Genomic DNA, 55,988 nt, shown 5'->3' on the forward strand with positions numbered 1-55,988 from the left:
GGGGGGGGCTCTCGCGCCGGGCGGGGGGGGGGGCCCCGCGCCGGCGGGTGCTCTCCCGAGGCGGGGGGGCCCCGGGTGTGACCGGGCCCCCGCCGCTGTCATCGTGGGTTGGTCAGCCGGCCAGGCCGGCCACCGGGGTCGGGTCCAGCACGACCGTGGCCGAGCCCGACTGCGCGGGGTTGCCCGCGTCGGTGTACTCCGCGACGAACACGGCGGTCAGGTTGTCCGCACCGCTGTGTCCACCGTCGAGGAACGTGGGAATGGTCCCGGAGCAACCCGTCGAGGTGGAGAGCGGGTGCCCGTGCTCGTCGTGCCCGAGCACGTAGGTGACCTTCACCTTGGAGCAGTCCACCGGCAGGTCGTCGGTGACCTTCACCTCGTACGCGACCGTCTGCCCGAACTGGAAGGGCTGCCCGGCCTCCGGGGTGACGAACTCGACGACCGGCGCGGTCGGCCCGACCACGAGCGGCAGGGATGCCGAGGCGGACCGTCCGGTGCGGTCGGTCACCTTCAGTGTCGGCGTGTAGGAGCCGTTCTCCGGGAACGTCCAGCTCGCGTTCGGAGCGGTGCTGTCCACCGAACCGTCCGCGTTGAAGTCCCACGCGTAGCTGAGCGTGTCACCGTCCGGGTCGGTGGTGCCGGCGCTGGAGAACGCGACGGTCAACGGGGCCTGCCCGACGGTCGGCGTACCACTGATCTTCGGGATCGGCGTCCGGTTGCCGCGGACGAAGTCGATCCGGGACAGCTGGGCGTCCGGGTTCTCGGCGAAGTAGCCGTCACCGTACTCCAGCACGTAGAGCGCGCCGTCCGGGCCGAACTCCATGTCCATCGGGTTGTCCACCACGAGCGACGGCGCCACCGGACGGATGTCCGTCACGTCACCGTCGGAGTCGAGGCGGAACTCCTTGATGTAGTCGCGGGACCACTCGTAGAACAGCGGCACGCCGTCGTAGTAGGCCGGCCAGCGGGTACGCGACGTGCTGGTGCCGTCGTAGTCGTACGCCGGGCCGCCCATCGGCGAGATGCCGCCGGTGCCCAGTTGCGGGAACTCGGCCGACGGGGCGGCCGCGTACCAGACCTGCGGCTGCTCGACCGCCGGCAGCACCCGCTTGCCGGTGTTGTGCGGTGAGTCGTTGACCGGGCGCTTGCAGTTGAACTTGGCGCCGGACTTGCCGGTGGCGAAGTCGTAGTCGCGGTAGGCGATCGTCGGCGTCACGCAGTACGGCCAGCCGTAGTTCGCCGGCTTGTCGATGACCATCCACCGGCCGTGCCCGGCCGGCCCGCGCTCCGGGTTCGGGGTGGAGGCGTCCGGGGAGTAGTCGCCCACGTACACGTTGTCGGTACGCCTGTCGACGGAGAACCGGAACGCGTTACGCAGCCCCATCGCGTAGATCTCCGGGCGGGTCTGCGCCGTGCCCGGCTTGAACAGGTTGCCGGCCGGCACCGTGTAACCGCCGCCGTTCTTCACCTTGATGCGCAGCAGCTTGCCGCGCAGGTCGTTGGTGTTGGCCGCGCTGCGCTGGGCGTCGAACGCCGGGTGACGGTCGGCCCGCTCGTCGATCGGGATGTAGCCGTCGGAGGCGAACGGGTTGGTGTCGTCACCTGTCGACAGGTACAGGTTGCCCAAGCTGTCGAAGTCGATCTGGCCGCCGACGTGGCAGCAGATGCCCCGGTCGGTCGGCACGTCGATGATCTGCTGCTCGCTGGCGAGGTTGAGCTTCATCCCGTCCAGCTTGAACCGGGACAGCCGCAGCGCGCCCTTGTACGGCTGCCAGTCCGCCTCGGTGCCGGTCTCCGGCGCGTCCCCCTCGTTGACGCCGGGGGTCGCCGGGTCGTCCACCGGCGTGTTCATCGGCGGCGAGTAGTAGAGGTAGACCCACTTGTTCTGGGCGAAGTTCGGGTCGATGGCGACCCCCTGCAACCCCTCCTCGTCGTGCTCGTACACCGGGATGTCGGCGGCGAGGGTGTTCAGCCCGGTACGCGGGTCGTGGATGCGGACCTCGCCGGTGCGGGAGGTGTGCAGCACCCGCAGGTCGGGCAGGACGGCGAGGCTCATCGGCTCGCCGGGGAAGTCGTTGAGAGTCACTTTCTGGAAGCTGGTGTCCGGCGGCGCGGCCGGCGCCGCGGCCGCTGCCGACGCTGGTACGACCAGACCGGCCGTCACCAGCAGCAGAGCGGACACGAATGCGGTTCTGTTCATCAAGATTGTCCCCCGAGGTGTTTCAGTACCGGAGCGAAGCGAGATAGTCGAAGCCGACCCGAGCGGTGTCCAGGGCGTCGGCGGGGGAGCGTGGCGTGGTGCCCGCGTCGTCGCGCTCCACGATGTACTCCTCGATGCCGGCCTCCCGCTCGTTGGCGAAGATGCGGCCGAAGTCGATGACGCCGTCGCCGAGGTCGGCGAAACCGCCCTCGACGTCGAGGTCCTTGACGTGCACCTGGCGGATTCGGCCGCGGTTGGCCCGGATCACGTCGACCGGGTCGTGCGCGCCCCGCCAGGTCCAGTAGAGGTCGAGTTCGAAGTGGACCAGGCGCGGGTCGGTCTGCCCGGTGAGGATCTCGAAGCCGGTCGAGCCGTCGGTCAACGGCACGAACTCCAACTGGTGGTTGTGGTAGCCGAAGTCGAGCCCGGCGCGTTCGGCCAGTCGGCCGGCCTTGTTCAGGTCGCGCGCCAGGGCCCGGTAGACGTTGGGGTCCCGGATCGCCTGACCGCTGGCGTCCCGACCGAAGTAGGGGTGGACGATCTTCTTGCAGCCCACGACGTTGGCGTCCGCGAGGGCCTGCTCCCAGGTGGCGGCGTCGAAGGGCTGCGGGATGCCGGTGTGCCCGGAGGTGGACCGCAACCCGGCCTCGTCGAGCGCGGCCCGGAACTGTGCGGCGGTGCGTCCGACGAATCCGGCGTGCTCCACCCGCCGGTAGCCGATCCGGCGCAGCGCGTCGAGGGTGCCGGGCAGGTCGGCGGCGAGCTGGTCCCGCAGGGTGTAGAGCTGAATGCTGATCCGATCCACCGGCACCCGGCGCCGGCCCTGGGCCTGCCCGGCGGGTGCGGCGGCGGCCGGGCTGGCGAGCAGGCCGGCGGTGCCGACAGCGGCGGCGGAGACGGTCGCGGCGCGCAGCACTCCGCGCCGGCTGATCGCTCCGGACGCCGGTGTCGATTGGTTGAGCTGTTGATCCATGGTGGTGGTCCCTTCCTGACGGCAGGTACGCCGTCGGCGGAGGTCGACCTGGCCACCGTCACCCGGGCACGCCGAACCGGCCGGAGGCGGGCTCCGGCTGGACGGTGAGGACGGCGCGCCGGTGCGGCTCAGCCCCCTGTGGGGGCGGAACACGGCGACCCGGCAGGGTGGCGGCAAGCTGATCGACTAATGGGCAACCCTCTATCTGGAAGGTGACCTTACCCTTGCCCCCGGACGAAGGCAAAGCTTCGTCGCGTTCGGCAGAAGTTTCGCTTCAGGCGACAAAAGTCCGTCCCCGAAGTGCGCGGACCCGATCTCACCGGACCCGACCCGCCCGCGAACCGAGCGTGATCCACTCGCGCTCATGGAGGTCGCGGCATCCTGGACGTCCCGATGCCCCGGCCTCGACGAAGCCGAGTCGATCACGAACGGGACGCCCGCACCCGCCCGGCTCAAGCGGACCAGAGGGCCCGACATCGGTCGGTTGAGCGCCTGTTCTGCCAAGTGGAACATCGTCGGAAAATGCGTCGGTAAATGCGCCGCCAATTATTTCGGAATGCGGCTGATGCCCCTGCTGGGCAGGTCAGAATGTGGCGGAGGGAAGTCGAATACGGGGGGACTGAACATGACGTCTAGGCGGCGATTGACGCTGTTGGCGGTAACCATCGCAGCCGCACCGCTCATCCTGGGTGGGTGCACCGCCGACCGGGACCACTCGGCGAATGGCTCGGCCAAGGACCACGTCGCCGGCCCGGAACTCGCCGTGACACCGGCGGACCGGGCCCGGGACGTCCCGGTCAGCGCCGAGGTGGGCACCGTGGTCAGGGGTGGACGGGTCACCGGCGTACGCCTCACCGACGACAAGGGCAAGCAGGTCGGCGCCGAGCCGCGCGAAGACGGCTCGGGTTGGGTGCCGACGGTGCCGCTGCAACCGCGGCGGACGTACACCGCCGAGGTGACCGCGACCGGGGACTCCGGTGCCACCACCACCCGCACCACCTCGTTCACCACCATGGCCAAATCGACCAAACCGCAGATCACCAGCACCCTCTATTTCGTGGGCAATCGGACGTACGGCACGGCGATGCCGGTAACCGTCGCGTTCGACCCGGCAATTCCGAAAGAGGCCAGAGCAGATGTTCAACGGCGGTTGTTCGTGAAGACGAATCCTCCGCAGCCGGGCACCTGGTCGTGGATCGAGGACGGCAGTCAGGTCTATTACCGGGCGCCCGATTTCTGGAAACCGGGGACCACGATCAGCGTCCGGGCCGGCCTGGAGGGCCTGCCGATCGGCAAGGACCGGGTCGGCGACGCCGAGCGGACCGCCACCTCCAAGATCGGACGCCAGCTCGCGCTGGAGATCGACAACGCCACCAAGCAGATGACGGTGCTGCGCGACGGCAAGCAGGTCCGCCGGATCCCGGTCAGCCTGGGCAAGCCGAGCACGCCGAGCTCCAGCGGCAAGATGGTGATCATGGAGAAGCACGAGCGGACCACCTTCGACACGCGGGGTGAGCCCAACGGTGGGTACGTGGTCGACGTCGACGACGCCCAGCGCTACACGTGGGGTGGCGAGTTCATCCACTCGGCCCCCTGGTCGGAGGGCGAGCAGGGCTACACCAACACCTCGCACGGCTGCGCGAACGTCTCCGCCACCGCAGCGGACTGGCTGATGGGGGTGACGCAGGTCGGTGACCTGATCACCGTCAAGGGCACCGAGGTCGACCTGCAACCGGGCAACGGCTGGACGGCGTGGAACGTGAGCTGGGACGAGTTCGTCAAGGGCAGCGCCCTGCCGGTGTCGCCCGGTCTCAAGCCCGCGCCTGTCGCCCCGGCGCACCCGGGCGCGGTGGCCGGCGGTTCGCCCGCCCCGGCGCCCTCGGTCAGCGGCCGCTGAGACACCGGCGCGCACACCCTGGGCCGGCCCGCCACCACGGTGGGCCGGCCCACCGACCGAATCAGTCCAGCGGTACGCGGGCCACCCCCGGCCCGACCAGGCTGCCCAGCCAGAGGTGGTCGCCGTGCTGGCGTACCCCGGTGATCATGCGGTACCGCCCGGCCGGGCCGTGCAGCGTCCGGCGGACCGTGCCCGCGTCGTCGACGAGCGCGACCAGCCCGTAGCGGCGCGGCTGCGGCTGCAACGCGTCGGGCAGCAACGCGGCGACCTGTCGCAGTCGCGGGTGCGGCAGCAGCCGCTCGGCGATCGGCACCCGTGGGCTGGGCAACGCGATCCAGTACGTCCCGTCGCCGACGGCGGAGAGATTGTCCGGGTACGCGGGCAGGTCGGCGAGCACCCGGACGCCGCCGCCCAGGTCGACGCGGAGCAGGCGGTGGGTGCTGGTCTCCACGAGCATCAGCGCCGACTCGTCCGGGGTCAGCGCGATCCCGTTGGGGAAGTACAGCCCATCGGCCACCACCTCGGTGCGGCCGGTGCCCGGGTGGTAGGCCAGCACCCGCCCGTTGGGGCGGTGCTCCAACAGGTCCCGCTTCCAGTGCGAGACCGGAAACCGGTCGGAGGAGTCGGTGAAGTAGACGGTGCCGTCGCGCGCCACCGTCGCGTTGTTGGCCAGGTGCACCAGGGGCGCCGTTCCGGTCAGTTCGCGTACCGCGCCGTCGGGCGTCACCCGCAACAACCCGCGGTACGCGTCGCACACGATGAGAGCCGTACCGGACGCATCCACCTCGATGCCGAGCGGCCGGCCACCGGTCTCGGCCAGCAACCGGGGGCGGGTGCCGACCGGCGTGTCGACCGGCCAGCACCAGAGCCGGCCGTCCTCGTCGCCACTGATCACCCGGCCGGCGTCGTCGACGACCACGTCCTCCGGGCCGACGGCGCCGTCGGGGAGGGGCAGCACCTCGGCGCGGTCGAGCCTTCGATCCGTCGGAGCCCACGCCCCGGCCAACGGCGGGGGAACGGTGGCCGGCTCGCGGACGGGACGGATCAACCGGGGCGGCCGGGGCCGAGGGATCACCATCGGCCTATTCTCCACCGCCGACGCCGACCGTCGCCCATGATCAACACGGTATCCGTGATGTCGGGGCATCCCGCTCCTCCGGATGCCCCGGTTTCACCGAACGGGAGTCGATCACGGCCCGGCCCGCCGGGTGGCGCGCGCCGGGCGAGGCGAGGTGACGCACGGCGCGGCGCGGCGAGGCACGGCGAGGCGCGGCGAGGCACGGCGAGGCGCGGCGCGGGCGGGGCGCGGCGGGGCGCGGCGAGGCGCGGCGCGGGCGGGGCGCGGCGAGGCGCGGAGCAGGGCCCCGAGCCTGCACCCCGAGGGGGATGAGGGGTACCTCGGGGTAAGACCCTGGGCGTACCCGGAATCACTCCGCCGGAGGCCGAAACTGTCGGTGGGGGCGACTAGATTTCTCGGCATGGGTGAGCGGAGCGACCGGCTGGACGTGCAGGTCAACGTGAGTGACCAGATGGTCCTCGTGCGGGTGGCCGGCGAGGTCGACATCGCCACGGTGGCCGCGTTCCGGTCCGCGCTGTGGTCCGTGCCGGCCCGTCCGGTGCTTCAGCTGGACCTGTCCGGGCTGCGGCTGCTCTCCGCCGCCGGCGTCCGCACCCTGCTCGCCGCACACCTGCGTGTTCGGGCGTGCGGTGGCGCACTGGTCCTGATCGACCCGAGCCCGGTCGTGGCCCGTGTGCTGCGCGCCACCGGCCTGCACCGGGTGATGCCGATCCTGGAGCCGGCCCGGATCGTCGAGGCCGCCCGTCGCCCGGCGGTCGATCCGGCACACCTGCAACTGGCCGCCTGACCCTGGCCCGCGCGATCCGCGTCCGCCGCGGACCCGCTGGCGCGCGTCGCGCAATCCCGCGATCCCGGCCCCGTGGCGCCGCCAGCGTGCGCCGCGCAGTCCCGCGATCCCGGCCCGCCGTGGCGCCGCCAGCGTGCGCCGCGCAGTCCCGCGATCCCGGCCCGCCGTGGCGCCGCCAGCGTGCGCCGCGCAATCCCGCGATCCCGGCCCGCCGTGGCGCCGCCAGCGTGCGCCGCGCAGTCCCGCGATCCTGAGCCGCTGGCGCGCGTCGCGCAGTCCCGCGATCCCTGCCCGCCGTGGCGCCGCCGGCGTGCGTCGCGCAATCCCGCGATCCTGGTCCGCCGCGGGGTCGTCGGCGTGTGCCGACGACCCCCGGTGCATCGGTCAGCGCACGCCGAGCAGGTCGACGACGAAGACGAGCGTCTCGCCCGGCTTGATGACGCCGCCCGCACCGCGGTCGCCGTACCCCAGGTGGGGCGGGATGGTGAGACGGCGGCGGCCGCCGACGCGCATGCCGACGACGCCCTGGTCCCAGCCGGCGATGACCTGACCGCCGCCGAGCGGGAACTCGAACGCCTCGCCCCGGTTCCAGGACGAGTCGAACTCGTCGCCGGTGGAGTGCGACACGCCGACGTAGTGCACGCTGGCGAGCTGGCCCGGTGCGGCCTGCGGTCCCTCACCAACGGTGATGTCCTCGATCACGAGGTCGGCCGGCGGCGCACCCTCGATCGGACCCACCTCGGGCTTGCCGGATCGGGCGCCTGCTGCCTGGTTCATGCGGGGATCTCCTGCCGTGTCGGTTGATGTGTCCGGTCACCGTCGATCCTGCCGGATCACCCCCCACCGATGTGCGGCAGACCCGCCCACCCCCGACCCCACACCCACCCCAAGCCGCGTCGATCTTGCATTTTCTGCCCTGGCATAAGCCCCTTTCCTCGACAAAAGGTCGACAGAAAGTGCAAGATCGGCGGACGGATCCGACTTCCCCGGTCTGGACCGAGGGCGCTCGCCTAGGCTCGACACAGCCGGCGGGTGGGGTGTCGGGCGGTGGCCGTGGTCGATGCGGAGGGCGTCGGTGGCTGAGGCGACGGTCCCGGTGCCGCTGTGGGCCTGGGCGGCAACCAGCGCGCTGATCGCCGTACTGCTCGCCGTGGACGTGCTCCTGCACCGGGACAACCACGTCATCGAACTACCCGAGGCGTTGCTGTGGAGCGCCATCTGGATCGGCGCGGGTCTGCTGTTCGGGGTGGTCCTCTGGTGGGGCCTCGGGGGTGACCCGGCCGTCGCGTACTTCTCCGGCTACCTGTTGGAGAAGGCGCTCTCGGTGGACAACGTGTTCGTCTTCGCCCTGCTCTTCGGCTACTTCCGAGTGCCGTCGGGCTATCAGCACAAGGTGCTGTTCTGGGGTGTCGTCGGGGCGCTCGTCTTCCGCCTGCTGTTCATCCTCGCCGGCGCCGAGCTACTGGACCGGCTCGCCTGGGCCGGGTTCGTGTTGGGTGCCTTCCTGATCTGGACGGGTTGGCGGCTGGCCGTACGCGGGAAGCCGGACGTCGACCCGGAACGCAACGTCGTGGTGCGGCTGTTTCGGAGGCTGGTGCCCACCGACGCCCGGTACCACGGCGATCGGTTCACGGCCCGAGTCGCCGGCCGGCGGGTGGCGACGTTGCTGTTGGTGGCGCTCGTCGCCATCGAGGCCACGGACGTGGTCTTCGCCATCGACTCGGTGGCGGCGATCCTCGCCATCACCACGACCACCTTCCTGGTCTGGACGGCGACCGCCTTCGCCGTACTGGGGTTGCGCAGCCTCTACTTCTGCCTCGCCGGCCTGCTGCGCCAGTTCGGCTACCTGCGCTACGGTCTCGCGCTGCTGCTCGGCTTCGCGGGGCTCAAGCTCATCCTCGCCGAGACGCCGGTGGGCAAGCTGCCGGTCTGGTCGACCCTCGCGGTGGTGGTGCTGACCCTGGCGGTCTCCATCGGGGCCAGCGTCGTGGCGGCGCGCCGCCCCGGCGTCGACGGCTGAGCCGCTGTGCCGCCGGGCCGCTGAGCCGCCGGGCCGCCCGCGTCAGTCGATCACCACCGGTCGAGACAGCTGCTCGGCCAGGAGCGCGGGCGCATCGGCCAGGGAGGGTCCGTACCAGGTGAGGTGCCGACCGGACAGCAGAGCGCACGGTACGCCGGGGAACGCCTCCGGCCCGTCCTCGGCGGTGAACCGGTACGGCTCGTCGGGTAGCACCACCAGGTCGGGCTCCTGTTCGCGCAGCTCCGCGAGGGGCGGGCGGGGATAGCGCTCGGGGTGCTCGTCGTAGGCGTTGACCACGCCGAGCCGGCGCAGCACGTCACCGGCGAACGTGTCGCTGCCCAGCACCACCCACGGTCGACGCCAGACCGGCACCACCGCGCGGCGGGGCGGCGCCAGTCGGGGCGGCGCGGCCCACGAGCGCCGAGCGGCCCGCAGCCAGTCCGGCTCGGCCGGCGCACCCAGCTCGGCCAGCAGCTCGCCCAGCTCGGTCAGTGCGCCCGCGACGGTACGCGGGTAGGTGATCCGCACCGGCACACCGGCCGCCCGCAGCGCCTCGGCGTCGGCCCGGCTGTTCTCCTCGACGTTCAGCAGCACCAGATCTGGCCGCAACGCGCGGACCCGGTCCAGATCGGGGTACTTGCTGCCGCCGACGCGGGCGACGTCGAGCCCGGCCGGGTGGCTGCACCAGTCGGTGGCTCCGACCAGCAGCCCCGGCAGGGTCAACGCCACCGCCTCGGTCAGCGAGGGCACCAGTGACACCACCCGCACCCGCGCACCTCCGTCCGCCACCGGTCCCCGCCCCGATCATGCCGGCCCGGCCCGGCGCGGGTCAGGATCGGCCCGGTTCGGCGTCGGCCCGGTTCGGCGTCGGCCCGGTTCGGCGTGGGTCAGGGTCGGACCGGCTCGATGTGGGCGGTCACGTCGAGGTGCGCCGGCTGGCAGTCGGTCGTCGCCGCGAACCGGCGGACGGCGGCGCGGACGTGCTCGCGGACGCCCGCGGTCGCCGCGTCGGCGGTCAGGTCCACCCGGATCCACACGTCGGGGCGCGGCGGCTCGCCGGTGAGCACGACGCGGGCCCGGCGTACCCCGGGATTGCCAGTCAGGTCGCGGACCAGCGCGTCGGTGAGGACGTCGGTGGCCAGCCGGGTCCGGCCCGGTCGCCGCCCGGGGTGGCTCAGGGTGCCGCGCAGCGTACCGGCGGGCCGCCGCACCTCCCGGGCCAACAGGCGTTGCCCGGCCAGGGCGAGCAGTGCCCCGCCGACCGCCGCGGCCAGGGTGCTCCACGGCGCGGCCAGCCGCCACCGCTCCAGCAGCCCGGCGCTGAGCACCGCCGCCCGTGCGTCGGCGCCGGGCAGGGTGCCGTGGCCGGCCGCCAGCGCCGCGCCGCCGACCGCCACGAGCAGCAGCGCGATGATGGTCCACAACAGGCGGTGCGCGGCGTTCGTCATGCCGGCCGCCGGCGAGGTTGGAGCCGGACGTCGACGGGGCCGGAGCGTGGCGCGGTGAGCCGGTGCAACTCCTGGTGCACCGCGTACTCGATCTCCGGCCGGGCCGCCGGGTCGCCGGTCGCGCGCACCCGGGGGCGCCACTGGCCGCCGCGCCGTCGGACCCGGACCCGGACCCGGGCCCGGCGTACGCCGGGCACCGCGCCGGCGGCGTCGGCCAGCCGCCGCTCCACGCTGCGCCGGTGCAGGTGCCAGCCGTCGTGTTGGTCGGTGCGCAACCGCACCGGCGTCCAGGGGCGCAGTTGGGCGACCAGGATGACCAGGCCGAGCAGGACGGCGCCGCCGGCCACCGCCTGGACGCCCGGGTCGCGCCACCGGGCGCCGCTCAGGGCGTCGAGCCAGCCGGTGGGCTCCAGCGGCACCGGCCGGTCCAGGGCGAGGAGCAGTGCCTGGGCGGCCACCAGCGCCCCGCCGACGAGCAGGACGGTGGCCAGCAGCAGCGAGGCGACCCGGTTGACGCTGCGCACCTCAGCCGCCCTCGGCGGACACGGTCGCGGGGGCGGAGACGTCGACGCCCGGGACGAGCAGGTCGTCCACGGTGACTGTCACCATCGCCACGTGGAGCCCGGTGCTGGCGGCCACCCGGTCGGCGACCACCGCCCGGACCGTCTCGGCGATGGCGGGCACGCTGTGCCCGTACCAGGTGATCAGGTGCAGGTCGAGTCCGACGGATCGGTCGTCGAGGCGGACCTCCGCCGGACGGACGACGGACACGCCCGGTACCAGGCCGGCCGCCCGGACCGCGATCCGCGTGACCTCCGCGGCGTCGGCGGGGCGGGTGGTCATCGGCGCCGCCGCGGGTCGGTGTGGCGGTCGCCGAGGCCGGTCACCGTGAGGTCGCCGTCGAGCACTCGGACCACGAGCCAGCCGAGCAGGCCCGCGAGTACGGCGAGGGCGGCCACGCCGATGCCGGCGAGCGCCCAGACCGCCACGGCGAGAAACCCGGCGAGGAAGCCGAACTGCTGTCGCGACATGGTCACCTCCGGCCGGTCCGGTACCGGCGCTCGCTGGATACACCCGCCGGCTGCCCCTGGAACGTCGGTCGCCTGTGATCCCGGTCACATCTAAACTCGGGGTCCCATGATCGACCACCTAGACTCGGCGCGGCTCGACCGACCGGCGGATGGATCAGGCAGATGACGAGCATCGGCAGCGACGACCGGGGTTGGCTGCGGGCGTTGCCCGCCGACGGCGGGAGCGAGATGCCGCTCAGTCGCGCCGGCCACCGGGTCCATCCGGCGCGCCGGCTCAGCGATCTGGTCCAGGGTCGGCCGCCCGGGGTCACCGGCAGTCAGTGGAGTTCGGCCAGCCGTGCCAGCTTCGACGTCGTGGTCTGCGCCGCCGACACCGGCCGGGTGATCGTCGCCGTCCAGATCGGCCCGGTGGCCCCCGCCGGCTCGGCGCAGCAGCGTGCCGAGCGACTCACCGACGCCGTCAGCGCCGCCGCCGGCCTGCCCGTGTTGCGGATCGGATCGTCGACATTGCGGGCCGCCGAGCACGGCCGACGCCTCGTGGACTACGTGATCGACGCGCGCGCCTACGCGGCGGGCGCCGCCGGAGTGACCGCCGACGGGGACGACCACGCCCCGGTGGGCTTCCGGGACATCCTCGGTCGACTGCCCGACGGCCGCACCGGGCAGGTCAACGACCTGGGCGCGCTGACCCGCGCGGCGGCGGTCGAGGCGTACGTGGCGGGACGGGTGGCCGACCCGATCGTGCGCGGCCTGCACGTGCGCTGGGCCGACGGGACGGCGCAGGGGTGGAGTTGGGTGCAGGTCCGCCCCGACGCGTGCCTCGTCGAGCGGGTCGCGGTGACCGAGCAGCGCTTCTCCTGCGGCATCGACGCGGCCCAACTGGCCGAGGATCTCGCCACCGTCGCGGTCGGGGAGCGGCTGCGGGCGAACGCCGGAACGGACCTGTTGCCGCGCGCCGAGTTGACCGCGCAGATCGTCGCGCTGAGTCGACGCCGTGCCGAACTGGTCGGCGGATTCGCCTTCGACCACCTCTGCGTCGACTGACCGACGCCCGTTCTCCCTGCTGACACCGGCTCCGGATCCGGTCTGGGCAATTTCCTGCGCGACGGTTGAACCTTCCCGGTCGCCGTCCCGTACTCCTGCGCGAATGAACAGGATCTCCCCATCCGCGCCCCCGGGCGCGGGAGACGGTGCGGAAAGGGCATCGTCGGCCATCGACGCATTACCCGGGTAGGTCACGGTGCTCACCGCCGTGGCGTGCCCTCTCACATCCGTCGGTCCGCCGAGGGCAGGAATCCACTACCGGATCGAGAAGGAGAGCAATTCGATGCGCAGGTCCACACGGGCGCGCCGGTCATCCGGCAACGCGCGGAGCAAGCGTCTGCTGGCCGTTGTCGGCACGCTCGTGGTCTTCGGCGGAGTCGTCGCCGTGACCCAGATTTCGTCGGCCCAGGACCGGCGGACAAATAAGCCGCGTCCGGTCGCCGGGCAGTGCGTGGAGCCGAGCCCGGGTTCGACCGCGCCGGCTGGCGGCGCCTCGACCAGCCGGACCTGGCAGAACGGTCGTTGGGTGCGTAATCACTGGGGTGACGGGCAGCAATCGGTCCCCGAGTGCGAGGACGGCAAGGACGGCACGGTGGGCACCGGCACGGCCATCGCCTGTCCGGACGTGACGGCGAAGTTGCCGCAGGTGCCGGCCCAGGCGCGGGCCGAGGTGGACCGCGGTCTCGCCCAGTTGCAGGCCCAGATCGCCGAGGCGGACCGCCGGTTGGCCGCCGAGGGCAACAAGGGTGAGGCGTTCATCCGCAACGCGATCCTCCAACCGCTGGCCGGCAAGCGGCGCGCGGTGCTGGACCGGATCACGACCGCGATCGACCGGGTCGGACCCCGGCCGCAGGGCCTCGCGCAGCTCGCCGACTGTCAGGTGCAGCCCACCGGCAACAACGGCGGCAGCTCACCCACCACCACCCCCGGTGGCGGCAACAACGGTGGCGGGAACAACGGTGGCGGCAACGCCCCGGGCGCCGGGCTCGGCGTGCTGGCCAACGACTGCGACGAGAGCCGGCTCCAGCCGCACGACGGTTTCCAGATCGGCAACCGCTGCGTGAGCACCGAGTTCGGTGAGGTCGGCGCCGCCGCCAACAACCCGTCCCTGCTGATCACCCAGTTCCCCGACCAGGTCGGCCGCAACCAGGCGTTCACCCTGCGGGTCAGCACCCGCAACCTGGTCCGGGACCGCTTCCTGGCCGCCGGTCAGGGCGGCTACTACGTGGAGAGCTCGCTGCTCAACGCCCAGGGCCTGGTCCGGGGTCACTTCCACACCGCGTGCCGGATGTTGGACAGCCTGACCGCCCCGCCGGAGCCGCAGGAGGTGCCCGCCTTCTTCGTCGCGACCGAGGACGGTCGCGGTGGCGCCCAGCCCGACGAGGTGACGATCCAGATTCCGGGCCTGCCGGAGGCGGGGACCGCGCAGTGCTCCGTCTGGGCCGGTGACGGCTCGCACCGCCTGCCGATGATGGAGCGGGCCAACCAGACGCCCGCGTTCGACTCGGTACGCATCGACGTCAACTGACCGACCTCGACCGGCGGTGGCCGGTCACCCGGGCGAGGGCCCTGGTGACCGGCCACCGTCGTTTCTGGTGCCGGACAACCCGACGGGGCCCCGCCGTCACAGCGGGACCCCGTCGGCAACTCGCGCGTCAGCGCGCCTTGTACGCCTCGACGACCTCAACCGGGATCCGGCCCCGCTCGGAAATCTTGTAGCCGTTCTTGACGGCCCATTCCCGGATGGCCCGGTTCTGCTCCCGATCCATTCCGGCGCCGGTGGGTCGCCCCGGCCTCCGGATCGATCGGGCGCTCTCCACCGGACCGCGGCCGATCCGCCGACCCGCATTGATGTAGGGGTCCAGTGCCTTACGCAAGACGCCGGCATTTTCGTCCGAGACGTCGATCGTGTAGGCCACTCCGTCGAGACTGAACTCGACCGTCCGGTCGGCCTTGCCGCCGTCCAGGTCGTCGGTCAGGACCGTGATTACTTTTCTCGCCATTGCCGATTACTCCCTGTGTGCGGCGGGATGTGTCCAAAGTCTGACCTATCACCCCGGTAATCCGCAACAATAAGCGTCCCATTCGGCGCGTCGCGATTCCGTTACCGAAAAAAACCGTGAAACGGTGCCGATGGCGGAGCCTCAATGATGGAGCAGGCCGGTGTGCCCGGCCACGGCGGCCGCCTCGGCCCGGTTGGACACCCGCAGCCTGCGCAGCAACGCGGCGGTCATCCGTTTCACCGTCCGTTCCGAGACGTGCAGTTCTTCGGCGATGTCGACGGTCTTGCGGCCGGCGGCGATCGCGCGCAGCAGCCGCCGTTCCTCGCCGTCCAGGTCGACCGAGGTGGCGTGCGTGGGCCGCGTCATGGCACGTAACAATTCGGCCGGGAGCACCGCCCAGCCGCCGAGAATGGCCAGCAGTGGGGGCAGCAGTTCCTCCGGTTCGCTGGTCTTGGGCAGGAACCCCTCGGCCCCGGCCCGCAGCGCTTCCAGCGCCGCGGCGGGGTCGACGCCGCCGGACATCGCGACCACCCGTACCCGTGGGGTGGCCCGCCGGATCGCGGCCACCGCCCGGATCCCACCCGGCGCTGGCAGGTGCAGGTCGACAAGGACCAGGTCGGGCCGGCAGCGGCCGACAAGCGTCGCGGCGGAGGCGGCGTCGCCGGTCGAGGCGACCACCTCGGCGCGGCCCGCGCCGGTGATCGGGAGCAGCGATTCGAGGCCGCGGACGAAAAGGGGGTGATCGTCCACGACGACGAGTCGGATGGTGGTGTCTCCCGGCATGTCTGCGCCGTTCCCCGGTGGGTGCCGATCATGCGGGTACGCACCGAACGAGGGGAGCCTGCCGGAACCCTCCCTGGAGTGGCCTGGGTCACAGTCCGGAACAAGGGGAACGCTTTGTTACTTGAGCCAGACACGCTCAACTCAACGCGATAGCAGGTGTTCGATGGCAACTCTTCCGGTACTTCCCCTGACCGACGCCGTGCTGCTGCCCGGCATGGTCATCCCGGTGACCCTCGACCCGACCACCCAGGCCGCGATCGACGCGGCACGGGCGACCGGCGATCGCAAGCTGCTGGCCGTGCCGCGCATCGACGGCGAGTACGGCCCGGTCGGCGTCGTCGCCACCATCGAGAAGGTCGGCCGGCTCCCCGAGGGTGAGCCCGCCGCCGTCATCCGCGGCCTGTCCCGGGCCCGGATCGGCTCCGGCGTGCCCGGCCCCGGCGCCGCCCTCTGGGTCGAGGCGACCGAACTCGACGAACCCGCTCCCGCCGGCCGCGCCCGGGAACTCGCCCGCGAGTACCGCGCCCTGGTGACCTCCGTGCTCCAGCAACGGGGCGCCTGGCAGGTCATCGACGCGGTGGAGCGGATGACCGACCTGTCCGAGCTGGCCGACTCGGCCGGCTACGCGCCCTGGCTGACCCTGGACCAGAAGACCGAACTGCTCGCCGCGCCGGACGTCACCGCCCGGTTGGAGCTGCTTGTCGGCTGGGTGAAGGACTACCTGGCCGAGCAGGAGGTCACCGAGCAGATCAACAGTGACGTCCGGGAGGGGCTGGAGAAGTCCCAGCGGGAGTTCCTGCTGCGTCAGCAGCTCGCCGCGATCCGCAAGGAACTGGGCGAGGACGAGCCGGACGGCTCGGCCGACTACCGGTCCCGGGTCGAGTCCGCCGAGCTGCCGGAGAAGGTCCGCGAGGCGGCCATGCGCGAGGTCGGCAAGCTGGAGCGGGCCAGTGACGCCTCACCGGAGGCGGGCTGGATCCGCACCTGGCTCGACACGGTGCTGGAGATGCCGTGGGGCACGCGTACCGAGGACAACACCGACCTGGCCGCGGCCCGGGCGGTGCTCGACGCCGACCACGCCGGCCTGGCCGACGTGAAGGACCGCATCCTGGAGTACCTGGCCGTGCGCAACCGGCGGGCCGAGCGCAACCTCGGCGTGGTCGGCGGTCGCGGCTCCGGCGCGGTCCTCGCCCTCGCCGGCCCTCCCGGAGTGGGCAAGACCAGCCTCGGCGAGTCCGTGGCGCGGGCACTCGGGCGTAACTTCGTCCGGGTCTCGCTCGGCGGCGTCCGCGACGAGGCGGAGATCCGCGGTCACCGGCGCACCTACGTGGGCGCGCTGCCCGGCCGGATCGTCCGCGCGCTGCGCGAGGCCGGCTCGATGAACCCGGTCGTGCTCCTCGACGAGGTGGACAAGGTCTCCGCCGGCTACGCCGGCGACCCGGCCGCCGCCCTGCTGGAGGTGCTCGACCCGGCGCAGAACCACACCTTCCGGGATCACTACCTGGAGGTCGACCTGGACCTGTCCGACGTGCTGTTCCTGGCCACCGCCAACGTGGTGGAGTCCATCCCCGGCCCGCTGCTGGACCGGATGGAGCTGGTCACCCTGGACGGCTACACCGAGGACGAGAAGGTCGCCATCGCCCGCGACCACCTGCTGCCCCGGCAGCGGGAGCGGGCCGGGCTGACCGCCGACGAGGTGAGCGTCGCCGACGACGCTCTCGCGCTGATCGCGGGGGAGTACACCCGGGAGGCCGGAGTCCGGCAGCTCGAACGTGGCCTCGCCAAGATCCTGCGCAAGGTGGCGGTGACGCTGGCGACCGACCCGACCCCGGTACGCGTCGACAAGGACAACCTCACCGGCTACCTGGGGCGACCGAAGTTCACCCCGGAGTCGGCCGAGCGCACCGCCGTGCCCGGCGTGGCAACCGGCCTCGCCGTCACCGGCGCCGGTGGGGACGTGCTCTTCATCGAGGCGACAAGCATGGAGGGCGAGCCGGGGCTGACCCTGACCGGCCAGCTCGGCGACGTGATGAAGGAGTCGGCGCAGATCGCGCTCTCCTACCTGCGCTCCAACGGGCGGCGGTTCGGCATCGACCCGAACGCTCTCGCGGGACGCCGGATCCACGTCCACTTCCCGGCCGGCGCGGTGCCCAAGGACGGTCCGAGCGCCGGCATCACAATGGTCACGGCCCTGGCCTCGCTGGTCACCGGCCGGCCGGTGCGCCCCGAGTTCGGGATGACCGGCGAGGTGACGCTCTCCGGTCGGGTGCTGCCGATCGGTGGGGTGAAGCAGAAGCTGCTCGCCGCACACCGGGCCGGCCTCACCGAGGTGATCATCCCGGCGCGTAACGAGCCCGACCTGGACGACCTGCCGACCGAGGTGCGCGAGGCGCTGACCGTGCACACCCTGGCCGACGTGGCCGACGTGCTCGCCCTGGCGCTGCGCCCGGCCGAGGTCGAGGCGCTGGACGGTCCGGCCCTCTTCACGGTCTGACGCTGCGCGAAAAAGGACCCCCGCCGTCTTCGGAGACGGCGGGGGTCCTTTGGTACGCGGGGGGAGGTCTACTGTCTCGCTTGAATCCTCAACTACCTCTCCGCCGCGAGGCGGTCCCCTGGAGGAACCCCCGTGAACCTGGTGCTCTGGATCATCCAGATCCTGCTCGCCGCCGTCTTCGCCGGCGCCGGCTTCGCCAAGCTGACCCAACCCAAGGACAAGCTGCGCGAGCTGATGCGGTGGGTCGACCCGGTCCCGCCGACCCAGGTCAAGGCGCTCGGCGCGGTCGAGTTGCTGGCCGCCGTCGGGCTGGTGCTGCCCCCGCTCGCCGACATCGCCACCGTGCTCACCCCGCTCGCCGCCGCCGGGCTGGTCATCGTCATGATCGGCGGCATCCTCGTGCACCTGCGCGACAGGAAGAAGCAGGACACGGCGGAGCAGCGTCGTACGGAGTTGCAAGGCGCGATCACCTGCGCGGTGCTGCTCGTGCTCGCCGCCGTGGTGGCGTGGGGCCGGTTCGGGCCGTACTCCTTCTGACCCACCGCGCCGGCGACCGTCGTACCCCGGCGGTCGCCGGCGGCGTGTCAGCGCTCGTCGCCGGCAGCGCCGGCGCCCCCCACGCGTCGGCGATCGCCGATAAGGTCGGCCCCTGCTCGACGTGATCAATTAGCGGGGGAGAGACATGGAATCGAACGTGAGCCCCTCCGGTGTCGTGCCGTCGGCGATGCCGCAGCGGCCAGGGCCGGTGGGCCGAGCGCTGGGACGGCGGGCGCTCTTCGCCGGTGGCGCGGGTGCCGCGGTCGCGGCGACGCTGCCCACGGCAGCGAGGGCGGAACCGACCGGGGCGGCTGTGGTACGCGAGGCCGCTCTCAGTCTGCGCGACCCCCGGGTCGGCTGCCTGCTCGACGGCAGCGATGAGGCGGCGAAGGTCGCCGTCGCGCTGAGTCTGCTGCCGACCGAGGGCGGAGAGATCTTTCAGCCGGTGGGCAGACTCGGCCTCGGGTCGGAGGTCCAGTTCCCGACGAGCCTGACCTGGACCGGGGAGAATATCGGCGCGGCGATCATCCAGCCAGCCCCGGGCTACACCGGCCGCCTCATCTCGTCGGGCACGTACAACCAGATCTCCAACGTGCACTTCTACGGCATGCGGACCTCGGGCGTGCTGTTGACCGTCCGGCGTCCCCGGTCGACGTTCCACCACCTGCACTTCAGCAACTCCGGCAGCCACGCCATCGAGTTCCTCGGCACGGGTGAGAGCACCAGCGCCCACGCAAACAAGATCACCGACGTCAATATCGAGGACGGCGCCGGCATCGGCATCTTCGTGAACGCCTGGGCCTACGACAACGAGTTCCTCAACGTCTGGGTCGGCGAATGCCAGACCGGCCTACGACTGCACGATGGTGCGTGCATGTTCGACAACCTGCACGTCTGGGGCTGTGTCGGCAACGGCGTCGAGTTGCGCAACAGCGCGAACCGGAACATCTTCCAGAACGTCTACCTGGAGTCGAACGGCACGGGCGGCACCGGAAACGGAGCCGACCTCTGGCAGGTCTGGGGGAACCAGTTCATCGGCGGCCGGCTGTGGCGGAACGCCTCCAACGGCATTGGCGTCTTCTCGTCGGGGCGGACTCGAATCATGGGTCTCGACATTCACGAGAACGGTGAGAGTGGGATTCGCGGCAGAGACTCCGGCCTGTGCCAGGTGATCGGCAACCAGATCTACTCCGACTCGACGGCCTCCCCCCGGCAGGACCGCCCGATCGTGACCGTTGGCACGAGCAACAACTGGATCGTCAGCAACAACGTGATGCGGGCCTATGATCACGCCTCCGGCGGCATCTCGCTGGTCGGCGCCAACAACGTGGTCAGCGGGAACATCGGGTAGGAATGGTGGGCGGCGCGGTCACCGCCCACCAATGACCCGCAGCGCCGGCGACCGTCGTACCCCGGCGGTCGCCGGCAGCGCGCTCAGGCCGGCGGTGCGCTCAGCGCTCGTCGCCCCCGCGGTCGCGGCGCACGGTCGCCTTGCGGCCCTTGATCGTGCTCTGCCGCAACCCGGAGATCACCTCGTCGGCCACGCCCTGCGGCACCTCCACCAACGAGAACCGGTCGGCGATCTCGATCGAGCCGATGTCCCGGCCACGGATCCCGGTCTCCCCGGTGATCGCGCCCACCAGATCCTGCGGGCGCACCCCGGCCCGCCGGCCCAGGCCGACGAAGACCTGGACGGTGTTGCCGCCGCCCGAGCGCGGCCGGCCTCCGCCCCGCCGGTCGCCGCCCCGGCCGCCGCTCTCCGGTCGACCCTCGCGCGGACCGCGCACCGGCACCTGCGGGATCTCCTCCTCGTCGTCGGAGCCCGGCGACGTCACCTCGTGGGCCAGCTTCACGGCGGCGAGGGCGACCTCCATCAGGTCGAACTCGTCGGTGAGCGTCTCCACGATCACCCGGTACGGGTCGAGGTCGTCCTCCAGCAGGCTCTCCCGCAGCGCCGCCTGGGTCAGCTCCAACCGCCGCGTCCGCATGTCGGCCACGGTGGGGATCTTGTCGATGGTGATCCGTTGGCCGGTCACCCGCTCGATGGTCTTGAGCATCCGGTGCTCACGCGGCTCGGCGAGGGTGATCGCCACGCCCTCACGGCCGGCCCGGCCCACCCGACCGATCCGGTGCACGTACGACTCCGGCGCGGACGGCACGTCGTAGTTGACCACGTGGGTGAGCTGCTCGACGTCCAGCCCACGGGCCGCCACGTCGGTGGCCACCAGCAGGTCGGCGGTGCCCGCCCGCAGCCGGCCCATCACCCGGTCGCGCTGCTCCTGGCTCATCCCGCCGTGCAGCGCCTCGGAGCGGTAACCCCGCCCGTTCATCGTCTCGGTCAGCCGATCGACCTCTTCCCGGCTGCGGCAGAACACGATCGCCGCGGTCGGCGACTCCACGTCCAGCACCCGGCCCAACGCGGCCGGCTTGTGGGCCCGGGTCACGATGTACGCGCTCTGCCGCACCCGGGGCGCCTCGCCCGCGACCGTCTGCTCCCGGCCGATCTCGATCCGGACCGGCTCGCGCAGGTGCTGCCGGGCCATCCCGTCGATGCGCGACGGCATGGTGGCCGAGAAGAGCACCGTCTGACGCTCCGCCGGAGCGTGCTCCAGGATCGCCTCGATGTCCTCGGCGAAGCCCATGTCGAGCATCTCGTCGGCCTCGTCGAGCACCACCGTGGCCAGCCCGCCCAGGCGCAGGGTGCCCCGAGCGATGTGGTCCAGGGCCCGCCCCGGGGTGGCCACCACCACGTCGACACCGTTGTCGAGTGCCCGCAGCTGCCGCCCGATCGGCTGCCCACCGTAGATCGGCAGCACCCGGGCGCCCAGGTCCTTGCCGTAGCGGTGGAACGCCTCGGAGACCTGCACCGCCAGCTCCCGGGTCGGCACCAACACCAGCGCCACCGGGTCACCACCCTGGCGGTGGGCCGTCATGAGGTTGAGCAGCGGGAGCGCGAACGCCGCCGTCTTGCCGGTGCCGGTGGCGGCCTGGCCCAGCAGGTCCCGACCCTCCAGCAGGGGTGGGATCGCCTCCCGCTGGATCGGGGTCGGCTCCTCGTAACCGAGGGCGGACAGCGCGCCCAGCAGCTCGGGACGCAGCCCGAGCTCGGTGAAGGCGTACACCTCTTCGGCGTCGGCGGGGACGGCGTCAATCGGTGCGTCAGTCGGTGCGTCGTGCTGTGCAGGTGCGGAACTCATGTGCCAAGCCTTTCATTACGCCGTCCACGCCGCTGCGCCGACCGCCACAAGTGTGCGATCGGCGCCCAGCGACACAAGATCGCCCCCGTCAGACGGCGCCGGTCAGGATTGCCACGATCATGATGCCCCCCAGCGTCACGTCGAGCACGCCGCACCACTCGGCGTACCCGCCTGGCACCACCCGGCCGGTGCGGTGGTGGACCAGGTCCCACCCGCCGTGCACCAGCCAACCGAGCGCCACCAGCCACGCCGCCGTCTGACCCCCGACCGCGACCGCGGTCAGCGTCAGCGCGACCCAGACGACCAGGCCGACCAGTTGGGTGGCGAGCACGCCCGGCCCGCGCAGGGTCCGTCGGGCCACACCGATCAGCAGGTACCCGCCGGGCAGCACCAGCATCGTCCACGGGCTGAGGATCCTCGGGTCGACCCACAGTTCCACAGTCATCAGCAGCGCCAGCCCGGTCGGCCAGCGGCGGGCCAGCGCCACCACGGCCGGATGCCGGCGTACCGCGACCGGCGACTCGTGCCGGTGACGCACCGCCACCAGCACCATCGCCGGCACCATCAGCAGGTGACCGCCGAGCATCAGGGCCTCGCCGTCCAGCCGGCCGGCCCAGAACGGCACCAGCACCAACAGGAACGGCACGTACATCGCCGCGGCCATCTCGACGACCCCACGCCAGTGGTGCGCCCGGTAGCGCATCCACACCGTCATCCCGATCGTCATGTTCGTGGCCATCACCAGCGCGGCGACGTCCGGCCGGCCCAGCGTCCCGCTCAGCCCGAGCGGGACGCCGGCCGCGTCCCACAGGGGCCCGAGCAGCAGCATCCCGACGACCATCGCCAACGCCATCTCGGCGAGATGCCACCACAGCCGCCGCGTGCCGGCGCCGGGCGCGGCCGGCGACGGCGACGGCGACGGCGACGGCGACGGTACGACAGTGCTGCTGTCCGCGTACACGAGTGTGTTCTCCATGCCGTTGACCCTGCCGGGGTCCCGGCGCGGTCGGCAGGCGCGTCCGTCACCGGAATCCCGCGCGGATCGCACGGTCCGACCGTGACATCTCGCATGGGTGGACCGAGCGCCGTGCGGTCCTAGGATCGGTGCGTGACGAGCGAGGTGGTGACCCCCCGGGCGGACCGCCGGCTGCGCCGGGCTCGGCGGGCGACGCTGCTGTCGCTGGCCACCGGCGTGTGGGCGGGCGTCCTGCTGCCCGCGGTCGGCCTGACCCGGGAGCCGTCCGCTGGCCGCGTCGTGCTCGGCACGGTCGGGATCCTCGTCTTCGCGGCCACCCAGACCGCTCTGCTGTACGCGGCGGTCACCCCCTGGCTCGCGCAACGGTGGCGACGTCGCGCCCAGCTCGGGCTTGTCGTCGGGGCGGCGCTGACCGTTCCGTTGGTGGCCCCGGTCGCGGCCGGGGCCTGGCCGACCTGGGCGTGGATCGGGGCCTCCCTGGTCGGGATGGCCCCCTTGCTGGTAGGCCTCCCGGGCGCGCTGGCGGTCACCGCCGGCACCCTGCTCGTGTCGGCGGCGGTCGCCTGGTGGACCGGCGGGTCCGTGGGGCGGTCCCTGGCGGTGACCGGCGGCGTCGGGGTGGGCGTGGCCGCGGTCAACTGGTTCCAGGTCTGGTTCTGGGACCTGCTGGTGGAGGCCCGGCAGGGTCAGGCCGCCCAGGCCCGGCTGGCCGCCGCCGAGGAGCGGCTGCGCTTCGCCCGTGACGTGCACGACCTGCTGGGGCACAGCCTCACCGTGATCGCGCTGAAGGCCGAACTCGCCGCGCGGCTCGCACCTGTCGACCCGGAGCGGGCCGGGCGGGAGGCCGCCGAGGTGCAACGGTTGGCCGCCTCCGCGCTCACCGAGGTCCGCGAGAGCGTGCACGGCTACCGGGCCGTCGACCTCGGTGAGCAACTGGCCGCCGTGGCCGACGTGCTGCGCTCCTGCGGCGTGCGCTGCACGGTGCCGCCACACGTCGACCTGCCCCAGCCGGCCGCCGCCGAACTGGCGGCGGTGCTGCGCGAGGCGGGCACCAACGTGCTGCGGCACAGCCGGGCCGAGTGGTGCCGGATCCACATCGACCGGGACGAGAACGGGGCCAGGATGACAATCGCCAACGACGGTGCCGACGACAGCGGCCCGGACGCGCACAGCCACGGCCTGCGCGGCCTGGCCGACCGGCTCGCCGCGGCCGGGGGAGAGCTGCGGGTCCGCCGGGAGGACAGCGTGTTCACCCTTGAGGCGACCGTGCCGGTGACGTCGTGATCCGCGTCCTGCTCGCCGACGACGAGGACCTGATCCGGGTCGCGGTCGCCGCGCTGCTCGGCCTGGAGCCGGACATCGACGTGGTGGCCCAGGCCGCCGACGGACCCACGGCGGTGACCGCGACGCTCGCGCACCGCCCGGACGTGGCAGTGGTGGACCTGGAGATGCCCGGTCTCGACGGCATCGCGGTGGCCGCCGAGCTGACCCGGGTCCGTCCTGAGTGCGCGGTGGTCGTGCTGACCGGGCAGGGGCGTCCCGGGCACCTGCGGCAGGCGCTGACCGCCGGGGCGCGCGGTTTCGTGCCCAAGGGCTCGCCGGGCGGCGCGCTCGCCGACGTGATCCGCCGGGTGCACGCCGGCGGCCGATACGTCGACCCGTCGCTGGCCGCCGACGCGCTGACCCTGCCCGTGTGCCCGCTGACGCCTCGGGAACTGGAGACGCTGCGGCTGGCCGAGTTCGGCGCCCCGGTCGCGGTGATCGCCCGCCGGGTGCACCTGTCCACCGGCACCGTCCGCAACCACCTGTCCGCCGCCGTGCAGAAGCTCGGCGCGGCCGACCGGGCCGAGGCCGTCCGCGCCGCCCGGGACAACGGCTGGCTCTGACCGCGGTCGCGATCCGTGCCAACCACACCGGCCGTCCGGGCTAGCGTGGGCGCGTGCGTACGGTGGAACTGGTCTGCTCGCCCGGGTTGGAGACTGCCGTCCGGGCGGTCTGGCAGCGGTTGGCGGCCGCCGGCTTGCCCAGCCTGGCGCGCACCATCCACCCGACCAACCGGCCGCACCTGACCCTCGCCGCCGTCGACGAGTTTCCGCCCGGGGTCGAATACCGCCTGGCCGAGGTGTTCGACGCCGCGCTGCCGGTGCCGGTCGCGCTCGACCGCGTCGTCGTCCTCGACGGCAGCGCCCCGCTGGTCTGGCTCGTCCGGCCGACGCCGGCGCTGACCAGGCTGCACGCCGCCATCTGGGACGTCCTCGCCGAGGCCGACGGACACCGCCCGTGGCACGCCCCGGGGGCGTGGGTGCCGCACCTGAGCCTGGCCCTGCGGTTCCGCGACGCGGACCTGCGAGCGGCCCGTGGTGTCGCGGGCGGGCAGCGCCCGACGGGTGACTTCGACGCCGCCCGCAGCTACGACGGATCGGACCGGACGGTGACGCCGCTGACCCGGCTCCGCTAGTGTTCGGCGCGTCGTCGTCGGAGCGGGGGTTCCGGGTGCGGGATATCGGTTCCCACGACGTTCAGGTGCGTGACGCGGGTGTCCCTGAGCAGTGCTGCTTTTGCGGCCGGCTGTCGCTCGGCCTGTCGGGTCAGGATTTCTACCTGGCGCCGTACTTCCTCGGACCGGACCGGTCCGGCACCGATGACCGGTACGGCCAGTGCCACCTCAGGTGCCTGCGGGAGTCGGGCCTGGCGCGCCGGTGGGCGAGTGGTGCCAGTGACTACTTCTGCCGGCGGTGGCCGGACTGGACGGGTGTGCGCGGCGACGCGTGGCGGGTGCACGTCAGCCCGCCCGGGAGGACGCTCGTCCTCTGGTCGGCGCACGGGTGGTTCGCCATCCTTCCGTTCCACGCCCTGCGGGCCGGCGACGTGCCACCGGCGGTCGGCCCGCCGGCCGAGGGACGGGTGCTCCTGGGCGTCTCGTCCACAGTGGGGTTCGAGGGCGGCCCGTACGAGAGGATCTTCGCGGGGCTCGGCGGCGGTCAACCGGACCGGATCGACCTGCCGACGCTCCTTGCCGACCTGGACAGCGCGGATCGGGTGCTCACGCCGCACGTGCTCCGGGGCGGCTGGGTCGAGCGGGTCGCGTCCGAGGATCGAAAGGTGTCGCTGCCGGCCGAGTGCCAGGCTCGGCACGCCGTCGAACTCGACGCGGATCTGGTCGACGCCTGTCGGACGGCCGTGCGGGCCACGGTGGGCTGGCGGCAGCGGCGGCGGCGATGACCGGAGCCCGCGGATCGCGCTTCCGAAGTCGGACGACAGCGGGGATCATGGTCGCCATGAACGCTCCGGACACTGAGTGGGTCACCATCGCGGCCTATCCGAACACCAGGGGTCGCCCGCAGCCGATGGCCGCCGTCCGCGCTTGACTACGTGATCGGGGCATCGACTGGATGCCTCTGGCGGCCGACGCGATTCGCGTCGACCTGACCTGTGGCGTTGGCGATGGCGGCCGCTGGCACGGCTGGGTCGGCGTCCGTGTCCAGGCTGCCGCGCTGCGTGGACTCGGCCTGCACCCGGACCAACCGAGCGCGGCGGCCACCAACCCGAACTCACCCGCCTGGTGGCACGCCGCTGCGGAGCGCCGCGCCCGTTAGGCCCGCGGCGCGGACCGTCGCGGCTGGGTTGGCGCGGGCCGTCGGGGCGAGCGCGCTCGTCAGGTGGCCGGGCTTCAGTTGCCGCCTCCGCCCCCGCCGCCGTCGCTTCCGCCACTGAAGTCGCCGCCACCCACGCCACCGGAACCGCCGCCGTAGCCGTGGCGGCCGTCGAGGAAGGGCAGATCGCCGCGGATGCCGCGTGGCTTGGGCCGCTTGCCGAGCCCCGCGAGGTGTTGCAGGCAGACCCGTTCGGCAACCGGGAAGCATTCGCCACGGCCTCCGCAGTCGGCCAGGTAGCGCCTGCCGCCCGGGATGCGAAGCTCGTCGTCGACCCGGAACAGAAGGGGAAGGCTGGTCGGGCTGCCTCCCTCGTCCCGGCGTGCGTAGGTCAGCGTGGCGAGCAGCAGGGTGCGGCGGCCGGCGTCGGTCGGGTCGTCGCTCGTCGCGGACCTCGGCTGGTGGTCCAGAGGGTGCCCGAACGCCGCGTCGCAGAAGGTGGCGTAGTCCTGCGTGTGCAGCGTCAGCGCCTGCCACAGGTCGCCCACGACCACCGACGGCATCGCCAGCTTCGCACCGCTCTGGCGGACGGCGAGCCGGAACCACTGCCGGGTCGCGGATTCGACGACGACGAGGTCGTCGTCGCTGAGATGGGGGTACCGGTTCCGGAGATGCTCGCGTGCGCTGGCCGGAAATCGCATGTCGGCCACGGCGCGGAGTCGGCGAGGGGTGCGGGCGCTTCTGAACGTCGTCCAGATCATGCGGCTGCTTCTATCCGCCCAGGCTGTGGGCGCTAGGGCCCCGACTTGCCGAAGTGGCGTCGTGGCCTCTTCAGAGTAGGGCGGCAGGCAAGCGCGTCGGTTCCTCCGACCCTGCCGGGCGGAGCGCGCCGGACCCGGGTGGTCGGCGCGTCGCTCGTCGGGGCGATGATGGCGGCATGAGTGGTGGCACCGAGGGCCGGGCAATGGCCGAGTTGGCGGCCCTGCTGGCCGACGGCACCCGGGCCGGCATCTGCGTGGCGTTGCTCGACGGTCGGGCCTGGACCGCCGGCGAGCTGGCCCGGCGCGCCGGTGTCGCGCCGTCGACAGCCAGCGACCACCTCACCCGACTGGTCCACGGCGGCCTGCTGGTCGAGGAGCGGCAGGGCCGCCACCGCTACCTGCGGCTGGCCGGGCCGTCGGTGGCCCAGCTGATCGAGGACCTGGCCGGGCACGCTCCGACCCCACCGGCGCCGGCCGGGTCGTTGCGCGCGGCCACCGTCAGCGCCGCCCTGGCGTACGCCCGGACCTGCTACGACCACCTGGCCGGGCGGTTGGGCGTGGTGATGTACGACGCGCTGCTGGCCGACGGACGACTGGACCGCTCCAGCGGGTTGACGGTGACCGCCGAGGGTTGGGCGTGGGCGACCGAGCTGGGCGTACCCGTGGATGCCCTGCGCGCCGCTCGACGCCCGGTGGTCCGCGACTGTCTGGACTGGACCGAGCGTCGCCCGCACCTGGCCGGAGCGCTCGGCGCGGCGCTGCGCGCCCGCTTCACCGACCTGGGCTGGATCAACCCGGGCACCGGCCGCGCGGTCCGACTCTCCCCGGCCGGCCGCGCCGCCCTCGCCGAAACCCTCGACGTCCCCGCGTCCACCCTCGCGCCCACCCCGCCCCCGGCACCGGCGAGCGGCCGCGCCTGACCCGCTGGCCGGGGAGCGGCCGCGCCTGACCCGCCGGCCGGCGAGCGGCAGCGCCTGACCCGCCGGGCGGCGAGCGGCCGCACCTGACCCGCTGGCCAGGGACGCGGGCCGGGGCGGGATCGTTCGGCGGGGACCGAAGGGTTCGGGTTCTACCGTCGGGCGGTGACTGACACCTGGCCCGACATCGCACCCGCCGCCGGGACACCTGCGTGCGGCCCGCCGTCGTTCGCGCCGGAGCGCGGGTGGTGGGTGACGCGGCACGCGGACGTGCGGGCGGCCCTGACCGACCCGACGTTTCAGGTTCCGGTGGTCGCCGGCGGTCCGCCCGGCACCCTCGCCTGGCTGCGGGCCTCGGTGAGCAGGTTCAGCTCGCCGAGCCGGCACGCCGAGCGTCGCTCGATCGTGGTCACCGCGCTCGACGCGCTGGACCCGGACGACCTGCGGCAGGAGGCGGCCCGGCTGACCGGCGCCGTCCTGGACCGTGCCGGTGGCCGCCTCGACGTGATGCGTGAACTGGCCCGGTCGGTGCCGTTGCGGGTGCTGGCCGGGCGCCTCGGTCTCGCCGACCCGGTCGCCGCCGGGACGGCGGTCGCGGTCGTCGCGGCGGCGTACCACCCGGGGGTTGACGTGGCTCATCTCCGGCGGGCCGACCGGGCGGTGGCGACGCTGCTGGCGGTGGTGCCGCCGGCCGCGCCGGAGGTGCGCGCGAACCTGATCGGGCTGCTGGTCCAGGCGTGCGACGCGACCGCCGGTCTGATCGGCGCCGCCGCCCACCACCTGCTGCCCCGGCCCGGCGGCGACCCGTCGGGCGTGGCGCGGACGCCGGAGCTGCTGGCCGAGGTGCTGCGGCTGGACCCGCCGGTACGGGCGACGCGGCGGGTCACCGCGAGCGCGGTGCGACTGGGTGGGCGGGAGCTGCCGGCGGACAGCCAGGTGCTGCTGCGCTTCGACGCGGCGAACCGTGACCCGGGGGTGTTCGCCGAGCCGGCGGCGTTCCGGCCGGGTCGTGCCGGCGCTGGCCTGCTGACCTTCGGGGCGGGGGAGCGCGGCTGCCCCGGCGACCGGCACGCCCTGGCCCTCGCCACCGGGGTGCTCGACGTGCTGCGCGACCGCTGCCGGCGCACCCCGGCCCCACTGTGCCACGAGCCGCACCCGACCCTTGCGGTGGCGAAGACCCTGGAGGTGAGCGTCCGATGACCGACCGGCGTGCGGAGTTCCACGCCCTGCATCACGGCGGCCGACCGCTGCTGCTGCCCAACGCCTGGGACCACGCGTCGGCGGCGGCCCTCGCGGCGCGCGGCCACCGGGCGATCGGCACCACCAGCCTCGGGGTCGCCGCGACCGCCGGGCGACCCGACGGCGTCGCGGCCACCGCCGTGGAAACCCTGGCCCTGACCCGCCGGCTGGCCCGCCTGCCGGTGCTGCTCACCGTCGACGTCGAGGCCGGGTTCGGTGACGACCCGGCGGCGGTCGCCGGGTACGTGGCGGAGCTGGCCGGGCTGGGCGTGGTCGGGATCAACCTGGAGGACGGGCGCGCCGACGGCACGCTCGCCGATCCGGGGTGCGTCGCCGACCGGGTGGCGGCGGTGAAGGCGGCGGTGCCGGACCTGTTCGTCAACGCCCGCGTCGACACGTGGTGGCTCGGGACGCCGGACCCGTTGCCGCAGACCCTGGCCCGGGCCCGTGCCTACCGGGCCGCGGGGGCGAACGGGATCTTCGTGCCCGGCACCGTCGACCTGGCGACGCTGCGCGTGCTCGGCGAGCGGATCGACGCTCCGCTGAACGCGCTGTACCAGCCGGGCGGGCCAACGCTCGACGAACTGGGCGGGGCCGGGGTCGCCCGGGTCAGCACCGGCTCCCTGCTGTTTCGGGCCGCGCTCGCCGCGGCCGTCGCCGCCGCCGACGCGGTCCGCGCGGGCGCTGTCGTCGCCCCGTCGGGGCTGCCGTCGTACGCCGAGGTGCAGGGCCTGGCGCTGGGCCTTAGGCCGGAGCGGGTCGCCACAGGCCGACCTCGAAGGCCTCGCACAGCCCTCGGTCGCGGCCTGCCACCTGCGCCCACCACCGACTCTTGACCCGTAGGTACTCCTCTGCCATGTAGTCCCGGTCGAGGATCTGCCGGTACGCGGCGAGCGCCTCGATCTTGGCGCACCAGACGTTCGTGACGTCCACGAAGAACGTCGGGCGGAAGTCGGTGGTGGCGAAGGTCGGGTGGCCGAGCAGGAGCATCGTCGGATGACGGCTGCGGCTGACGGAGATCCGCACGGCGTGGCAGATCGCGTTGTGGTCCTGGTTCTGCCCGGCGCCGGGGCCGTGGGTGATCACGACATCCGGGCGGCGAGCGTCGATCAACGCGTCCGTGATGGTGACCAGGTCCCCGTCGGTACGCAGGTCGTTGGAGGCCAGGTCGCCCACTTCACCGGATGCCCCGAGGATCTCGCAGCAGGCGTCGAAGGCCTTGTCGCGACCCTGCCCTCCGCGCGACAGGGAGGCGACGTGGACGTCCATCCCGGCCTGGGTCATGCGCGCGATGGTGCCGCCGCAGAGCAGCGCCTCGTCGTCCGGGTGCGCGACGATCACCAGGGCGGTCCGCAGTGTGGTCGTCGCGAAGGGATTCACCGCGCCAACCGTTTCGTTCGCCGTCATCGAGGTGGAAGCCATTGACGAAGTATGGCGGCAATCCGTCAGCGTCTGATCACGCGCTGGTACGCCAGGTGCCGCCGTTCGGCGTAGTCGTGAGCGCGACGTCCGGCTCTCTTAGGGGTGAATCGGAGGATTGTTCGGTCCATCCCGGTCCGGCTGATTACGGTGTGTTCAGGGCGATCCACCCAGTGCCGTGAGCGGAGAAGGGACCCCCCGTCATGCGAGTGCCCAGCCGTAGTCCGGGACAGCAGCCTGGTTCGCCCGTCTCGCCCACCGCGCCGACCCGCCGCCGACCCTCCGGCCTCACCCCGCGCCACCGGGTCCCCGCCGAGCCCGACCTGGCCGCCTACCGGGTCGCCGTCGCCGAACTGCTGGTCGAGGTGGGCGCCCTGGCCGACGCGGCGAGCACCCGGGCCCGCCAGGTGCTCATCGACGAGCGGTTGCGGGAGCCGGCGCTCGCCGCCGTCCTCGACGCCACCCCGCAGGGCCTGCTCGGGGCGCGCGAGACGCTGCTGCTGGAGATGGCCCGCTACCAGCCCAACGAGCGCACCTCGGCGCGTGACCTCGGCGCGCTGGTGCGGATCTACCTGCTCTCCCGCATCGACGTGCTGTGGTGGCAGGACGCCCCGACCTTCGTCACCGACGACCAGGTCAACGGCAGCGCCGAGTTGGTCGACCTGGAGTGGCTGCGCCGCCGCGACCTGCTGCGCTTCCGCTACCAGGAGCAACCCGCGACCCTGCTGGGCCGCGCCGCCCGTGGGCTGCGACGTCGACTGCACCCGGACGCCACCCCGCAGACCGCCGGGCTGCTGTTCCGGCGCGCCCGCCGGGAGGTGGTGGCGCTGCTCAACGACCTCGCACGGGAGTTCGCCGCCGCCGCGCCGCCGCACACCCCGCCGCTCTGGGTGACAAGCCTGGTGCGCAGTGCCGAACACCAGTACCGGCTGCGCCGGTTGGGCTACGCCGCGATGCTGCCCAGCGGGCACTGCCTCGGCTACTCCGTCGACGTCGAGCTGAACTGGTTCGAACGGTTCGGCGCGCGCCAGGCGCTCGCGGACGTGCTGCTGGCCCGGCAGGACGCCGGCGAGATCAACGTGATCGACGAGGGGCAGGCGTGGCACCTGTGCCTGGCGCCCGCCGCCCGGCGGCGCCTCCGCCGCGCGTACGAGGCCGAGATGGGGGTCTGAGCCGGTGTGCGGCATCGCCCTGAGCATCGGCCCCGAGGCCGACCCGGCGACCTTCCGGCGGATGCTCGCCGTCCTCGCCCCGCGCGGTGAGGTCACCGAGACCCGGTCCGAGCGCGGGCTGCTCGCCGGCACCCGCCGCCTACGCGTCGTCGACCGGGACCGGGCGGTGCAACCGTGGACCTCGACCGACGAGCGCTGGCTGCTCTGCTTCAACGGCGAGATCTTCAACTACCGGGAGCTGCGCACGCAGTTGACCCGTCTGGGGCAAACGTTCCGCACCGAGGGCGACACCGAGGTGCTGCTCGCCGCGTTCCAGCAGTGGGGCGAGGCGGCGGTGACCCGACTGCGCGGCGAGTACGCGTTCGCGGCCGTCGAGCGGAGCACCGGCCGGGCCTACCTGGCCCGCGACCCGCTCGGGGTCAAACCGCTGTACTGGTCCCGCCGACCCGGCTGCCTGCACCTCGCCTCCGAGGTCAAGGCGCTCGTCGGGCACGGCGCTCCGATCGTCGAGGTGCCACCCGGGCACCACGGGTGGGCCGAGGCGGACGGGCACGTCCGCCTCCACCCGTACGTCGACCTGCTCACCATCGGCGCGGGCCTGCCGGTCATCGACGACCCGGACGAGGCCGCCCTGCTCGTCCGTGCCGCGCTGAGCGACGCCATCCGGATGCGGGTGGAGACCGACCTGACCGTCGGAGTGGTGCTCTCCGGTGGGCTGGACAGCTCACTGATGCTGCGCCAGGTGCGCGACATCCACCCGGACTGCGTCGCGGTGACGGTCGGCGTCGCGGACAGCCCCGACGTCGCGTACGCCCGGCGGCTCGCCGCCGACCTGGACGTGCCGCACGTCGTGGTCGAGCTACGTCCGCGCGACATCCGGCTCGCCGACGTGCGTGAGGCGATCCGGATCTCCGAGTTGACCGAGTACGGCGACATCATCAACGCGGTCGTCTCGGTGCCGATCTTCCGCCGCCTGCGCGATTTGGGCGTCAAGGTGGTGCTGACCGGCGACGGCTCCGACGAGCTGTTCGGTGGGTACCCGATGTACCACCAGGTCGGCCCGGCCGCGGCGCGTCGGTTGTTCCTGCACCGGATCCGCAACCTGTGTCGCACCGAGTTGCAGCGGGTCGACCGGGCCGCCATGGCCCACGGGGTGGAGGCGCGGGTGCCGTTTCTCGACCTCAGCGTGGTGGAGTTGGCGATGCGACTGCCGTTGAGCCTGAAGCTGCGCGACGGGCAGGAGAAGTGGATCGTCCGGCGGGCGTTCGCCGACGTGCTGCCCGACTACGTCCTGCGGCGGCCGAAGAACCCGATGTCGTACTCGTCGGGGCTGCACGAGCGGGTCCGGCTGTACAAGCCGCTCTTCGCCCGGCTGCACCGCTCCTTCGGCTACGACCTGCAGGAACCGGTGCGCCGCGACTTCGACACCGTGCTGAGCCGGTGTGGCAACGACCTCGACCGGGCCATCGCCGACGGGCTCGACCGTCCCGACTACACGGTCCTGGAGCACGCCCGCGACCTGGTCGGCGCCGCCAGGTGGAACGCCGCGCCGATGGTCCGCCGGTTGGTCGGGCCGCGCCCGGCCCGCCGCTCGTCGGTCGGTTGACCCACGCTTGACCCTGACACCGTGTCAGGGACGAGCGTGAGGGGACCATGTTCACCATCGGAGACTTCGCCCGACTGGGCCGGGTGTCGGTGCGGATGCTGCGTCACTACGACAGCATCGGGCTGCTGCGTCCGGCCGCTGTCGACAGGCACACCGGATACCGGTTCTACCGCGCGGACCAGCTGCGCCGGCTCAACCGGGTGATCGCCCTGAAGGAGTTGGGCCTCACCCTCGAGCAGGTGCGGGTCATCGTCGACGACGCCGTCGACGTGGTCGAGCTGCGCGGGATGCTGCGGCTGCGGCGTACCCAGTTGGAAGAGCAACTGGCCGCGGACGCCGCCCGGCTGGCCGCGGTCGAGGCGAGGCTCCGGATGATCGAATCGGAGGGCACCATGAGTACGCAGGACGTCGTTCTGAAGGAGATCGCGCCGGTGCGCGTCGCGGAGCTGACCGCGGTCGCGGCGAGTTACCAGAGCCAGGACATCACGCCGGTGATCGGACCGCTCTACCCGGAGTTGTTCCGCCGGCTGGCCGACGCCGGGATCACCCCGACGGGGCCGAGCATCGCCTGGTACGAGCCGGCCGCCGACGGCGACGGCGACGCGGTGGTGGTGCACGCCGGGGTGACCGTCGCGGTCGGGCCGTCGAGCGTCGCCGACCTCACGGTACGCGACCTGCCCGCGCTGGGCGCCGCCGCGACGATCCTCCATCATGGCGCGATGGACGACGTCGACCAGAGCATGCAGGTGCTCGCCCGCTGGATCGACGACAACGGCTACCGCGCCGACGGCTTCGCCCGCGAGCTGTACCTGGACTACTGCCCGGACCAGCCGGAGCAGGGCGTCACCGAGCTTCAGCTCGCGGTGCGCCGGGACTGACGCGACCCTGCCGTCGCGTCCGCCGCAAAAGGACGCGACGGCAGTCGCAATTCGGACAGCCTCCGCCCATGGCTGGACACTTTCCCCGCCCGAATGTGGCCTGACCTGGGAAAACTGGTAGGAGTTGATAGAGATCCGTCACTCAATACGCGAAAGCCATTCCGTGAGTGACGGTCGGATTTCCGCCAGTCGCCCTGCGGCCGGGGGCAGCAGGCGCGTGGCCGCCGAGGACCATCAGTCGGTCGCCTGCCTCCTTCCCCCGTCCGCGGTGGCCCTCATCCCCGGGAGAGGGAGAAAACATCAATGTCCCCAGTGCTCCGTGCCCGTCCACGGGCCGTCACGGCATGCGCCGCAATCCTGGCGCTGTTCGTCAGTCTGCTCGTCGCCCCCACCGCGGCGTCGGCCCGCGCCCCGAGCCGCACCCCCACAGCCGCGTCCGCGCCGGTGGCCGCGCCGGCCGTCACCATGGAGCGAATCGCCGAGCTGGCCGCCCCGGCGCAGCCACCGGCCGCTCCGGCCAAGCCGACCGCCTCCTGGCGGGCCGGGACGGCGACGGTGAACTGGCAGGCGCCGGCTGACCGCGGCTCGGCCCTCACCGGCTACCTGGTCACCGCGTACCGCAACGGTAAGAAGGCGAAGACCGTCACCTTCGACGCGTCGACGACCACCCAGAAGGTCGAGGGTCTGACCGCCAAGGGCACCTACACCTTCACTGTCGCCGCGAAGAACGCCGAGGGCGTCGGCCCGGCCAGCAAGCCCTCCGCGGGCGCCAAGATCATGGCGCTGCCGGGCGCGCCGACCATCATCGCGGTCACCGCCGACACCGCCACGGCCCTGCTGAGCTGGAAGCCCGGCCCGAACGGCGGCTCGCCGATCACCGGCTACATCGTCACCCCCTGGGTCGGCGGCAATCGGGGGCCGGCCCAGAGCTTCGGGGCGGCGACCACCAACACGGTCACCGGGCTGTTCCCCACCACCGCCTACCGGTTCACGGTGGCGGCCCGCACCGCCGAGGGCATCGGCGCCGAGTCCGTACCGTCGGACGAGGTGATCGCGAACGTGTCGCCGACGCTGCTGTTCGACCACCCGAACGACGCGACAGTCGGGATCGCGTACACCGCGACCCTGAACATCACACACGGGGTGCCGCCGTACACCTGGAGCGTCGACTCGGGCACTCTGCCGCCCGGCATTACCCTGAATCCCGTCACCAACGGCATCTCGGGCGTCCCGACCACCGCCGGGGTCTACCCGGTGGTGATCCGAGTCGTCGACTCGGCCGGCGAGACCGGCACCCGGTTGATCACCCTGGTGGTCAACAAGGCGCCGCTCCTGGGCTTCCCGGCGCCGCCGCTGGGTGAGGTCGACGCCCCCTACTCCGACCAGCTCAACGTGATAGGTGGCACCGGGCCGTTCACCTGGTCGCTGCCGGCCGGGTCGCTACCGCCCGGGCTGACCCTCAATGCCACGACCGGCCTGCTGTCCGGCCGGCCGACGGCGGTCGGCGCGTTCCCGTCGACGGTCCGGGTGACCGACGCCAACGGCTTCGCCGCCGAGCAGGCGATCCGGATCCTGATCCAGCCCAGAAGCGTGGCCACCCTGAGCGTGTCCACGAACGCCACGTTCTTCGGCAACTCGGTGCAGTTCCAGGTCATCGTCGGCCCCGGCGTCGCCGAGGGCAGCGTGACGCTCATCGACGAGCTGCCCAACGGGGTGGAGACCCCACTGGGCACCTTCCCGCTGACCCTCAACGTGTCCACCTTCCAGGTCTACGTGCCGGCGTTCGGGCACAACCAGTTCCGGGCGCAGTACGACGGGACCGGCCCGCTGGGCGAGGCGGTGTCCAACGAGGTCGCCATCGAGGTCTCGGCCGCACCCCGCCAGGTGGTCATCGACCAGTTCGCGCAGTCCGGCATCGGCGGCATCAACGACCAGTTCGTCTCGATCGTGAACGGCACGGCGATCAACCTGCCGATCGCCGGGTTCAAGGTGGAGGCTCCCGGTGGGCTGTCCGTCACCATCCCCGGCAGCGCGCGGCCGCTGCCGCCCAAGCGGGGCTACCTGATCGCGGCCAGCGACTACTCGCTGTTCAACATCCAACCCGACCTCATCGTCCCCAGCCTCGGCCAGGGCGGTTTCCGGCTTGTCGCACCGGATGGGGCGGACACCGTCACCGACCGGGCGGGCTCGACGGCGGGCTTCTCCGAAGGTCCACCACTGCCCGCCTTCAACTCGCCGCCATTCGTCCCCTTCGCCTGGAACCGACTGCGGATCGGGGGCAACCTGAAGGACACCGCCAACAACGTGGCCGACTTCCGACTCGTCGCCACGGTGATCGGGCCGATCAACGGGGTCCCGTCCACACTCGGCAGCCCCTCACCGCAGAACACGCTGGGCACCTACCAGCAGAACGCCGCGGTGCAGTCGACGCTGTTCGACCCGAACGTGGCCGTGTCGGCCGCCCCGAACCGGGTCCGCACCGCGAACAGCCTGGTGATCCGGCGAACGCTTACCAACAGGTCGTCCGCGCCGATCACCCAGGCCCGGATCCGGATCACGTCGCTGAGCGCGCTGAACGGCGCGCCGTACCCCGGTGGGTCGTCGCCGGCGGTGCATTCCAACATGCGGTTGGTCAACCCGACCAACGCGACCACGTCGATCACCATCAGTGACGGCCGGACGTTGCTGGTGCGCAACCTGGCGATGGACACGCCAGCCACCAGCCCGCCGGGTGGCGGGTTGGGCACCACCCTGACGATCCCCATCGACCTGGGTGGGCTCGCACCGGGTGCGTCGATCTACATCGCGTTGAGCTTCGCGGTGGACACCCCCGGTTCGTGGTGGGTGGCGTACGACGTGGACGCCATCGGCGGGGGCGTGGTCCCGACGGTGGCGCCATCGGCGAAGGGCACCAAGGCGACCAAGCAGCGCGCGGCGGACGCCAAGCGGCTGAAGGAGTCGCAGAAGGTGACGATCGACAGCGGCACTTTCCGCTGACGCTCACCGAATAGGGGTGCGGGTGGCGCGTCACGACGAGCGCCACCCGCACCGTGCCGTTGCCCATGATCGTTGAGCAGACGATGAGCGGGGAGATCATGCCGACACCCGGACGAGGCGTCTACGGGCTGCGGGTGCACGGGCTGGACGAGGTGTCGGAGCTGCCTCCGGCCGAGGGCGCGGCCCTCGGGTGGCCCGCCGTGCGGGTCGGCCAGGTGGACGTGCCGCCACCACCGCCGGTGCCGCTGGACGACCGGCGGGGCACCCGGATCCTCGCCGACGGGCGCACCCTCGCCGTGGACCGACTACGGGGCACCGCCACCTTCTACGGGCCGCCGCTCGCGGCAGACGTGCTAGCCCACCCGTACCTCGCCCCGGTGGCGACCACGGTCAACAGGTGGGCCGGTCGGGAGACGTTCCACAGTGGCGCGTTCCTGCTCGCCGGCCGGGCCTGGGCGGTGCTCGGCCCGCGTACCGCAGGTAAGAGCAGCCTGCTCGCCGCCCTGGCCGCCCGGGGGGTGCCGATCCTGACCGACGACATCCTGGTCGTCGACGGCGTCGACGCCTTCGCCGGCCCCCGCTGTGTCGACCTCCGGCAGCCGGTGCCCGGGGTGGGCCTGCCGACCCGGCCGGTCCGGGCCGGCGACCGGCTGCGGGTGGCGCTGCCGCCGATCGCGCCCCACGTCCGGCTGGGCGGTTGGTTGTTCCTGCGATGGGGCGCCACGGTCACCCTGCCCCGGCTGCCCGGCGCCGCCCTGCTGGCCCGGCTCGCCCGCCAGCGGTCGTTCGGGCAGTTGCCCTCCGACCCGGCCGCGCTGTTGTCGCTCGCCGCCCTGCCGGCCTGGGAGCTGACCCGACCGCGCGACTGGGCCGCACTCGACGACACCCACCGGCTGCTCGCCGACACCGTCGTCGCCACCTCGGCCGTGGGAGCGACCCGGTGAGCGCCCGGCCGGAGGCGGTGCGCTGCCTGAGCCTCGACAGGGCCGCGGTCGGCGTCACCGCCGCACTTGCCGACCGGGGGGTGCAAGCCGTCCTGCTCAAGGGGGCCGGGCTGGCCCGCCGGCTGGGCCAGGAGGGGCACCGGGTCTACACCGACATCGACCTGCTGGTCACCCCCGCCTCCTTCGACCTCGCGCAGCGGGCGCTCGCCGACCTCGGCTGTGTCAGCGCCCTCCCGGAGGGTCGCCCCGACCACAGGTCGCACTGGTACGAGCGTCCCTGGCGGCTGCCCGGCCCGCTGTCGCTCACCATCGACCTGCATCGGGGCTTCCACGGGGTGGCCGATCCGGAGGCGCTGTGGACCGGACTGTGGTCCTCGGCGCAGCGGATCAGGCTGGCCGGCGGCCTGGTCACGGTGCCGGACGAGGCGGGCGCCGCCCTGCTGGTGGCCCTGCACGCCGCCGCACCGGGTCGCTCCGACCGGCCGCGTGCCGACCTGCTGCGGGCGGTCGAGGTCTTTCCCGTCGACACCTGGCGAGCGGCGGCCGACCTCGCCGCGCGGACCGGCGCGCTCCCGTCGTTCGCGTTCGGCCTGCGCCTGACGCCGGCCGGCGCGACCCTGGCCGCCACGCTGGCACTGCCCCAGCAGGGCACGCCAGCACTGTGGCTGCGGGCCCACCGCGCCTCGCCCGCCGCCCTGACCATCGCGCAGCTCGCCGAGCTGTCCGGTGTGGTCGACCGGCTGCGGCACCTCGGCCCGCGACTGTTCCCGACACCGGCGTCGATGCGCCACGCCAGCCCACTGGCCCGACGCGGCCCGGTCGGTCTGCTGCTGGCGCACCTGGCCCGGCTGGCCCGCAACGCCGGGCAACTCCCGGCCGCGCTGAGCGAGGTACGCGCGGCCCGGCGCGACGATCGCGGCTGACCGCTGGCGGGTGCGCCGCCCGTGGTGCGGCGGGGTGCACCGGCGGCGCCTGTCGGTCCGGCCGCCCGGCGGCACCCGGCTCCCCGACCAACCGGCGGTATTTGTCGGCCCGACCAATCGGCGGCGTCGGTCAGGGCCGCTGCACCAGCAGCCCGTGCCCGCGCAGGTCCGCCAGGAACGCGGCCACGTCGGCGCGGGCCCGCTCCCGGTCCACCGGGGCGGTCTCCACGAGTGCCGTGACCAGCTCGGCGCTCGTGGCCCCGGTCGCCAGGCGTCGCCACAGCAGCGCGCCGGTGGCGTCCAATCCGAAGTAGACCGAGTTGCGGGTGTCCAGCACGACCACCTCGTCACCGGCGACCCGCCAGGCCACCCGGTCCGGGTCGACCCGGTGCACGATTTCCTGCTCTGTCACGATGTGACCTCCACGTCGATGTCGGAACGCTCCGGCCGGCGGGCGGAGTCGGGCGGGTTGGCGGCCAACCAGAGCTGTTGGACCAGGCTGGCGGTGCCGCCGGGGATCGGCCAGCGTGACCAGAGCGCCCGCAGAGCCTCCGGATCCACCACCTCCTCGTCGGCGCCCGAGCCGTCCCAGGAGCTGACGAACTCCCGGGTCGGCGTCCGGAAGAACACCTCGAGGAAGCGGGCCTTGCGGCGCGGCGCGGTGACCTCGGCCGGCAGGGCTCCCTGGACGATCTCCGCGAGCAGCCGGTCCCGACCCACGTTCCGGTGGCCGCCGTAGCGCAGCGCCAGCGCCGCCAGGAAACCCTCGTCGAGCAGCGGCTGGATCGCGGTCGCCTCGTGCTCGGCGGCCAGCGCGGCCAGGGCCGAGCAGGTCATCCGGAGGTCCCGCCGCCGGGTGTGCCAGGCGATCCGCTGCCGCAGGCGGCGCGGCTCGGCACGCTGCTCCGCGCGCTGCGCGCGGTACGCCTCCCGGGCGACTGTCGGCCGCAGCCACGCGAACATCTCCGCCGGCCCCTGCCGGGTACGCGCGGTGTGCCGCAGCCACCAGAGCCGGCCGCGCAGCGAGGACGCCCGTGGACGACGCCACCCCGCCAGGATCTGGTCGCCGCCGGCACCGGTGAGCAGCGAGCCGCCGGCCGCCAGCTCGACGATGGGCAGGTGCAGGTGCAGGTTGACCGGGTGGACCACCCCGTGGCGGTGCAGCAACCGGCGAGCCACCGGACCGACCAGGTCCAGGTCGTCGTCGGCCCGCAGGATCTGCCACGACCCGCCGACCCCCAGCGCCCCGATCACCCGGTGCTGCCAGTCCGACTCGTCGGCCCGGGGTGCCCCGGTGAACCGCCAGGTGACCGGGACCGGGTCGGGCAACCCCTCCCGGCGGGCCGCCCGGACGGCCACCGCCAGGATCAGCGACGAGTCCAGCCCACCGGAGAAGCTCACCACACACGGTGGGCGGGTCAGGCCGGCCAGGACCGCGGCGTCGAGCGCGCCCAACGGATCCGGCACGCCGGCCGGCACCTGCCGACGCGGCGGTGGCGGGCCGACACCGAGCAGCGTTCCGGTGGCGAGGTCGAACGGTGTGGGACGGAGCATGTCGTACCTCAATCGCGTTTCAGGGCGCCGCGGCCGGCGGCGACCCGCAGCGCCCCCGCGAAGGCCCAGCTCGACAGCGGCACCAGGAGCGCGGTGACACCGAGCAGCGCCACGGCCGACCAGGCCCAGTCGCCGCCGGCCAGCGCGGCGCGCAGGCCGTCCAGGGCGATCCGGCTGGGCAGCACCGCGGTCAGCTCCGGCAGGGGACCGGGGAGTTCGGAGACCGGGAAGTACGTGCCGGACACGAAGGTGAGCCCGACGACGAACAGTCGGGCGGCGGCGTCGCCGTGCCCGACGGCGACGGTGAACGCCGCGAGGGCGATGCCGATGCCCAGCACCGACGCGGTGCCGGCGATCAGCAGCACCGCGACCCCCCACCAGTCGGCCCGGTCGGTGCGCAGACCGAGCACGGAGCCGAGGATGGCCAGGTAGACGCACGAGCGCAGCAGGGCGAACAGGAACGGGTAGCCGGCGGTCCCGATGGCCAGCGCGGTGACCGGCACGGGTTGGGCGGCGAGCACCTCCAGGGTCCCGCCGCGCTGTTCGCGGATCACCCGACCGGTCAGCTGCGTGGTGGCGGCCTGGAGGACGAGCAGGAAGGTGATGCCGACCGCCACGAAGTCGAAGTAGCTGGGCGAGTGGGCGAGGTCGGTGCCCGAGGAGGGGGTGAGCACCCGGGAGATGAACAGGAAGACGACAAGGTTCACCACCCCGAAGGCGAGGTCCAGCAGCAGCGGCAGCCGGAACTGCCGGGGGTCGCCGAGATCACGGCGGACCAGGGCGAGGACCATCGCGACAGCACTGGCGCCGGCGGCCCGGCGATCGACAGGGCGGCTGGTGGTCGCGGCGGGCGTTGTCGGCGTCGTCATCGGGTGGCCGTGAGGGTCAGGGCGGACTGGCACCGGTCACGGTCGTCGGCGAGGTGCGAGGCGATCACGCAGGCCAGCTCGGGACGCCGGTCGAGCGCCTGCCACAACAGCAGCCGCGACCGCTCGTCGAGGGAACGGCCCGGCTCGTCGAGCAGCAGCAGCGCGGGCTCGGCGACGAGAGCCCGCGCGATGCTGACCCGGGCTCGCATTCCGGCCGAGCACCGCTGCACGGGGACGGTGGCGTAGCCGGCCAGGTCCAGTTCGGCCTCGACGCGGGCGACGGCCGCGCGGACAGCTCGCCGGGGCAGCCGGAGCCGGGCGACGAGGGCCACGTTCTCCCGCGCCGACAGTTGCTCGTAGAGGCCCTGCTCCGGGGCGAGGCAAACAGCGGTCAGGCGTCGGGCGGGCAGTGAGCCGACCGGGTGGCCGCCGACGGTGGCCTGTCCGGCGCTGAGGGTCAGCGTGCCGGACAGGCACCGCAGCAGCGTGGTCTTGCCGGATCCGTTGTTGCCGCCCAGGAACACCCGGGCACCGACCGGGACGTCGAGGTCCAGGTCGGTGAAGATCACTCGACGACCGAACCGGCGCTGTGCCCGGCGGATCGTGAGCAACGGCGGTCCTCCCACGATGGCGGGCGGTGACGGGTCAGAGTGAACCGTCGCCGCCGCCACCCAGGCCGTCGTCCGGGCCGACGGTGCCGCCCTTGGTCAACTCGGCGAGCGTGCCCAGGCGCTGGATCGTCGGCGGGCGGTAGTCCGAAGGGGCTGTCTGGGCTGTGTCCAGCTCGTGGTGCGCTGTCATCGGTTCTCCTACTCGTATCGGTGTCGAACCAGCATAAACGGTCATCTCGCGCTTTAGGTCGATAACACGTCTTGGTGGTTCATCCATCGCAATAGAGTGAGAACCATTCAATAGTGGATCAGCTCACCAGGAGCAGCGCGCCCACCGCCGCGACCGTGGCGGTCACCGCGAGCAGCGTGCTGGTCAGCACGAACCGCCGCATCGGCACCGCCACCCCGGCCGCCCGGCACCGCTCGAACCACAGCAGCGTGGCCAGCGACGCCCAGGGGACGGCCAGCGGGCCGACGTTGGTGCCGATCAGCAGCGCCAGCAGGCGGGTGTGATCGCCCGGCGGCAACACCGACTCGCCGGCCAGGTAGGCGGGCAGGTTGTTGACCAGGTTGGCCAGCACCGCGCCCGTACCGCCCGCGCGCAGCTCGCCGAGCGTGCCGCCGTGGGTGCCGAGCAGGCCGCCGACCAAGTCGTCCAAGCCGTGCTGACCGATGGTCTGCACCACCAGGAACAGGCCGACGACGAAGAGCAGCAGCCGCACCGGCACCAGATTCAGGCGCAGCGTGGCGGGGGAGCGGACGACGAACCCGACGAGCACCAGCGCGAGCGCGACGGCGGAGGCGAGACCGATCTCCACCCCGGCGAGGATGCCGGCGACGAAGAGCAGACAGCCGGCGAGCGCGACGCGGTGCAGCACCGGATCCGGCGGCACGTGCCGGGCCGGCGGTACGAACCGCCCGCCGGCCGGCTGGTCCCGCCGCCACCACGCGTACCAGAGCAGCGCCATGGTGACCGCCACGGCGGCGAGTTGCGGCAGCGCCATCCGCTCGGCGTAGGCCAGCGGGGTCAACCCGACCCGGTCGGCGGCCAGCAGGTTCGTCAGGTTCGACACCGGCAGCAGCAGGCTCGCGGTGTTCGCCAGCCAGACCGTGGTGACCGCGAGCGGAGCGGCCGGGACGCGCAGGTTGCGGGCCAACGCGAGCAGCACGGGGGTGAGCAGCACGGCTGTGGTGTCGAGGTTGAGCACGAGGGTGGTCAGCGTGGCGAGGCCGCCGCAGAGCAGGAACAGCGCCGCCCACCTGCCCCGGGAGGCGATGGCCAGGCGGCTGGCCAGCACGTCGAAGACGCCGGCCACGGCGGTCAGTTCGGCGAGCACGATCACCGTGCCGAGGAAGAGCAGCAGCGGCAGGATCCGGTGCAGGGTGGCGGTGGTCTCCGCCCGGGGCAGCAGCCCGCTCAGCGCGCAGCCCGCGCCTACCACCGCCAGGCCGACAGCCACGACGTCGAGCGGATGGGGGCGCCAGCGCACGGTGGGCTCGGGCGGGGCTGCGGGTTTCACGTCTGCCCACGTTGGCACAGCCGGCGGCCGACCGGCGGGCAACCCCCGCCCGGGTGACGGGTCACACCCGGCCGGGCCCGGCCCCCAGGGTCGGGGACCGGGCCCGGCGTCGTGCGGGGTGCCTACCAGCCGAGGTAGCTGGGCTGGGTCTGCACGTTGAGCTCGTTGTAGCGGGTCAGCTTGGCCGACCAGGTACGCCAGTCGTTCAGCTCCAGGACGTCCAGGCCCTTCACGATGTCGTTGGAGTAGATGTGGCCGTTGTAGTAGTACGCGGACCAGGTGCCACCGCCGACGAACGTGTCCGCCGAGAGCGGGCCGCGCTCCCAGAAGGCGATCTCCTTCGGGTGGGCCGAGTCGGTGAAGTCCCAGACCGAGATGCCGCCCTGATACCACGACTGGACCATGATGTCGCGACCGAGCACCGGCACCAGCGAGCCGTTGTGCGCCACGCAGTTCTCGGTGTCCGCGTTGACCCGGGGGATCTTGTAGTAGCTGCGGAACGTCATCGTCCGGGCGTCACCGCGGCCGGCGATGTCGTAGATGGCGTCCGCACCCCGGTTGGGGCCGATGGCCTCGTTGCAGGTCGCCGCCCCGCCACCACCCAGCTCGTCGGTGAAGACCACCTTGGTGCCGGAGTTGTTGAAGGTGGCGGAGTGCCAGAACGCGAAGTTGACGGTGTCCCGGATCCGGTTGATGACCCGGGGCGCCTCCCGGTTCTTGATGTCGAGCAGGATGCCGTCACCCATGCAGGCGCCGGCGGCCAGGTCCTTCGACGGGTAGGCGGTGATGTCGTGGCAACCGGTCGTCGCCGAGCCGGTCTCACTGCCGGGGAAGCCGCCGTCCGGGAAGAGGTTCGGCGTCGCGACCACCGCCGCGTCGGTCGGCTTCTTCAACGGAACCTTGACGATGGAGATCGAGTCGTGTGGCGGCTGGCAGTCCGGGAACTCGACTCGCGGGCTGTACGACGAGACGTACAGGTAGACGGCCTTGCGGTCCTTGCCCGGCACCAGGGTGTGGGTGTGCGAGCCGCAGGCCGTCTCGACGGACTTGATGTAGCGCGGGTTGGCCTTGTCCTTGATGTCGAAGACCTTGATGCCCTCCCACGAGCCCTTCTCGAGCGGCGCCCCCGGGGTGCTGGTGCAGGAGTCGTCGCTGCGGGGCGAGTCGGTGGAGAGGAAGAGCAGGTCGCCGTGGACGGAGATGTCGTTCTGCGACCCCGGGCAGAGCACCCGGGCCTTGACCGTCGGAGCGCTGGGCCGCGAGATGTCGTAGATGACGAAGCCGTTGTAGTTGCCGGCGAACGCGTACCTGCCCTGGAAGGCGAGGTCGCTGTTCGTCGCGTCCAGGGGGGCGACCTTCGGCAGGTTGGCGATCTGCCGCAGGTTGGGGCTGCTGACGATCTCGTCGACGCCGGGGATCGCGGTGGCGGTGGGCGTCGACGGCGGTGCCACCTGGGCGTTGCCGGCCGGGGCGACGAGCGCGCTGGCGACGAGGAGCCCGGTTGTGGCGAGCGCCACGATGCGTAGGTGTCGTGGCCGTGGCATGTGGAGTCTGATCATCGGCGAGGCCCTTCGCAAGGGGGAGATGATTGTCGACACCTTACCGTTCGACGATGAACGTCGATGTGATGCCGGTCACATCGAAGTGCCTCCGTCAATGGATAGCATCGCGATGACCTCGACTCCAGGGAGTGGCCCATGACTGATCGGCGCGCACGAACCCTGGCGATCGTCACACTGGCGCTCCTGCTCGCGCTCGTGACAGTCGTCGTGAGCCGCGCCGGGGACGACGCCGCGACAGGCACCGCCCAGTCGGCCTCCGCACCCGCCACCCCCGCCTCGCCGACGGCCGCCCCGGTCCCCACCGACCTGACCGTCATCGCCCCCGGCCGCCCGGGAGAGGCCGCCGCCACCCGCCCGGCCCACGAGGTCCGCGACGCGGGCCCCGCGCCACACAACTCGCTGGACGTCGTGTTCGTCCGGATGATGATCCCGCACCACGCGCAGGCCCTCGCGATGGCGGAACTCGCCACCGACCGCGCCGCCGACCCCGACATCCGCGCCCTCGCCGAGCGCATCCGGGCCAGCCAGGGACCGGAGATGGGCATGATGCGGGGCTGGCTGCAGACCCGCGGCCTACCGGCGGAGGTCGAGGGCCACGACCACGGCGCCATGCGCGGCATGCAGTCACCCGAGGCGATGCGGCAGCTCGCCGCCAGCCGTGGCCCCGACTTCGACAGGCTCTTCGTGCGGATGATGACCGCGCACCACCAGGGCGCCATCGAGATGGCCACCAACCTGCTCACGGTCGGTTCCGACCTCACGCTCAACGAGTTCGCCACCTCGGTCGCCACCGAACAGACCGTCGAGATCGACCGGATGCGCGAGGTCCTCGGCCGCTGACCCGCGAGGGCCCGTCGACCGGCACGTACGCTGGGTGACCGTGGAACGCAGGATGTTCGGCCGCCCGCTGCGCGGCGTCGCCTTCGACGTGGCCGTGTCCGTCGTGGTGGCCCTCATCGGCGTGGCCGGCGCGGCGAACCTGGCGGGCGGGTGGGCGGCCGCCCTCGTCTGTCTGGGGATGGCCGCAGCGCTGCTGTTCCGCCGCGCGCACCCGGGCGCGGTGACCGTGGTGATCACCGCGCTCGGCCTGATGCAGGTGATCGCCAGGTGGGGGCCGCTGCCGTTCGACGTCGCCGTCCTGATCGCGCTCTACAGCGTGGTGAAGTACGGCGAGCGGCTGCGCGCCGCGGTGCTCGCCGGCGCGGCCGCCGCGGTGGGGGTGGTGCTCGCCGCCGTGCAGACCCCGGGCGTCATCACCTGGTGGGTGACCGCGCTGTGGTACGCGCTTGTCACCGGCGCGGTGTGGCTTGTCGCGCTGAACGTGCGGACCCGCCGGCTCTACGTGCTCAGCCTGGAGGAACGGGCCACCACCCTGGAACGTGAACGGGAGGCCGAGTCCCGGGCGGCGGTCGCCGAGGAGCGCACCCGGATCGCCCGTGAGCTGCACGACGTCGTCGCCCACAGCCTGGCGGTGATGATCGTCCAGGCCGACGGCGCCCGGTTCATGCTCGACCGGGACCCCGCGCAGGCCCGCACCGCCGTGAAGGTGGTCGCCGATACCGGCCGGTCGGCGCTGGAGGAGATGCGCCGGTTGGTAGGCGTCCTGCGCGACGCCGGCCCGTCCGGCGGCGACGGGCTCGTGGCGGCCGCCGACCCGGAGCACCGGCGTCTGGCGCTGGCCGAGCTGCCCGACCTGCTGGCCCGCTTCGGTGACGCCGGGCTGCGCATTCGCAGCACCGTCATCGGTGAGCAGCCGGCCCTGCCCCCGGGGTTGGAGCTGACCGTCTACCGGGTGGTGCAGGAGGCGCTGACGAACGCGCTCAAGCACGGCGGCGTCGGCGCCGGCGTCGAGGTCGACCTGACCCACACCGCCGAGGCCGTCGTGGTCCGGGTGCGCGACGACGGTCGGGGTCGCCCGCTGGTCAGCCCGGCGCCGTCCGGCGGTCACGGTCTGCTCGGCATGCGGGAGCGGGTGACGGTGTACGACGGCAGCCTCGCCGCCGGCCCGCGGCCGGCCGGGGGCTGGCAGGTCGAGGTTCGGCTACCGCTAACGTCGGGGCCGGCAACGGAGGTGATCGCGGCATGACGGTCCGGGTGGTGATCGTGGACGACCAGGCGCTGGTCCGCGCCGGGTTCCGGATGGTGCTGGACTCCCAGCCCGATCTGGAGGTGGTCGGGGAGGCGATCGACGGCGCGGACGCCCTGCGGGTGCTGGCCCGTACCGAGGCCGACGTGGTGGTGATGGACATCCGGATGCCGACCATGGACGGGGTGGAGGCGACCCGCAGGCTCTGTGCCGAACGGCCCGAGGGCCCGCCCCGGGTGCTGGTGCTGACCACCTTCGACACCGAGGCGGACGCGTTCGCGGCCCTCCAGGCCGGGGCGAGCGGGTTCCTGCTCAAGAACGTCCCGCCGGAGGAGTTGCTGGCCGCGATCCGGGTGGTGGCCCAGGGTGACTCGGTGGTGGCCCCGTCGATCACCCGGCGGCTGCTGGACCGGTTCGCCGGGCAGCTCGGCGCCGCCCCGAGCGCGGACCCGCGCCTCACGCAGCTCACCGACCGGGAACGGGAGGTGCTGCTGCTTGTCGCGCAGGGCCTGTCCAATGCGGAGATCGCCGCCCGGGTGCACGTGGCCGAGGCGACGGTGAAGACCCACGTCGGTCGGATCCTGGCGAAGCTCCAGTTGCGCGACCGGGTCCAGGCGGTGGTCCTGGCGTACGAGAGCGGGCTTGTGACACCCGGCGGATGACACCGCGTACGACCTGGGTCGTAGCCGGCGACGGGCGCACCGCGACCCGGGGCGCACACCTGTCGAGCGCGCAGGTGGAGATCAAACGACCGGCTCCGGCCATAGCGTCGGAGGGGTCCGATCCGCCACCTGCACCGGGAGCCCCGCATGATCCGCCTGACCCTGCGCTCGTTGCGTGCCGAGGCGCTGCGCATGCTGCTCTCCGCGCTGGCCGTCGTGCTCGGTGTCGCGTTCGTCGCCGGCACGATGATCTTCGTCGACGGGATGCGCGCCGGCGCGTACGAGCGGGCCGGCACCTTCGACCGGCGCACCGACCTGGGTGTCTACTCGGCTGGCCGGGAGGTGCTGGCCCCGGCCCTCGTCGACCGGGTGGCCGCGGTCGACGGGGTGGCCGCCGCGGCCGGTGAGCTGACCAACACCGCCGGGGTCCTCGGCTCCGACGGCCGTCCGGTGCTCGGCTTCACCATGCTGGTGGCCATCCCCACCGAACAGGCGCTGCGCTCGTACGACGTGGTCGCCGGCCGACTGCCCGACCGGCCCGGGGAGGTGGTGCTCGACGCGCCGACGGTGGCCGAGGAGGGCTTCGCCCTCGGCGCCGAGGTCCGGGTCGGTGGCCGTGGCGGCGCGGCCCGCCCGTACACCCTGGTGGGCACCGTCGACGTGGCCGGCACCGTCCGCGATGTGGGGGGCCCGTTCGTCGGCCTGGTCGGGCCGGACGCGTTGGCCCTCACCGGCGAGCGGGGCTACGGCCGCGTCATGGTGGCGGTCCAGCCGGGCGCCTCCGTCGCGGCGGTGACCGAGCGGGTCCGAGCCGTCGCCGGCGGAGAAGCCACCGTGAAGAGTCGTCAGCGGATCCTCGACGAGGCCGTCGAGGAGGCGGTCCGCAACGCGGACCAGTTCCGGATGCTGCTGTTGATCTTCGTGGGGGTCGCCGTGGTGGTGGCCGGCTTCGTGATCGCCAACACCTTCGCGATCGTGCTGGCACAGCGCACCCGGCGCACCGCGCTGCTGCGCCTGATCGGCGCCACCCGGGGGCAGGTCTTCCGGGCCGCGCTGCTGGAGTCGGCGGTGCTCGGGCTTGTCGCCTCCGCGCTGGGTGTGCTGCTCGGGGTGGCCCTCGCCGGCGGGATGAGGCTGCTGATGTCCCGACTGGACGTGCCGGTCACCGGTGGCCTGACCGTGACCGGTGCGACGGTGCTGACCGGCCTGCTGCTGGGTACCGCGCTCACCGTGTGCGCCGCCCTGCTCCCGGCCTGGCGGGGCACGCGGATCGCTCCGGTGGCCGCGCTCACCGACGCGGCGGTGCAGCCGAGCCGGGGGGCTGGTTGGGTTCGGTTGACCTTCGGCGCGGTGGTGCTGGCCGTCGGTGTGGCCGCCCTGGCCGGCGCCGCCAGCGCCGGTCAACTGCTGCTGGTGGCCGTCGGCGGGGTGCTGGCCTTCTTCGGGATCGTGCTGTTCGGGCCGGTGCTCGTCCCGGCGCTGGCCCGGGTGTTCGGCTGGCCGGCACGTCGTGTGCTCGGGGCGATTGGTGAGTTGGCGGTGGCCAACACGGTCCGCAATCCGCGGCGGGTGGCCGCGACCGCCACCGCCCTGGTGATCGGGATCGGACTGGTGTCGGCCTTCCTGGTCGGCGGACGCAGCACCAAGGACGGCATTGAACGCAGCGTGGATGCCCAGATCGGGACGGACTTCATTGTCGTTGGAATCGGTCAGGACCTGCCTGCCGCGCTCGCCGGTGAGCTTGCCGCCCGCCCCGAGTTGGGGGTGGTGCACGAGCAGCGCCACACGGTCGTCGCCGACGTCGAGATCCGGGCGGCCCACCCGGCGTTGGTCGGCCGCACGCTGAGCGGGGTGCTGACCGGTGACGCCGATCGGCTCGGGCCGGGGCAGGTGCTTGTGCACCGGGAGTTGGCGCAGGCACGAGGCTGGCAGGTCGGCTCCTCGGTGACAGTCGGGGGCCGGTCGTTCCGGGTGGCCGCCGTCGTCACCGACGACTCGGCCGGCAACGGTGCGCCGGCGGGCTACGTCATCGACATGGCCGACACGGACTTCGCCGCGCTCTTCGGAAATCAGCGGGGCTTCCTGGCCGAGATCGACCCCGCCGCCGGGGTGAGCGCCGAGCGGGCCGGGGACGCGATCGAGGAGGTGCTGGACAGCTACCCGACGGTGAACCTGATGGACCAGGGCGCGTACAAGAAGATGCTCACCGGCACCGTGGACATGGTGCTCGCCCTCGTCACCGCGCTGCTCGGCCTGGCCGTGGTGATCGCCCTGGTCGGCGTGGCGAACACGCTGAGCCTGTCGGTGGTCGAGCGGACCAGGGAGAACGCCGTGCTGCGGGCGGTCGGGCTCACCCGAGGCCGGATGCGGGCGGTGCTCGCCGTCGAGGCGGTGCTGATGGCGGTGGTCGGCGCGGTGCTCGGCGTCGGGCTGGGCACCGGCGTCAGCGCTTCCGCGATGGCCCTGCTGACCCGCCTCGGCGGGGACTTCCACCTGGTGCTGCCGTTCGGCCAGCTCGGGTTGATCCTCGGCGTCGCGGTGCTGGCCGCCCTCCTGGCCTCGGTGCTGCCGGCCCGCCGGGCGCTGTCCCGGCCGGTCGTCGAGGCGCTCGCCGACCAGTGACCGGCCCTACCGCCGGCGGTGGGGACCGGCCGGTGCGGGAACGGACATCCGCCGGCCGGTCCCGCCGTCTTTCCCGGCGGCGGGACCGGCCAGCGGTGCCGGGTCTACAGGCGCTCCACCAGCGGGCCGACGCACCGGTTGCGGGTGTCGAAGACGTAGCGCGCGTGCTGGACCACCAGGTCGTAGTCGAAGCTGTCGTGGTCGGTGACCACCACCACCGCGTCGGCGGCGCTGACCTCCTGCTCGGTGAGATCGACCACGGTGACCCCGTCCGGGATGTGGTGCGCCTCGGCGTACGGCTCGACCGCGTGCACCTCGGCGCCCAGCCCGCGCAGCCGCAGGGCCACGTCGACCGCGGGGGAGTCGCGCATGTCGCCGGTGTTCTTCTTGTACGCCAGACCGAGCAGCAGCAGTCGGGCGCCGCTGACGGCCCGGCCGTCGCGGTTCAGTCCCGCCATGATCCGCTGCGTGACGTGCTCGGGCATCTCGTGGTTGATGTCGTTGGCCAGCTCGATGAACCGGAACTGCCGGCCGAGGCGGCGCTTGACCTGCCAGGACAGGTAACACGGGTCGATCGGCAGGCAGTGCCCGCCGACCCCGGGGCCGGGGCGGAAGGGCAGGAAGCCGAACGGTTTGGTCTCGGCGGCGTCGATCGCCTGCCAGACGTCGATGTCGAGGTGGTGCGAGAGCATGGTCAGCTCGTTGATCAGTGCGATGTTGACCTGGCGGAAGGTGTTCTCGATCAGCTTGGTCAGCTCGGCCACCTGGGTCGAGCCCACCGGCACGGTGCGTTCCACGAGCCGCTTGTAGAAATCGTCCACCCTGGCCAGCGACACCGCGTCCACGCCGGAGACCACCTTCGGCGTGTTCTCCAACCGCCACGTCGGGTTGCCCGGGTCGATCCGTTCCGGGCTGTAACCGAGATGGAAGTCACCGGGGCTGCGCAGCCCGCTGGCCGACTCCAACAGGGGGCGCAGCAACTCCTCGGTCGTGCCCGGGTACGTGGTCGACTCCAGGATCACCGTGCACCCCGGGCGGACGTACGGGCCGATGCCGACACCCGCCTGCTCGACGAAGCTCAGATCGGGGGTGCCGTCGCGCAGTGGGGTCGGCACGGTGATGACACAGATGTCGAAGCCCTCGGCATCGGTGTATTCCGTGCTGGGGTGGTACCGGCCGCTGCCCAGCGCGCGGCCCAGCCGGTCCGTCGGGATGTCCTCGACGAACGACTCGCCCGAGGCGAGACGCTTCACCCGGTCGGCGTCGACGTCGAGGCCGACGACGTCGAAGCCCGCCTCCACCGCGCGCATGGCCAGCGGCAGCCCGACGTACCCCTGACCGATCACGACCAGCTTTTCAGCGTTCACCCGGGCTCCCGCGGCAGATGGTGGATATGACCTGCTGAGGAGCCTAGAGGGGCGTTCGGCGACCCAAGTCCGTTTTGGGGATATCGGGGCTGGTGGGACTATCCGCGCTGGGCGAAACCGGCGCGCTCAGTTGCCCGCCGGAACCTCCGGATCGGTCGGCGAGCTCGCCGTCGCGGTCGACGTGGGCACCGACGACGGGGTCGCCGGGGTGCTGGGCGGGGTGCTGGCCGGCGCGGTCGTCGTCGGCGTGACCGATGGCGTCGGCGGCTTGATCGTCTGGCTGGGTCGCGTGCTCGGCGTGGCGGAGATCGACGCCGACGGGGAGTTGCCGGGGGCCACCGGCCGGTCGGGACGCGTCGGGCCGCCGGTGGCGACCTGCTCGTTGCCCGCGGGCAGATCCAACGGGCCGCTCGGCTCCACCGCCGGCGGGGTGGTCGGCAACTTGACCGCCGGATCTTCGCCGGCACCGTGCATCGTGCCCAGTGCCGCGCCGAGCCCGACGAGAGCGACCAGGACGGCCACCGCCGCGCCGACCAGCGGACCCCGCCGTCGCGCACGCCCGGCCTGGGTCCCATCCGCCACCGCCGCGCCGACCGGACCGTCGCCGCGGGTGCCCGGCCCGGCGCCGCGCAGCGGAACGGCCGCCGCCATCGCGGTGGGCGGTTCGCCGCCCGTGACCGCGGTCCGGGCGGCCTCGGCCATCGCCGCGCCGCTGCTGAAGCGATCCTGCGGATCCTTGGCCAGGGCCCGGGACACCAGGGCGCGGACCGCCTCCGGGATCTCGTGCGGCAACTCCGGCGGCTCGTCGTCGAGGTGCCGGACGGCGACCTGCAGCGGGTTGTCGCCGGTGAACGGCGGATTGCCGGTGAGGCAGCAGTAGGTGACCGCGCCCAGCGCGTAGATGTCGGTCGCGCCGCTGACCGGTCGTCCCGCGGCCTGCTCGGGGGCCATGTAGAGGGCGGTGCCGGGCACCGCGTTGGTGCTGGTGATGCTGGTGATGTCGAGCGAACGCGCCACGCCGAAGTCCACCAGGACGACCGAGCCGTCCTCGAGCACGAGCAGATTGCTCGGCTTGACGTCGCGGTGCACGATGCCGCCCCGGTGCGCCGCGTTCAGCGCGGCGGCGGCCTGCGCCACGATCGACATCGTCTCGGCCACGTCGAGGCGCCCGGCCGTCTCGATCCGCTTGGACAACGGCTCGCCGGCGACGAACTCCATGACCAGGTAGTCCGCCCGACCCGCGCCGTCGGGCAGGTCGTCCGCGCCGCAGTCGAAGACCTGCACGATGCCGGGGTGCCGCAGCGCCGCCATGATCCGGGCCTCGGCCCGGAACCGGGCGATGAAGTCGGGGTCGGAGACCAGGGTCGGCAGCAGCACCTTGACCGCGACCTGCCGGCCGAGGATGAGGTCCGCGGCCAGCCAGACGTCGCCCATGCCGCCCGTGGCGACACGTTCGTCCAGGCGGTACCGACCGCTGAGCACGACCCCCGATGACAACACCGCAATACCGTACCCAGAGTGGCGCGCGGGAGCGCGACACGGGCTGTCCGCCGAACGAGTGACAACGGCGGCGTATTCGGCTGACCTGTGTGGACGCCGCGTCGTTGTGACGGTGCGACAACGTGCCGTGACGAAAAGTGACAGATTTCGGCACGGCGTGGTGCGACGGTGGCCGAAAGGCGTACCGCGGTCTGGTTTGGGCGCTCTGCTCACGGGCAGTGCAGACGACACGCCGGCTCGCAGAGTTGATAATTGTCACTCTTCCGTGACAACGTGCCGGCTTGTCGCGTCAGTGGCCCCGTCCTAGCGTTAGCCCGGCTCGGGCCGCCCCGGTCGTCTCGACCGTCTGGCGCGCCGAGTCGACGACCCTGGCGTCGGCCCACCAGACACCCCGGCCCGGCGACCCGGTCCGGGTGGGCTCAGATTGGCGGAGGGGCGGTGCGGGGGCGGGTGTTCAGCGGGCGGACGGTGCGTGCCGCGTGGTCTGCCGCACGGTCGCGGAGCAGGGCGGCGCGCGCCGGGCACACCACGGGCCGCGGATGACCGGCGAGCTGTCCGACGCGGTCAGCGCGGCGCAGGCGGGGGACGAGGACGCGTTCCGCCTGCTCTACCGCAGCCTCCAGCCGGGCCTGCTGCGCTACCTGACCGCCCTGGTCGGCCCGGACGCGGAGGACGTCGCCTCGGAGACCTGGCTGCAGGTCTCCCGCGACCTGCCCACCTTCACCGGTGGCGAGTTCCGCGCCTGGACCGTCACGATCGCCCGCAACCGGGCGATGGACCACCTGCGCCGACTGCGCCGCCGGCCGTCCCTGCCGGTCCCGGTGCACGCGCTCGTCGACCTGGCCAGCGCGGCGGACACCGCCGAGGGTGCCAGCGAGACGATCGGCACCGAGACCGCCCTGGCCCTGATCGCCACCCTGCCTCCCCGCGAAGCCGAAGCAGTCCTGCTGAGGGCCGTGATCGGGCTGGACGCCGGATCCGCGGGCCGGGTGCTGGGCCGCCGGGCCGGTGCCGTCCGGACCGCCGCCCACCGCGGTCTGCGCCGGCTCGCGGCCCTGCTGGAAGGGCAGCGCGCGGCCGAGCCGTCCGCCGAGGTCGACGGGGTGCCGCCGCCCCGCGCGGGCGGCAACCCATCCCTGCGGGCACCGCACGCCGAGCCGGCGGACGGCTGACGTGAGGGGATTCTGGATGAACCCGTTCCGGCGCGTCGACCACGCCGAGACCGAACGGCTGCTCGACGCGGCCCGCGCCGACGTGCGCGCCCCGTCGGACCAGGCCACCCGGGCCGCGTCGCCCGCAGGGGAGGCGGCGTCGTCGCAGGCCCGCGTACCCCCGGCGGACCCGGTGGCCGGTGTGCTCGCCGCGGCCGCCGGTCCGGCCCGGCCCGGCGAGTTGGCCGGTGAGGAGGCCGCGCTGGCCGCCTTCCGGGCCGCGCGGGCCACGCCGGCGCCGTCCGCGCCCCACCGACCCCGCCGTCGTCGCCTGACCACCGGCGCGGTGGCCTGGATCGGCGCGGTGGCGGCCACTGCCACGGCCGGCGCCGCCTTCGCCGCGGTCACCCGGGACCGGACGCCGGAACCGGTCGCGCCGGTGCCGTCGCGGACGTCGTCGAGCCCCGAGACGAGCGCCTCCACGTCCGGCGAGCCCAGCCGATCGGCGCCGCCCGGCCCGTCGTCGCCGGGCCAACCGTCCCCCGGCGCGCCGTCACCGGGCCATCCGGCGCCCGGCCCGCCGTCCCCGGGCGCGCCGTCGACCCCCGGCGCGCCCGGCGGCCAGGTGCACGGGCTGTGCCGTGCCTGGCAGGCCAAGAAGCCCGAACAGCGGGAGCAGGCGCTCCGGACGCCGGCCTTCGCGAGGTTGGTCGCCGAGGCCGGCGGTGTGGCCGAGGTCGAGGCGTACTGCCAGCGGCTGGCGCCCGAGCCCAAGCCGTCCGAGCCGGCGAAGCCCCAGGCACCACCTCCCCCGACGGGCCGTCGCGCCTCCGGTGAGCAGCCGACGGGCCGCCGCGTCCTCCGGTGAGCAGCCGCCGGCAGCACCGTCCGGTCATCGGCCGGCGGCCGCCGCGTTTCCGTTGCGCCCTGCGCGGGAAATTCGTCTGTTAGACAGGGATGGGTGGCGCCGTGCGGCCCCGACGATGTCGGTGGGCGGGTTTACGGTGACACCGCGTCCGAAGTCGGCACACGGAGAGGGGTCACGACAGTTGGTGACGTCACCCGAGTTGGACCGCAGCGCCATCCTGCGTGAGTCCGGGGCCGCGGGCCGGCACCTGGCCCGCATCTGCTTCAAGACCGGCCCACCGACACTCACAGGCGTCGAACTGGAATGGACCGTGCACGACGCCGCCGATCCCGCCCGCCCCGTCGACCCGACGCGGCTACGGGCGGCGCTGGGGCGGCACACCCCCGCCACGTTGGATGTCACGAGCCCGGCCGAGCCGCTGCGACACGGCGGCCTGGTGACCCTCGAGCCGGGTGGCCAGTTGGAGATCTCCACCCCGCCCCGCCCCTCGGTCACCGCACTGATCCAGGCCACCGAGGCCGACATCGCCCAGGTCACCGACCTGCTGGCCACCGCCGGGCTGATCCTCGGCCGCAGCGGCATCGACCCCCACCGACGGCCCCGCCCGGTGGTGGAAACTCCCCGCTACCGCGCGATGCGCGGCGCCTTCGACAGGCACGGCACGGCCGGCCGCACCATGATGTACAGCACCGCCGGCCT

General features: G+C 73.1%; 53 protein-coding genes (1 of these 53 running past the window's edge). 29 read left to right on the forward strand and 24 right to left on the reverse strand.

What is annotated here, in order from left to right; genetic code table 11:
* Positions 1-112 precede the first annotated feature (112 nt).
* Together ACPXBU_RS32160 and ACPXBU_RS32165 are read right to left on the reverse strand one after the other, a co-directional pair.
* Complete coding sequence (locus ACPXBU_RS32160; protein ID WP_393370674.1) at positions 113-2,200, reverse strand: PQQ-dependent sugar dehydrogenase; 2,088 nt, start codon at positions 2,198-2,200, stop codon at positions 113-115.
* 22 nt (positions 2,201-2,222) lie between these two features.
* Positions 2,223-3,173 carry a sugar phosphate isomerase/epimerase family protein gene (locus ACPXBU_RS32165; protein WP_425761073.1) on the reverse strand — a complete coding sequence of 317 codons (951 nt, stop codon included), beginning with the start codon at positions 3,171-3,173 and terminating at the stop codon, positions 2,223-2,225.
* A gap of 625 nt (positions 3,174-3,798) precedes the next feature.
* Between ACPXBU_RS32165 and ACPXBU_RS32170 the strand changes: the two genes are divergently transcribed.
* Positions 3,799-5,070: a L,D-transpeptidase gene (locus ACPXBU_RS32170; RefSeq protein ID WP_393370668.1), complete on the forward strand. Its 1,272-nt coding sequence runs from the start codon at positions 3,799-3,801 to the stop codon at positions 5,068-5,070.
* Positions 5,071-5,131: 61 nt separating this feature from the next.
* Here ACPXBU_RS32170 and ACPXBU_RS32175 read toward each other — a convergent pair whose 3' ends face one another.
* Entirely contained in the window at positions 5,132-6,148 is a 1,017-nt protein-coding gene (locus ACPXBU_RS32175) for an SMP-30/gluconolactonase/LRE family protein (RefSeq protein ID WP_425761074.1), read from the reverse strand.
* Positions 6,149-6,548: 400 nt separating this feature from the next.
* Here ACPXBU_RS32175 and ACPXBU_RS32180 point away from each other — a divergent pair, with 400 nt between their 5' ends.
* Complete coding sequence (locus ACPXBU_RS32180) at positions 6,549-6,935, forward strand: STAS domain-containing protein (protein ID WP_425761075.1); 387 nt, start codon at positions 6,549-6,551, stop codon at positions 6,933-6,935.
* Between the two features lie 384 nt (positions 6,936-7,319).
* Here ACPXBU_RS32180 and ACPXBU_RS32185 read toward each other — a convergent pair whose 3' ends face one another.
* Complete coding sequence (locus tag ACPXBU_RS32185; RefSeq protein ID WP_425761076.1) at positions 7,320-7,712, reverse strand: FKBP-type peptidyl-prolyl cis-trans isomerase; 393 nt, start codon at positions 7,710-7,712, stop codon at positions 7,320-7,322.
* A 283-nt stretch (positions 7,713-7,995) separates the two neighbouring features.
* On the opposite strand from ACPXBU_RS32185, the gene ACPXBU_RS32190 reads away from it, so the two are divergent.
* Positions 7,996-8,955, forward strand: a complete 960-nt coding sequence (locus ACPXBU_RS32190; protein ID WP_425761077.1) for a TerC family protein — start codon at positions 7,996-7,998, stop codon at positions 8,953-8,955.
* 42 nt (positions 8,956-8,997) lie between these two features.
* On the opposite strand, the gene ACPXBU_RS32195 is transcribed toward ACPXBU_RS32190, so the two are convergent.
* The 5 genes from ACPXBU_RS32195 to ACPXBU_RS32215 all read right to left on the reverse strand — a co-directional run bounded on the left by ACPXBU_RS32195 (position 8,998) and on the right by ACPXBU_RS32215 (position 11,434).
* Entirely contained in the window at positions 8,998-9,723 is a 726-nt protein-coding gene (locus tag ACPXBU_RS32195) for a helical backbone metal receptor (protein WP_425761078.1), read from the reverse strand.
* A gap of 119 nt (positions 9,724-9,842) precedes the next feature.
* Complete coding sequence (locus ACPXBU_RS32200) at positions 9,843-10,403, reverse strand: hypothetical protein (RefSeq protein ID WP_393370650.1); 561 nt, start codon at positions 10,401-10,403, stop codon at positions 9,843-9,845.
* Positions 10,400-10,927, reverse strand: a complete 528-nt coding sequence (locus ACPXBU_RS32205; protein WP_425761079.1) for a DUF6286 domain-containing protein — start codon at positions 10,925-10,927, stop codon at positions 10,400-10,402. The genes ACPXBU_RS32200 and ACPXBU_RS32205 overlap by 4 nt, the downstream gene beginning before the upstream one ends.
* A gap of 1 nt (position 10,928) precedes the next feature.
* Entirely contained in the window at positions 10,929-11,246 is a 318-nt protein-coding gene (locus tag ACPXBU_RS32210; protein ID WP_425761080.1) for an Asp23/Gls24 family envelope stress response protein, read from the reverse strand.
* The gene (locus ACPXBU_RS32215; RefSeq protein ID WP_357811124.1) at positions 11,243-11,434 is read right to left on the reverse strand and encodes a hypothetical protein; all 192 of its coding nucleotides are present in this window, start codon (positions 11,432-11,434) and stop codon (positions 11,243-11,245) included. Before ACPXBU_RS32215 ends, ACPXBU_RS32210 begins: the two co-directional genes overlap by 4 nt.
* Positions 11,435-11,596: 162 nt before the next feature.
* On the opposite strand from ACPXBU_RS32215, the gene ACPXBU_RS32220 reads away from it, so the two are divergent.
* The gene (locus tag ACPXBU_RS32220) at positions 11,597-12,478 is read left to right on the forward strand and encodes a hypothetical protein (protein WP_425761081.1); all 882 of its coding nucleotides are present in this window, start codon (positions 11,597-11,599) and stop codon (positions 12,476-12,478) included.
* A gap of 283 nt (positions 12,479-12,761) precedes the next feature.
* Entirely contained in the window at positions 12,762-14,006 is a 1,245-nt protein-coding gene (locus ACPXBU_RS32225) for a hypothetical protein (RefSeq protein ID WP_425761082.1), read from the forward strand.
* A gap of 127 nt (positions 14,007-14,133) precedes the next feature.
* Here ACPXBU_RS32225 and ACPXBU_RS32230 read toward each other — a convergent pair whose 3' ends face one another.
* Positions 14,134-14,481, reverse strand: coding sequence for a histone-like nucleoid-structuring protein Lsr2 (locus tag ACPXBU_RS32230; protein ID WP_357076739.1), 348 nt, complete (start codon positions 14,479-14,481; stop codon positions 14,134-14,136).
* Between the two features lie 141 nt (positions 14,482-14,622).
* Positions 14,623-15,264, reverse strand: coding sequence for a response regulator (locus ACPXBU_RS32235; RefSeq protein WP_393370635.1), 642 nt, complete (start codon positions 15,262-15,264; stop codon positions 14,623-14,625).
* Positions 15,265-15,427: 163 nt separating this feature from the next.
* Here ACPXBU_RS32235 and lon point away from each other — a divergent pair, with 163 nt between their 5' ends.
* The 3 genes from lon to ACPXBU_RS32250 all read left to right on the forward strand — a co-directional run bounded on the left by lon (position 15,428) and on the right by ACPXBU_RS32250 (position 19,646).
* Entirely contained in the window at positions 15,428-17,758 is a 2,331-nt protein-coding gene (gene lon, locus ACPXBU_RS32240; protein WP_393370632.1) for an endopeptidase La, read from the forward strand.
* A 132-nt stretch (positions 17,759-17,890) separates the two neighbouring features.
* The gene (locus ACPXBU_RS32245; RefSeq protein ID WP_425761083.1) at positions 17,891-18,295 is read left to right on the forward strand and encodes a DoxX family protein; all 405 of its coding nucleotides are present in this window, start codon (positions 17,891-17,893) and stop codon (positions 18,293-18,295) included.
* Between the two features lie 145 nt (positions 18,296-18,440).
* Entirely contained in the window at positions 18,441-19,646 is a 1,206-nt protein-coding gene (locus ACPXBU_RS32250) for a right-handed parallel beta-helix repeat-containing protein (protein WP_425761084.1), read from the forward strand.
* A 100-nt stretch (positions 19,647-19,746) separates the two neighbouring features.
* On the opposite strand, the gene ACPXBU_RS32255 is transcribed toward ACPXBU_RS32250, so the two are convergent.
* Both ACPXBU_RS32255 and ACPXBU_RS32260 read right to left on the reverse strand, forming a co-directional pair.
* Positions 19,747-21,492: a DEAD/DEAH box helicase gene (locus ACPXBU_RS32255; protein ID WP_393370627.1), complete on the reverse strand. Its 1,746-nt coding sequence runs from the start codon at positions 21,490-21,492 to the stop codon at positions 19,747-19,749.
* An 88-nt stretch (positions 21,493-21,580) separates the two neighbouring features.
* Entirely contained in the window at positions 21,581-22,468 is an 888-nt protein-coding gene (locus ACPXBU_RS32260) for a hypothetical protein (protein ID WP_425761085.1), read from the reverse strand.
* Between the two features lie 132 nt (positions 22,469-22,600).
* On the opposite strand from ACPXBU_RS32260, the gene ACPXBU_RS32265 reads away from it, so the two are divergent.
* From ACPXBU_RS32265 to ACPXBU_RS32285, 5 genes are all read left to right on the forward strand, one after another.
* On the forward strand, positions 22,601-23,752 hold the full coding sequence (locus ACPXBU_RS32265; RefSeq protein ID WP_425761086.1) for a sensor histidine kinase: 1,152 nt from the start codon (positions 22,601-22,603) through the stop codon (positions 23,750-23,752).
* Entirely contained in the window at positions 23,749-24,354 is a 606-nt protein-coding gene (locus tag ACPXBU_RS32270) for a response regulator transcription factor (RefSeq protein ID WP_393370620.1), read from the forward strand. Before ACPXBU_RS32265 ends, ACPXBU_RS32270 begins: the two co-directional genes overlap by 4 nt.
* 53 nt (positions 24,355-24,407) lie before the next feature.
* Positions 24,408-24,926 (forward strand): 2'-5' RNA ligase family protein, encoded by a 519-nt coding sequence (locus tag ACPXBU_RS32275; RefSeq protein WP_425761087.1) that lies wholly within the window; start codon positions 24,408-24,410, stop codon positions 24,924-24,926.
* A 65-nt stretch (positions 24,927-24,991) separates the two neighbouring features.
* The gene (locus ACPXBU_RS32280; protein ID WP_425761088.1) at positions 24,992-25,690 is read left to right on the forward strand and encodes a hypothetical protein; all 699 of its coding nucleotides are present in this window, start codon (positions 24,992-24,994) and stop codon (positions 25,688-25,690) included.
* Positions 25,691-25,860: 170 nt separating this feature from the next.
* Positions 25,861-26,064, forward strand: a complete 204-nt coding sequence (locus tag ACPXBU_RS32285; RefSeq protein WP_425761089.1) for a hypothetical protein — start codon at positions 25,861-25,863, stop codon at positions 26,062-26,064.
* A gap of 74 nt (positions 26,065-26,138) precedes the next feature.
* Here the strand turns inward: ACPXBU_RS32285 and ACPXBU_RS32290 are convergent, their stop codons facing one another.
* A complete protein-coding gene (locus ACPXBU_RS32290) occupies positions 26,139-26,771 on the reverse strand; it encodes a hypothetical protein (RefSeq protein WP_425761090.1) in 633 nt (210 codons plus the stop codon).
* 227 nt (positions 26,772-26,998) lie between these two features.
* Between ACPXBU_RS32290 and ACPXBU_RS32295 the strand changes: the two genes are divergently transcribed.
* The 3 genes from ACPXBU_RS32295 (at position 26,999) to ACPXBU_RS32305 (ending at position 29,814) form a co-directional block, all read left to right on the forward strand.
* Positions 26,999-27,742 (forward strand): ArsR/SmtB family transcription factor, encoded by a 744-nt coding sequence (locus ACPXBU_RS32295; RefSeq protein ID WP_425761091.1) that lies wholly within the window; start codon positions 26,999-27,001, stop codon positions 27,740-27,742.
* A gap of 162 nt (positions 27,743-27,904) precedes the next feature.
* Positions 27,905-28,939 carry a cytochrome P450 gene (locus tag ACPXBU_RS32300; protein WP_425761092.1) on the forward strand — a complete coding sequence of 345 codons (1,035 nt, stop codon included), beginning with the start codon at positions 27,905-27,907 and terminating at the stop codon, positions 28,937-28,939.
* Positions 28,936-29,814, forward strand: a complete 879-nt coding sequence (locus tag ACPXBU_RS32305) for an isocitrate lyase/PEP mutase family protein (protein ID WP_425761093.1) — start codon at positions 28,936-28,938, stop codon at positions 29,812-29,814. The genes ACPXBU_RS32300 and ACPXBU_RS32305 overlap by 4 nt, the downstream gene beginning before the upstream one ends.
* Here ACPXBU_RS32305 and ACPXBU_RS32310 read toward each other — a convergent pair.
* The gene (locus tag ACPXBU_RS32310) at positions 29,723-30,400 is read right to left on the reverse strand and encodes a PIG-L deacetylase family protein (protein ID WP_393370598.1); all 678 of its coding nucleotides are present in this window, start codon (positions 30,398-30,400) and stop codon (positions 29,723-29,725) included. The genes ACPXBU_RS32305 and ACPXBU_RS32310 overlap by 92 nt on opposite strands.
* Before the next feature lie 200 nt (positions 30,401-30,600).
* Here ACPXBU_RS32310 and ACPXBU_RS32315 point away from each other — a divergent pair, with 200 nt between their 5' ends.
* The 6 genes from ACPXBU_RS32315 (at position 30,601) to ACPXBU_RS32340 (ending at position 38,917) form a co-directional block, all read left to right on the forward strand.
* Complete coding sequence (locus ACPXBU_RS32315) at positions 30,601-31,569, forward strand: DUF5715 family protein (RefSeq protein ID WP_425761094.1); 969 nt, start codon at positions 30,601-30,603, stop codon at positions 31,567-31,569.
* Positions 31,570-31,573: 4 nt separating this feature from the next.
* The gene (locus tag ACPXBU_RS32320; protein WP_425761095.1) at positions 31,574-33,175 is read left to right on the forward strand and encodes an asparagine synthetase B family protein; all 1,602 of its coding nucleotides are present in this window, start codon (positions 31,574-31,576) and stop codon (positions 33,173-33,175) included.
* Between the two features lie 47 nt (positions 33,176-33,222).
* A complete protein-coding gene (locus tag ACPXBU_RS32325; protein WP_393370590.1) occupies positions 33,223-34,053 on the forward strand; it encodes a MerR family transcriptional regulator in 831 nt (276 codons plus the stop codon).
* Positions 34,054-34,356: 303 nt separating this feature from the next.
* Positions 34,357-37,050: a fibronectin type III domain-containing protein gene (locus ACPXBU_RS32330; protein WP_425761096.1), complete on the forward strand. Its 2,694-nt coding sequence runs from the start codon at positions 34,357-34,359 to the stop codon at positions 37,048-37,050.
* A 65-nt stretch (positions 37,051-37,115) separates the two neighbouring features.
* Entirely contained in the window at positions 37,116-37,994 is an 879-nt protein-coding gene (locus ACPXBU_RS32335; RefSeq protein WP_425761097.1) for a hypothetical protein, read from the forward strand.
* Entirely contained in the window at positions 37,991-38,917 is a 927-nt protein-coding gene (locus ACPXBU_RS32340; protein WP_425761098.1) for a nucleotidyltransferase family protein, read from the forward strand. The genes ACPXBU_RS32335 and ACPXBU_RS32340 overlap by 4 nt, the downstream gene beginning before the upstream one ends.
* A 130-nt stretch (positions 38,918-39,047) precedes the next feature.
* Here the strand turns inward: ACPXBU_RS32340 and ACPXBU_RS32345 are convergent, their stop codons facing one another.
* From ACPXBU_RS32345 to ACPXBU_RS32375, 7 genes are all read right to left on the reverse strand, one after another.
* On the reverse strand, positions 39,048-39,329 hold the full coding sequence (locus ACPXBU_RS32345; RefSeq protein ID WP_393370581.1) for a PqqD family protein: 282 nt from the start codon (positions 39,327-39,329) through the stop codon (positions 39,048-39,050).
* Complete coding sequence (locus ACPXBU_RS32350; protein ID WP_425761099.1) at positions 39,326-40,471, reverse strand: asparagine synthase-related protein; 1,146 nt, start codon at positions 40,469-40,471, stop codon at positions 39,326-39,328. Before ACPXBU_RS32350 ends, ACPXBU_RS32345 begins: the two co-directional genes overlap by 4 nt.
* Positions 40,472-40,479: 8 nt before the next feature.
* The gene (locus tag ACPXBU_RS32355) at positions 40,480-41,340 is read right to left on the reverse strand and encodes an ABC transporter permease (protein WP_393370576.1); all 861 of its coding nucleotides are present in this window, start codon (positions 41,338-41,340) and stop codon (positions 40,480-40,482) included.
* The gene (locus tag ACPXBU_RS32360) at positions 41,337-41,951 is read right to left on the reverse strand and encodes an ABC transporter ATP-binding protein (RefSeq protein WP_393370573.1); all 615 of its coding nucleotides are present in this window, start codon (positions 41,949-41,951) and stop codon (positions 41,337-41,339) included. The genes ACPXBU_RS32355 and ACPXBU_RS32360 overlap by 4 nt, the downstream gene beginning before the upstream one ends.
* Before the next feature lie 34 nt (positions 41,952-41,985).
* The gene (locus tag ACPXBU_RS32365) at positions 41,986-42,141 is read right to left on the reverse strand and encodes a lasso RiPP family leader peptide-containing protein (protein WP_393370570.1); all 156 of its coding nucleotides are present in this window, start codon (positions 42,139-42,141) and stop codon (positions 41,986-41,988) included.
* A 118-nt stretch (positions 42,142-42,259) separates the two neighbouring features.
* Complete coding sequence (locus ACPXBU_RS32370; RefSeq protein WP_425761100.1) at positions 42,260-43,471, reverse strand: SLC13 family permease; 1,212 nt, start codon at positions 43,469-43,471, stop codon at positions 42,260-42,262.
* Positions 43,472-43,593: 122 nt separating this feature from the next.
* Complete coding sequence (locus tag ACPXBU_RS32375; protein WP_425761101.1) at positions 43,594-45,030, reverse strand: LVIVD repeat-containing protein; 1,437 nt, start codon at positions 45,028-45,030, stop codon at positions 43,594-43,596.
* A gap of 138 nt (positions 45,031-45,168) precedes the next feature.
* Here ACPXBU_RS32375 and ACPXBU_RS32380 point away from each other — a divergent pair, with 138 nt between their 5' ends.
* From ACPXBU_RS32380 to ACPXBU_RS32395, 4 genes are all read left to right on the forward strand, one after another.
* Positions 45,169-45,873, forward strand: a complete 705-nt coding sequence (locus ACPXBU_RS32380; protein ID WP_425761102.1) for a DUF305 domain-containing protein — start codon at positions 45,169-45,171, stop codon at positions 45,871-45,873.
* 34 nt (positions 45,874-45,907) lie between these two features.
* Positions 45,908-47,119, forward strand: a complete 1,212-nt coding sequence (locus ACPXBU_RS32385) for a sensor histidine kinase (protein ID WP_425761103.1) — start codon at positions 45,908-45,910, stop codon at positions 47,117-47,119.
* Entirely contained in the window at positions 47,116-47,781 is a 666-nt protein-coding gene (locus ACPXBU_RS32390; protein WP_393370557.1) for a response regulator, read from the forward strand. The genes ACPXBU_RS32385 and ACPXBU_RS32390 overlap by 4 nt, the downstream gene beginning before the upstream one ends.
* 147 nt (positions 47,782-47,928) lie before the next feature.
* Positions 47,929-50,403, forward strand: a complete 2,475-nt coding sequence (locus ACPXBU_RS32395) for an ABC transporter permease (RefSeq protein WP_425761104.1) — start codon at positions 47,929-47,931, stop codon at positions 50,401-50,403.
* 104 nt (positions 50,404-50,507) lie between these two features.
* On the opposite strand, the gene ACPXBU_RS32400 is transcribed toward ACPXBU_RS32395, so the two are convergent.
* Together ACPXBU_RS32400 and ACPXBU_RS32405 are read right to left on the reverse strand one after the other, a co-directional pair.
* Positions 50,508-51,770, reverse strand: coding sequence for a nucleotide sugar dehydrogenase (locus tag ACPXBU_RS32400; protein WP_425761105.1), 1,263 nt, complete (start codon positions 51,768-51,770; stop codon positions 50,508-50,510).
* Between the two features lie 126 nt (positions 51,771-51,896).
* Positions 51,897-53,270: a serine/threonine-protein kinase gene (locus ACPXBU_RS32405; RefSeq protein WP_425761106.1), complete on the reverse strand. Its 1,374-nt coding sequence runs from the start codon at positions 53,268-53,270 to the stop codon at positions 51,897-51,899.
* A gap of 539 nt (positions 53,271-53,809) precedes the next feature.
* Between ACPXBU_RS32405 and ACPXBU_RS32410 the strand changes: the two genes are divergently transcribed.
* From ACPXBU_RS32410 to egtA, 3 genes are all read left to right on the forward strand, one after another.
* Complete coding sequence (locus ACPXBU_RS32410) at positions 53,810-54,442, forward strand: RNA polymerase sigma factor (protein ID WP_393370549.1); 633 nt, start codon at positions 53,810-53,812, stop codon at positions 54,440-54,442.
* A gap of 16 nt (positions 54,443-54,458) precedes the next feature.
* Positions 54,459-55,289 carry a hypothetical protein gene (locus ACPXBU_RS32415; RefSeq protein WP_425761107.1) on the forward strand — a complete coding sequence of 277 codons (831 nt, stop codon included), beginning with the start codon at positions 54,459-54,461 and terminating at the stop codon, positions 55,287-55,289.
* Positions 55,290-55,470: 181 nt separating this feature from the next.
* On the forward strand, positions 55,471-55,988 hold the 5' end (the start) of the coding sequence (gene egtA / locus ACPXBU_RS32420; protein WP_393370543.1) for an ergothioneine biosynthesis glutamate--cysteine ligase EgtA. 721 nt of this gene lie beyond the right edge of the window; only the first 518 of its 1,239 coding nucleotides appear in the window; its start codon is at positions 55,471-55,473; the stop codon falls past the right edge of the window.

Source organism: Micromonospora sp. DT231 (genome assembly GCF_049847025.1).
Classification (GTDB): domain Bacteria; phylum Actinomycetota; class Actinomycetes; order Mycobacteriales; family Micromonosporaceae; genus Micromonospora.

What these genes read in the sequence shown, in the direction of transcription:
- ACPXBU_RS32160 (WP_393370674.1), bottom strand. Translation starts at nt 2,200, where the DNA reads ATGAACAGAACCGCATTCGTGTCCGCTCTGCTGCTGGTGACGGCCGGT.
- ACPXBU_RS32165 (WP_425761073.1), bottom strand. Translation starts at nt 3,173, where the DNA reads ATGGATCAACAGCTCAACCAATCGACACCGGCGTCCGGAGCGATCAGC.
- ACPXBU_RS32170 (WP_393370668.1), top strand. Translation starts at nt 3,799, where the DNA reads ATGACGTCTAGGCGGCGATTGACGCTGTTGGCGGTAACCATCGCAGCC.
- ACPXBU_RS32175 (WP_425761074.1), bottom strand. Translation starts at nt 6,148, where the DNA reads ATGGTGATCCCTCGGCCCCGGCCGCCCCGGTTGATCCGTCCCGTCCGC.
- ACPXBU_RS32180 (WP_425761075.1), top strand. Translation starts at nt 6,549, where the DNA reads ATGGGTGAGCGGAGCGACCGGCTGGACGTGCAGGTCAACGTGAGTGAC.
- ACPXBU_RS32185 (WP_425761076.1), bottom strand. Translation starts at nt 7,712, where the DNA reads ATGAACCAGGCAGCAGGCGCCCGATCCGGCAAGCCCGAGGTGGGTCCG.
- ACPXBU_RS32190 (WP_425761077.1), top strand. Translation starts at nt 7,996, where the DNA reads ATGCGGAGGGCGTCGGTGGCTGAGGCGACGGTCCCGGTGCCGCTGTGG.
- ACPXBU_RS32200 (WP_393370650.1), bottom strand. Translation starts at nt 10,403, where the DNA reads ATGACGAACGCCGCGCACCGCCTGTTGTGGACCATCATCGCGCTGCTG.
- ACPXBU_RS32210 (WP_425761080.1), bottom strand. Translation starts at nt 11,246, where the DNA reads ATGACCACCCGCCCCGCCGACGCCGCGGAGGTCACGCGGATCGCGGTC.
- ACPXBU_RS32215 (WP_357811124.1), bottom strand. Translation starts at nt 11,434, where the DNA reads ATGTCGCGACAGCAGTTCGGCTTCCTCGCCGGGTTTCTCGCCGTGGCG.
- ACPXBU_RS32220 (WP_425761081.1), top strand. Translation starts at nt 11,597, where the DNA reads ATGACGAGCATCGGCAGCGACGACCGGGGTTGGCTGCGGGCGTTGCCC.
- ACPXBU_RS32225 (WP_425761082.1), top strand. Translation starts at nt 12,762, where the DNA reads ATGCGCAGGTCCACACGGGCGCGCCGGTCATCCGGCAACGCGCGGAGC.
- ACPXBU_RS32230 (WP_357076739.1), bottom strand. Translation starts at nt 14,481, where the DNA reads ATGGCGAGAAAAGTAATCACGGTCCTGACCGACGACCTGGACGGCGGC.
- ACPXBU_RS32235 (WP_393370635.1), bottom strand. Translation starts at nt 15,264, where the DNA reads ATGCCGGGAGACACCACCATCCGACTCGTCGTCGTGGACGATCACCCC.
- lon (WP_393370632.1), top strand. Translation starts at nt 15,428, where the DNA reads ATGGCAACTCTTCCGGTACTTCCCCTGACCGACGCCGTGCTGCTGCCC.
- ACPXBU_RS32250 (WP_425761084.1), top strand. Translation starts at nt 18,441, where the DNA reads ATGGAATCGAACGTGAGCCCCTCCGGTGTCGTGCCGTCGGCGATGCCG.
- ACPXBU_RS32255 (WP_393370627.1), bottom strand. Translation starts at nt 21,492, where the DNA reads ATGAGTTCCGCACCTGCACAGCACGACGCACCGACTGACGCACCGATT.
- ACPXBU_RS32260 (WP_425761085.1), bottom strand. Translation starts at nt 22,468, where the DNA reads ATGGAGAACACACTCGTGTACGCGGACAGCAGCACTGTCGTACCGTCG.
- ACPXBU_RS32285 (WP_425761089.1), top strand. Translation starts at nt 25,861, where the DNA reads ATGCCTCTGGCGGCCGACGCGATTCGCGTCGACCTGACCTGTGGCGTT.
- ACPXBU_RS32295 (WP_425761091.1), top strand. Translation starts at nt 26,999, where the DNA reads ATGAGTGGTGGCACCGAGGGCCGGGCAATGGCCGAGTTGGCGGCCCTG.
- ACPXBU_RS32305 (WP_425761093.1), top strand. Translation starts at nt 28,936, where the DNA reads ATGACCGACCGGCGTGCGGAGTTCCACGCCCTGCATCACGGCGGCCGA.
- ACPXBU_RS32310 (WP_393370598.1), bottom strand. Translation starts at nt 30,400, where the DNA reads ATGGCTTCCACCTCGATGACGGCGAACGAAACGGTTGGCGCGGTGAAT.
- ACPXBU_RS32315 (WP_425761094.1), top strand. Translation starts at nt 30,601, where the DNA reads ATGCGAGTGCCCAGCCGTAGTCCGGGACAGCAGCCTGGTTCGCCCGTC.
- ACPXBU_RS32325 (WP_393370590.1), top strand. Translation starts at nt 33,223, where the DNA reads ATGTTCACCATCGGAGACTTCGCCCGACTGGGCCGGGTGTCGGTGCGG.
- ACPXBU_RS32330 (WP_425761096.1), top strand. Translation starts at nt 34,357, where the DNA reads ATGTCCCCAGTGCTCCGTGCCCGTCCACGGGCCGTCACGGCATGCGCC.
- ACPXBU_RS32335 (WP_425761097.1), top strand. Translation starts at nt 37,116, where the DNA reads ATGATCGTTGAGCAGACGATGAGCGGGGAGATCATGCCGACACCCGGA.
- ACPXBU_RS32350 (WP_425761099.1), bottom strand. Translation starts at nt 40,471, where the DNA reads ATGCTCCGTCCCACACCGTTCGACCTCGCCACCGGAACGCTGCTCGGT.
- ACPXBU_RS32355 (WP_393370576.1), bottom strand. Translation starts at nt 41,340, where the DNA reads ATGACGACGCCGACAACGCCCGCCGCGACCACCAGCCGCCCTGTCGAT.
- ACPXBU_RS32365 (WP_393370570.1), bottom strand. Translation starts at nt 42,141, where the DNA reads ATGACAGCGCACCACGAGCTGGACACAGCCCAGACAGCCCCTTCGGAC.
- ACPXBU_RS32375 (WP_425761101.1), bottom strand. Translation starts at nt 45,030, where the DNA reads ATGATCAGACTCCACATGCCACGGCCACGACACCTACGCATCGTGGCG.
- ACPXBU_RS32380 (WP_425761102.1), top strand. Translation starts at nt 45,169, where the DNA reads ATGACTGATCGGCGCGCACGAACCCTGGCGATCGTCACACTGGCGCTC.
- ACPXBU_RS32390 (WP_393370557.1), top strand. Translation starts at nt 47,116, where the DNA reads ATGACGGTCCGGGTGGTGATCGTGGACGACCAGGCGCTGGTCCGCGCC.
- ACPXBU_RS32395 (WP_425761104.1), top strand. Translation starts at nt 47,929, where the DNA reads ATGATCCGCCTGACCCTGCGCTCGTTGCGTGCCGAGGCGCTGCGCATG.
- ACPXBU_RS32410 (WP_393370549.1), top strand. Translation starts at nt 53,810, where the DNA reads ATGACCGGCGAGCTGTCCGACGCGGTCAGCGCGGCGCAGGCGGGGGAC.
- ACPXBU_RS32415 (WP_425761107.1), top strand. Translation starts at nt 54,459, where the DNA reads ATGAACCCGTTCCGGCGCGTCGACCACGCCGAGACCGAACGGCTGCTC.